Here is a 57,671-nt window from a genome sequence, read left to right as displayed (position 1 = left end):
GCTGGCCTGGGCCTTGGTCCACTCGATGACGGGCGTCTGCCAGGACATGCCCGTCTCGCCCGGCTCGGCATCCAGCTTCTCGAACTCAAAGCCGTCACCGCCGAAGTACAGGTACTCCACCGTGGCGACCTTGTACGTCTTGGCCGGATCCAGCGGCTTGCCCTTGGCGTCCTTGAACTTGCCCTTGCCCGCCGCGGTGACGCCCGCGAACACGGCCTCGGGGTTGCCCAGCTGCGTCGCCAGGTCCGCGCCCTTGAGCTGCACCACCATCAGCGAGTTCTCGAACGGGAGCACCGAGTACACGCTGCCCTTGGTCACCTTGCCCGCCGGCAGGCCCTCGCGGAAGCCCTTGCGGTTGAGCACCACCGCGTCCGCCTCCAGCTGCTGCTGGATGGCGCCCGCCACCCAGGCCGTCAGCTCCTTGGAGCCCTGGGCCAGGCCCTTCTTCGTGAAGCCGATCTGCTCGCCGAGCACCTGATCCAGTCGGCCCTTGAAGTCGGTGAGCTGCTGGGTGAGCTCCGCGTTGGCCGACACCGGCACCTCGCCGGTCGTCACGTCCACGAGCACGGGCTTCTCCACCTGGAGCTGCTCGCCCTGGGGCTTGGAGGTGTCCAGCACGTAGGGCGCGCGCAGGTACTTGCCGAAGCCCTTGCCCAGCGACACGTAGGTGGTGCCGCCCTCCTGGGACGGCTCGGTGGGCTGGCCGCAGCGGCCACCGGCCACCAGCGACACCTTCCACTCGGGGTGCTGCGACACGAGCGGCTGCAGCGCGCTCGGGCACTCGTCCGCGAGCACGACGATGGTGGCCGCGCCCGCCTTCTGCGCGCCCATCACCGCCTCGGCGAGCGCCTGCTCGTTGGGGATGATCTCCAGTCCGTCCGCGCGGCCCGCCATGGTGGTGAACACCGTCTTGGGCGGCGTGAGGCCCACCACGCCCACCTTGAGGCCCTGGCGCTCGAACACCTTGAAGCCCGGCAGCTCCCAGCCCTTGGCCAGCGCCGCGTCCTTCACCTTGAGGTTGGCCGCGAGGAACGGAAAGCCCCCGAGCTGCTGGTTCTTCTGGAACTGCTCGCGCCCGAAGTCCAGCTCGTGGTTGCCCAGCGCCGAGGCGGCGAAGCCCATGCGGCCCATCACCGTGGCGGTGGACTCGCCGTAGAGGAACGAGGAGATGGCCGGCCCGTTCCACGCGTCACCGATGGTGAGCGCGAGCGTGGTCGCGTCCGGGCACGCCGCCTTGCCGTCCTTGACCTGACCGGGACAGTGCTTCTCCTTGGACTCCCACCAGCCGAGCAGCTCCGCGGCGCCGGTGCTCTGCTTGTCGCCCTCGGTGACGGTGGGCAGCAGCTGGCCGTTGGCGCTGCCGGTGATGAGCAGCGTCACCGTCTTGGGCGCGGCCGGGGGCGGCGTGGGCTGGGCGGGGGTGTTGGAGGCGGGCGGCGGCGGGGGATTCTTCTCGCAGCCGGTGAGCGAGCCCAGCAGGGACAGGGCGAGGACACCGGAAGCGCGGCGCCACGGGTTCATCCCGCGCGACACCGGCTTGGACTCAGACTCTGGAGGCATGAGAAGGCTCCGAATGTGTGGGGCGATACGTCGGCGCGAATAGCACACCTGCCCGGGGGGTGATCCAGCAAAGGGCCGTGCCGGTGCGTCCCGCTCGCGGCGTGTTAGCCTCGGGGCCGTGCGCCGCCTGGCTCCTCAGGATTCCGAGTCCGCTCCTTCTCCCCCTGCTTCCTCACCCCTCTGGCGTGTGTGGGGCGACGTACGACGCGGTGCCGAGCACCTGCCGTGGCGGTCCGTTGCGCCCCCCACGACCCGAGGGGGCCAGCTCGCCCAGGGGTTCATCCTGCCTTTCCAATTGCTCCGGGTTCTCCTGGAGGACACGACGCTCCGACGCGGCTACCTGCGGGTGGCCTGCCTCCAGGTGGTGGCCATCCTGCTGCTCGTCGGCGTGTTCTCGGACGCGGGTCGGGAGCTGGGGCGGATGACGGGCGCCACCCAGCGGGTGGAGGCGCACCTGGAGGAGGCCCAGGAGGACGCCGAGGCCGACGCGCTGGCGCACAGCGCGGCCTCGCTCGCGGCGCTGTTGCAGAAGAAGGACGCGGACCCCGAGGAGGTGGCGGAACTGCGCGAGGAGATCGCCGCGCTCAAGGCCGAGGTCCAGAAGGCGCGCGCGGGGGTGGAGAAGACGTCGGAGCGCCCGCGGGACGGCTGGGCCTGGACGCTCGTGAACTGGGCGGGGCTGCTCACCTCGCTCTACGTCTGCCAGTGGGTGGTCATCGCCCTGTCGCGCGACCACCATTCGCACCTGTCGCGCGAGGTGAGCCTGCGCACGGGCCTGGAGCCGGAGGACGAGGCCGTCGCCCCGCGCATCCGGCTCAACCCGCCCTGGATGGTCAAGAAGCTCAAGCAGCGCTGGCGCGCGGTGTGGCTCTTCTCCCTGGGCATGCCGGTGCTCTACGTCGTGAAGCTCGCGATCCCCTCGAGTGCCCGGTGGGTGCTCTTCCCGGTGCTGGTGTCGCTGTGGGGCGCCTGGTGGTTCGTCGTCTTCACCGCGGGCAAGAGCGCGCGGGCGTGGGACGAGCCCGAGGCCCGCGCGCCCTGGTTCCTGCGCGGGTGGAACCGGATGTTCTCGGCCGTCCCCGGCCTCCGGGGCTATGGCGCGTTCTGGTCCCGGGCGACCACGTCGGTGTTCTCGCCGGCCGCCCAGGTGGAGCGCAGCCCGTGGGGCCTGAGCGGGCTCGCGCTGGCGCGGGGGCTCTCGGGCCTGCCCCTGGTGAAGTGCTTCCTGCGCCCCGTCATCCCCGTGGCCGCCGCGCACCTGCTGCGCGCGGAGCGGGACGGCGTCCCGGCCCCGGCGCCCGCCCCGCTCACGGCTTCAGGCGCAGCGTGACGTCGTCGACGAACCAGCCGGCGTAGTTGTTGAACTGGCCATCCGCGGTCAGGAAGGTGAAGCGCACCTGGACGGGCCCCCAGGCGGGATCCAGGTCGAGCGTGTGGGTGTGCCAGGTGCCCATCGCCTCGCACGCGCCCGCGGCGGAGGGGTGCGCGGACAGCTGCGCCTGCTGCACCAGCACACTCTCCGCCCCCTCGCGCCGGTGGATGCGCACGAAGCGCTGGTCGTAGCTCGTGCCCTCCTCCTCCGTCTGGTAGTTGCACCAGAAGGTCAGCTGGGGCGCGGTCACGCCGCCGACATGGACGACGGGACTGGTGGCCGAGCCGGAGTGGTCGGCGCCGTCGTTGTAGTCCACGCCGTTGTTGTAGTTCAGGCTCCGGGCGCCCGCGTGCACGGCGCCTCCCGGGACGGACGTGGGGGTGTTGTCCGCGTTCCAGCCCACCGTGGCGCTGGTGCCCGTGACGCTCCAGCCCTCGAGGCCGGAGTCGAACGTGGAGGTCCACGCGGCGGGGGTCTGCGTGGCGTCCCGGTTGCTCAGCGCCACCGGGGGCGGCACGCGTCCGGCGTACGCGGGGTCCCCGCTCGTCGTCTCGGAGAAGAGCAGCTGGTAGGGCTGGTCGCCATCGGCCAGCAGGTCGCGCACCCCCTTGACCACGATGGGCCGGGGCTGGTTCCAGTCCGTGGGCGTGAAGGTGAGGTGCGTGGCGTCGGGCACCCCCTCGGAGGGGTCACTGGTGTCGAAGTGGAGGGTGACGGGCGCGGTGGGGGGGGTGAGCAGGCGCGCGGAGAGGACGGCATGGCCGCCGTCCTCGTGGGTGGTGGCCCGGAGGGGCGTGACGAAGATGCCCGGGGAGTCGTCGTCCTGGTTGACGAGCGCCACCGGGGCCAGGGGGAGCGCGGCGTAGGTGGCATCCGGGGTCGAGGGCGCCTGGAAGAGGACCTGGTAGCCCTGATCCCCATCCGCGAGCGCATCGTCCACGCCGGTGACGGTCACCGTCCGGGGCAGGCGCCAGGTGTCGGGGGTGATGGTGAAGCTCGACGGAGAGACCACGCCCTCGCCGGGGTCCGACGAGTCGAGGGTGTACGTGACGGGCGCGAAGGGCCGCGAGGTGAGCGCCACGGTGAAGGTGGCGCTGGCGCCCGTCTCCAGGGTGTGGCCGCTCGGGGCACTCACGAGGACGCCCGCGGTGTCGTCATCCGTGGTGCCGAGGGCCAGACTCTCCGGGACGAGGCCCGCGTAGACGGAATCGGTGCTCGTGCTGGGCGCGAACACGATGGCGTAGGGTGGACTGCCATCCGCGAACTCGTCGTCCTGGCCCGTGACCTCGACGCGCTGGGGGAACCTCCACGAGGACGAGGTGAAGACGAGGCTGCTCCTGGAGAGCACGCCCTCGGTCTCGTCCGTGCTGGACAGGGCGATCGTCACGTCGGCGCGCGGCTGGGAACGCAGGGTGACGGTGAAGGACGCCTTGCCGCCCTTCTCGGTGGGCGTGCCGCTCACCGCGCTGACGAGGATGCCCGCCACGTCGTTGTCCAGGTTGACGAAGTTCAAGGGGGGCGGTGTCAAGGCGGCGTAGCCCGAGTCCGCGGTCGACACCAGGAAGGTGATGGAGACGGGTTGATCTCCATCCGCGACGAGATCGTCCACCCCCTGGATGAACACGTTCTGGACCACGTTCCAATTGGTGGTGCTGAATTCCAGGGGCGACGCGCTCACGGTCGCCTCGGCCTTGTTGCTCGACCGGACGAAGAGGAAGACATCGGTGTAGGGCCTGGCCGCGAGCGAGATGGACACGGTGGCTTTTCCTCCAGCTTCCGTGGGCCCTCCCGTGGACGTGATGTGGAGGCCAGGCGTGTCGTTGTCCAGGTTGGTGACGGGCACGGAGACAGGCTGGAGCGCCGCGTAGACGGGATCCGCGCTGGTGACGGACGAGAAGATGATGCGGTAGGCCACATCGCCGTCCCGCAGGGTGTCGTCCACACCGGTGATGACCACGGTCTGGGGCGTCATCCAGTTGGCGGGCGTGAAGGTGAAGTCCGTGACGGGGAGCGTGCCCTCGGTCGTGTCATTGGACTGGAGCCGAAGGGTGACGGGGGCGGTGGGCTCGGAGGTGAGCGCCAGGGTGAAGGTGGCCTGCCCACCCGCCTCGCTCGTGGGGCCACTGACGGGTCCGGTCTGGACGCCCGCGGTGTCGTTGTCCCGGTTGAACACCCTCAATGCGCCGGGCCGGTGTCCGGCATAGGCGGGATCCGCGCTGGCGGAAAGACCGAAGGTGATGAGGTAGGGCTGGTCCGCATCCGCGAGGGCGTCATCCACGCCGGTGACGACGACCGTCTGGGGCGTGGCCCAGTCCGTGGGCGTGAACGTGAGCTCGGAGACGGCGAGCGTGCCCTCGGTCGTGTCATCGGACTGGAGGGGCAGCGTGACGGGCGCCCGGGGCTCGGAGGTGAGCACCACCGTGAAGGTGGCCTGTCCACCCGCCTCGGTCGTGAACCCGCTGACCGCGCTGACGGTGATGCTCGCGACGTCGTTGTCCCGGTTGCTCACGGTCAGCGGGGCGGGCTCGCGTCCGGCATAGGCGGGATCGGCGCTGGACGAGGGTCCCAGGGTGAGGGTGTAGAGCTGGACGCCATCCGCGAGGGCGTCATCCACGCCGGTGACCACCACCGTCTGGGGGAGGAACCAGTTGGAGGGCGTGAAGGTGAGCTCGGAGACGGCGAGCGTGCCCTCGGTCGTGTCGTCGGACTGGAGGGGCAGCGTGACGGGCGCCAGGGGCTCGGAGGTGAGCACCACGGTGAAGGTGGCCTGTTCGCCCGCCTCGTTCGTGAAGCCGCTGACGGCGCCGACACTGAAGCCCGCGGTGTCGTCATCGCGGTTGATCATCGCCACCGGGGCCGGCGGGAGCGCGGCGTACGTGGCGTCGTCGCTCGTCAGGGTGAGGGTGAGGGTGTAGGGCTGGTCCCCGTCCGCGCGCGCGTCGTCCACGCCGGTGACGACGAGGGTCCGGGGGCTCCGCCAATCCTCCGGGGTGAACGTCAGGGACTCGGGCAACACCCGGCCCTCGCCTGGGTGGCTCGAGCGCGCATGCACCGTCACGGCCGCCGTGGGACGGCTGTCGAGCACGAGGGTGAGCGGGGTCTGGCCGCCCGCCTCGGTCGTCTCGCCGGAGCGCGGGGTCAGGGAGAGCCCGACGGTGTCGTTGTCCGTGTTGACGAACGCCACGGGGGAGAGCGTCCACCCGGCGTAGTCGGGATCCTCGCTGCGCGCGGGCTGGACGACGATGGCATAGCCCTGGGGGCCGTCCGCCATGTCGTCGTCCACGCCGGTCACGGTCACCACCTGCGGCACCCGCCAGGCGTCCGGAGTGAAGCGCAGTTCCCGAGGCTCGACGCGGCCCTCTCCGGGCGCCGAGGACTCCAGGCCCAGCAGCACGTCCGCGCGCGGCTGGCTGGTGAGCACGACGGTGAAGGTCGCCCGGGTGCCGTCCTCGCTCGTCGCGCCGCTGGCCTCCGTGAGGACGATGCCCGCGGTGTCATCGTCCGCGTTGATCAGGGAGAGCGGCGGGAGGCCCAGGCCCGAGAAGCGGACGTCATCGCTCTGGGAGGGCTCGAACCGGATGGAGAACGCCTGGGGGCCGTCCGCCAGGGCGTCATCCACGCCCGTGACGAGCACCTGCCGGGGCGTGCTCCAATCGTCCGGGGTGAAGGTCAACCCGGCGGGCGACACCCGTCCTTCCTCCGGGCGATCCGAGCTCAGGTCCACCGACACCGGGGACCGGGGCGCGTCACTCAGGGTGACGGTGAAGCGCGCCTGGGTACCCGCTTCGGAGGGCGCGCCCTCGACGGCGCTCACCACGAAGCGGGGCGTGAGGCCGACCTCGGGGTCGGTGGGTGGAGGGGGCGGCGGCGCGACATCCGTGCCGCCCGTGCAGGCCAGCAGCGGACAGGTCACGAGCAGACCCAGAAGACAGACAACCGGAAGACGAAGCAAGGCGGTCATGGGGGGCGGGTGATTCCGGCTCTATTTCAAGTTCAAGACCAGGTCGTCCTGATCCCTGTCATCAACGCCACTGCTCACGCAGGACGCCGTGGACGTCGCCAGTTGCGCGCGCAGGACCACCTGGGAGGAGGTCGCGGACGGCGTGAAATCCAACTCCACGCTCTGCGTCCCATAGCCACTGTATCTGTCCGGGGACCGGGAATGGAGCAGGGACCAGCTCGTGCCACTGACCGCGCCTCGGTAATAGATGGCCAGGCCAACGGGCTTGCTCGTGAAATACCAATACGTCACCCGCAGTCGCGCGGGCTTGCCTCGGGTCAGGGGCCCGCCATCCTTGGAGCGGACCACCATGGAGTCGATGGAGTAATCAGGCGACCACGCATAATAAGCGTAGTCCGTGCAGCCATCGATCGTGTTGGGGTAATTCGGTTCGCCGTGGTGGGCGCTGTCCAACAGCGCCTCGGTCGAGCAGCGGGAGGTGTCCTGGAGGCAGACGGGAACCTTCAGGCTGGAACTCCACGACACGCGATTGGGATGGGCGAGCGTGGCGACGACGTCCTGGCTGTTCGCCCTGTTTCCCCAGATGTCATACGCCCGGGCGCTGAAGGTCATGGAGGGACGGGCCAGCCAGGCCGTATCGAAGCTGAAGTCGAAGGGCGGCGTGGTGCTCTCGCCGATCATCTCCCCGCCCGCCAGGTACTGCACGCGGGCGAGCGGCGAGTTGTCGCTCGTGTCCACCTTGAAGGTGTAGACCCCGCTCAGAATCTCCTGGGGGACGGGGGCGGTCAGTGTGACCGTGGGCGCCTCGTGATCGTTGTCCACCACCACGTCGATCGTGGCGGTGCTCAGGTTGCCCGAGGAGTCATAGGCCTGGGCGGTGAGGGTGTAGGGCCCATCGGGAAGCGAGAACGTGTCCCAGGACGCCGTGAAGGGCGCTTGCCGGATCGTGGCCACGGGCGTGGACTCGTTGGCGCGGAAGATCTTCACGAGCGACACGCGGGTGTTGTCGCTCACCTGGAGGACGAGGGGCGTCGTGCCCTGGACGGTCGCGTGGGCCAGCGGCGCGGCCCAGGCCAGCTGCGGGGGCTCGGCATCGGGGACGGCGGGGAGGACATCCAGCAGGAGGTCGTCGTTGTCGACGTACAGGCCCGCCGCGCAGGGGGCGAGGGGATCGTACACCTTGCGGAGACTGGCCCGCAGCACCTGGGTGTCCCCGGGCGGCAGCGTGAAGGTGATGCCGAGCTTCTGCTGATCCTTTCCCGAGGGCGTCAGCGTGGTCAGATGCTTCCAGACGGGCGCGCGATAGTCCGGGGCGAGGTACAGATCGAGCCGATCGGACGGATAGCCCCCCGTGCCGCTGTCCGCCCAGATCGTGACATCGGCGCGGACGAGCTGGCCCTCATGCAAGGGCGAGGTGGAGCCATCGCGGGGATAGACGACGATGCGATCCACGGAAGGACCGTAGTGAAGAGAGCCATAGATGCCGTCCGCGCAGCGCGTGGCGCTCAGGGTGTTGGGGTAGTTGGGCTCTTTTCCCTGGGAGCCCTGGCCCAGGGTCAGGTTCCGGGTGTCGCAGAAGGCCACGCCCAACCGGCACCGGGGCGCTCCCAGCGCGTCATAGGTCACCGTCTGGGGGTTGGACGTGACGACCTGGACGGAGGCGCTCTGGCTGTTCAGCCCGACATCCCACGCCTCGCATCGCAGCGTCTTGCTTCCATCCGCGAGGCTCGTGGAATCCCACCCGATGCTGTAGGGCGGCGTGGTGACACTGCCGATGCGCGTGCCACCGCTGCCGCCAGCGGCGTCCACGTAGAAGTCCACCCGTCGCACGCCCAAGTCGTCGCTCGCGGAGGCCTCGATCTTCACGACGCCGCTCACGGTGGCGCCCGGGGCTGGCGCCGTGCAGGTCACCGAGGGGGGGACGGAGTCTCGCGCCACCTGGATGTAGACCGGGTTGGAGGTGGCCACGTTGCCGGCGGCATCGTAGGCCCGGGTGGTGAGGGTGTAGAGCCCCGGTGGCGAGAACTTCGTGTCCCAGCCATAGAAATACGTGGAGCCGGTCAGGGTCTTCAGCAGGGTGTTGTTCGCGTAGAACTCCACCCGCGTCACGCCCACGTTGTCGCTGGCCGTGGCCCAGATGAACACCGGTTGGTAGTGGGTGCTTCCCGATACGGGGTCGGTGATCGCCGTGACGGGCGGAACGGTGTCCTCTCCCGCGGGCAGGATGAGCTCCCCGTCACCGGGCACGGGCAGCGGCGCGGGTGGCTCGATCGGCGCCACCAACGGCGCCTCCGTGTGAGACCGTGACGCGACCGCCGTATCCTGGAGCGGCGCGTCACACGCCAGCAGCAGGCACATGGCCCCCAGGGCCATGCGAGCAAAAGAAGGAATGGACATGAAGGCCCCCGGGTGCGGGCGCATCCTGCCGGAAGGCCCCGACGTCTAGAAGCCACCCCGGACGATTCCGGGTGGCCGGGGGGAGCGCTCGAAGTCGAATAACGTGTCCAACTGGAAGAGTCCGTGAGGCAGCGGCCTCCAGGGAGGCACCTACGTGAGGACAGCAGCGAAGAGGGCAGGGCGGATCGCGGTGGGGCTGATGGCGCTCGCGCCAACGGTGGCCGGAGCGGTGGTGCCCCCGGACAGCACGTTCTTCTCCACCGTGCACGTCGAGTCGGCGGCGTCGTTGAACACCTACTCGGATGGCGATCTGTGGCCGTCGTGCTGGTCGGACGATGGGAACCTGTACGCGGGCAATGGCGATGGCCGGGGCTTCTCCCTGATCGAGCCCCGACCGGACCCCGTGTTCGACATCGCGGTCAACCGCATCCAGGGCCTGCCGGGCAACCTCACGGGCTCCACGCTGACGACACGGGTGAGCCAGACGTGGAAGACGGGCCGGTACAACCGCAAGCCCACAGGCATGGTGTGCGTGGACGGCGCCCTGTACATGGCGGTGCAGGATCTGGAGTGGAACTTCGACAACGCGCCCAACGCGACGATCGCGAAGTCCACCGACCGCGGCGTCACGTGGACCTGGAACACGCAGGCTCCCATGTTCCCCAGCTCCGTGTTCACGACGATCATGTTCCTGGACTACGGCAAGAACAACGCCTGGAACACGTTCGACACCTACGTGTATGCGTATGGGCTCGACTACAACTGGCGCGACTCGTTCGACAACTCGACGTCGGATCCGACGAAGCTGTTCCTCGCGCGCATGCCCAGGACGGGCATCATGAACCGGGCCACCTGGGAGTTCTACCGGGGGGATTTGAATGGCGGTGCGTCCTGGACGACGGACATCACCCAGCGCAAGCCCGTGCTCCAGGATGACCGGCGCATCTACGTGAACACGCGCGACTCACAGCACATCCGCGACATGACGGTGCTGTCGCAGGGCAGCGTCGTCTACAACAAGCCCCTCAACCGCTACCTCTACACGTCCTGGACCGAGTACACCTTCGAGTTCTATGAGTCGCCCACGCCCTGGGGCCCGTGGAAGAAGTTCCTCACCAAGGACTTTGGCGGCTACCCCTGGTCGGCCACGAAGAATGGCGGCTATTCCGCGACCATTCCGTCCAAGTTCATCAGCACCGATGGCAAGACGATGTACGTGCAGTCCAACACCTTCGTGGGCGGGGTGACGAACTACAACTTCTCCCTGCGAAAGCTGGTGGTGGAGCCCCGTGTGGCCACGACGCCGTCCAACGCCCAGAGCGACACGGTGAACCTGGCCACCGCCCCGGGCACGCGGGCCGTCGAGAAGGTGGCCCACTTCGGCAACCTGGGCGTGCTCAACAACGGCTCCCGCAATGACAGCGAGGACAGCTGGGATCAGGAGAACAAGACGAGCGACTGGTGGGGATACACCTGGCCGCGCGCCTACCACCTGAACAAGGTCCGCTACACGACCGGTGGCATGTTCTCGGACGGCGGCTGGTTCAGCGGCAACCTCCGCGTGCAGGTGCGCCAGAACGGCGTCTGGGCGGACGTGCCGAATCAGCAGATCACCCCCGTCTATCCCTTCACCTCGGCCGCGGGCTCGAACACGACGTACACGTTCCTGTTCGACAATACCTGGGGCGATGGCGTGCGCATCCTCGGCACGCCCGGAGGCGCCGCCGCCTTCACGTCCATCGGCGAGCTGGAGGTGTTCTACGCCGCCACGGGAGGCCTCTCCAACCTCCTGCGGGACCCTGGCTTCGAGCAGCAGGCGAGCAACACGGTGTCCGCCCCCTGGTACGTGCAGGGCCCGGACACCAAGGGCATCGACCGGGGCCTGGGCTTCTCGCGCACGGGCGCCCACAACGGGTGGATCCGCACCGCCTCGCGGGACTGGAACGCCCTCAAGCAGGACGTGGCGGTGACTCCCAATACGAACTACGTGCTGACCGGCTGGGTGCGCGGCTCCAGCAACGTCGACGCGGGTTTCTTCGGCGTGTGCACGGTGCCGGGCACGATCCTCCGCGAGGTGAAGTACGGCTCGCTGCCCGGCTACACGCAGCAGACCGTGGCCTTCAACTCGGGCAACAACAGCACCGTGAGCGTGTTCGCCGGGTTCTGGGGCATGGGCGCCGACGCGTTCGTCCAGATCGACGACCTGACGCTCACCCGTCAGTAAGGCGCTCGGGCGTGTCCGATTGTGGGGGAGAGGATACTCCTCGCCGCCCGTGTGACGGCGGGCGCCTGGCCGCCCCTTCCGCCACCTAGGCTCGTGTGCCGATGGAACTCACGGACGAGGCGAAGCCGGGCAGGGGCGAGTGGATGACGGGCGGGTGTCAGTGCGGACGCGTGCGCTATCGCGTCCTCATCCACGACGACGCGGCGTACCTCTGCCACTGCCGCATGTGCCAGCGCGCCACCGGCGGCGTCTCCATCGCGTTCAAGGGCGTGAAGCAGGCCGAGCTCGAGTGGCTCGGTGCGAAGCCGGACGAGTACGTGTCCTCGCCCATCGCCCGCCGGGGCTTCTGCGCCGGGTGCGGCACGCCGCTCACCTTCCGCTACGCGGACAGCGACGGCATGGACCTGACCGTGGGCAGTTTCGATGCGCCCGCGCGCTTCCGGCCCACCCAACACTTCGGCGCCGAGAGCTGGCACGAGGCCTGGCTCGACACGCGGGCGCTCCCCAGCCAACGCGTGGACCAGAATCCCGCCACCGTGGAGCGGTGGATGAAGGCCGTGGGCAAGCTGCCCGACTGAGTCCGCTTCAGCCGCCCGTCAGACGCTTGGGCGCGGGCGGTGGGGTGAGCGGGGGCGTGAGGGCCTCCTCCGCGACCCGCCGCTCGAGCGCCGCCACCACCTGGGCGGGCGGCAGGGCATCGGCGCTCGCCTGGAGCGCCTCGGCGAGCTGGATGACCGCGCGGAACTGCTGGCTCACCGCGCGGAAGAAGCCCGTGAGCAGCTCCGGCCGATCCGCCAGCAAGTCCAAGAAGTCGCGCCGGTCGATGACGAGCACCCGCGTGTCCTCCACCGCCACGGCGTCCGTGGGGCGCGGCGCGCCGTCCAGGAGGCTGATGTCGCCGAAGGTGTCCTTGGCCTTCATGCGCAGCACCTGCTCGCCATTGTTGAGGGCGTCCACCGTGCCCTCGATGATGACGTAGAGCGCGTCGCCGGGATCGCCTTCGCTGTAGACGCGCTCGCCGGCGCGGAAGCGCGCCTCGCGGGCGATGGCCGCCACCGCCGCCACGTCGTCCACGTCGTTCTGCGAGAAGACGTGCACCTCCTCCAGGAGGAACAGCTTCTGCACCGTTGCCTGACTCATGTCCGACTCCTGGGCCTCCGGCACGTCCATGCCGATGCGGCCCGCCACCTGTCGCGCGCACGCGCGCAGCACCACGTCCTCGCTCCGGCACAGCCAGGCGAGGTGCGCCTCCAGGGAACCCGTCTCGCCCGGAGGCAGATCCCGGTGGTGCGACTCCACCTGCTCGCGCACCAGGGCCCGGTCCTCCTCGTTCGTCAGCGTCTCCAACAGCTCCAGCGCGTAGGCGCGCCGCCGGGCGTCCTGGCCCGCCACGTGCTGGTGCACCCGCCGCATCACCTGGGGCGGATGCAAGAGCCCGAGCAGGAAGAAGCTCAGCTCCAGGGCCTGATCCAGGCGGTCGCCCACCGTGCGGGTGAGCAGCGCCCGGTCACCCAGCTCCGCGCGCAGGTCACGGTAGGGGCCCACGAGCGCGCGGTACACCTCGCGGCGCCGGCCCAGGGCCTCGCGCACGCGCTCCTCGTCCACCGGATGCTCGGGGTGCTCGTCGCGCAGGCGCGACAGCTCGGCGCCGATGCGGAAGTGCAGCCGGGCGTCGTCGCGCACGTTGGAGAAGAGCAGGGCGTGCAGCGCGGACGGGGTGCCGATGAGGCGCAGCACGCGCGGCACCTGCATCCGCATGGGCAGGGGCGCGGAGAAGTCGTTGAGCGTCGTCTCCAGCAGCGGCGTCACCTCGTCGCCCAGCGCGGCGAGCGACTCGCGCGCCGCGCGCCGCTCCTCGCGCCAGGTGAGGAAGGGCAGCAGCCGGGGCGCGAGCTTCACGTAGCCGCCCTGGCCCACCGAGCGCACCGCCACGCGCCGCACGCTGCTGTCCGGATCCGCCAGGTAGCTGGCGAGCATGGGCAGGTAGGTGGCGTCCTGGAGCCGGCCGAAGAGCCCGGCCACCTCGCGGCGATCCGCCACGGGCGCCTGGATGCCCCGCGCCGCCATGGCCCCGAGCGCCATGCGCGCCGCGGCGTGCCAGCGGGGGTTGGGCAGCAGGGCCCCCACGGCCGCGCACTTGAGGCCCACGTCCGAGCTGGCGAGCAGGGGCGGCAGGAGCACCTCGGCCCGCTCCGGGGCCAGCTTGGCCAGGGCCCACACCGCGCCGTCCCGCGGCCGGCGCGTGCCCTGCGTCACGAGCTGCTCCAGCAGGGGCGCCGTCTCGGTGGCGTCGTGCGCCAGCGCCAGCGTCACGGCGCGCTCCTGCACCCGCTCGTGCGTGTGGCGCAGCAGCACCGACAGGTGGGGCCGCAAGGGCAGGCCCTCCTGCTCCATCAGCTCCATGGCGGACAGCACGCGCTCGGGGGCGCTCGCGCCCAGGGCCTCCACGAGCAGCCGACGGTCCTCGCGGCCCAGCTCCTCGTCCTCCTCGCTCGAGGCGCCCACCTGCTCGCCCAGGGCCTCCACGTAGGCGGGCCGCAGGCGCATGAGCAGCACGCCGAGCAGGCCACACAGGGCCACCACCGCCAGCGCCATGCTGACGCCGTCGGCCGCCCGGCCCACGCCGATGAGCAGCACGCCCGCGAGCACCGTGCCGCCCTTGCGCAACAGGCCCTCCACCGCGCCGCGCAGCGCCTCGCGCTCCTCGTCCGGCACCGCCGCGTAGAGCAGCTGCACGCCCACGGGCAAGAGCGAGTAGTTCACCGCGTTCTCGAGCAGCCGCAGCAGGTGCACGGGCCACAGCTCCGGCGTCACCAGCGAGGCCACGGCCAGGGGCGCCATGATGCCGGGCAGCAGCGCCAGGTACGCCATCAGTCCCAGGCGCTTGAGCAGCCGCTCGGCCACGACGAGCTGGAAGACGACGCACAAGAGGCCAATCCACAGCTGCAGCGAGCCGAAGAGCGCGGCGAGCCCGTCCTCGCTCAGGGTGCGCTCCACGCGCAGGCGGAAGAGGTAGTCGACGAAGGCGGACAGCACCGCGAAGCCGATGCCCAGCGCGGCGAGCACCCGGGCATAGCTGCTGGTGGCCAGGTACTCCCAGGCGGCGGCGGCCGGGGGCGGGGTGTGCCGCGAGCGCGCGGGCCGGGGGCCCTCGGGCGTGGCGTGGAAGTGGAAGGCCAAGCCCGCGAGGCCCAGGAACAGCGCGCCGCCCGCGAGCACCGCGACGGTGCCCAGGCGCACCGCCAGCGTCTGCACGAGCAGACCGCCGAGCATGCCGCCCGCCATGCCCACGCCGTTGAGCGCCGTGAAGGCCCGCCGCGCCTCGCGCGCGTCGAAGGCCGCCGCCATGCGCCCCCAGAAGTGCAGGGAGATGAACGTCGTGAAGACGTCCACGAAGAGATAGAGCGCCAGCGCCGGCAGCCGCTGGCCCAGCGACACGCCCACCGCGAGCAGGCCCACCACCGCCGCGCCCCCGGTCATCAACAGGCGCAGCGACGGGCCGCCTTCATCCGGCGGCCGACGGGGGATGAGCGCCAGGGTCGCCACGAGCAAGGCCCCCACCAGGTACAGGTAGGGCAGCACGTGCGACTCGAAGCGCGACAAGACGAGGGCGTTCACAGCCGTCTTCAGCTGCGTCACACCGGCGATGAGGGCGAACTGGAAGGTCGCCGCGGGCCACAAACGCTGGACCCAGGACTGCGGCTCGGAAGTTGCCACGGGGCGGAGACTCTAACCGTCGAAAACCGGAATTTCCAGGCCGCTGCGCGGGCGGCCCCGGGCCTGGCGGCGGGGGAGGCGAGCGGCCTGGGGAGCGCGTGTTTCCGATTTGTCAATGATGACCAGCGAGCAGCGGGGTCGCATCGGGTTGCCCGACCCCCCCCGCTCGTCCGAGGATGGCACAGGTCGATTGCTCGCTTGGGGGCCCCATGTTTTCCACCATTCTTCTGCTGCTCCTGTCCACGGCGCCGGACGCGCCCGCCGAGGCGCTTCCCGCCGAGGCCCTGGGGGCACCGCCCCAGGTGAACGAGGCGCCCACCGCCTGGGCGTGCACCGTGGAGACGCTCCAATCGGGCCGGGAGTGCGTCTTCGAGGCCCAGGTGAGCCCATCCACCGCCGTGAAGGAGCAGGCCGCGGGCAACGTGCGCACCCTCAAGGACGTGGCCCACGCCCTGTGCCTGGATGCCGCCCGGCCCCCCTCGGGGCTGTCGGTGGACAAGAACCTGGTGGGGCAGTGTGAGCGCCAGTACACCGAGGCGGCCGAGGACACGTGCGAGCTGGAGGGCAAGGTGTCCGTCATCGACGCCAAGGGCCGCTTCGCCCCGGCGGCGCGCGCGTGCTACCGCAAGCTGTCGGAGGTGTTGCAGGACATCGCCATGCAGGCCGCGGTGGCCTCGGCGCGCTGCGGGTCGGGCTGCGCGCTCGTCATGCCCCAGGGCGCCGCGGCCACTCTTCCCTCCGCGGCGCGGGCCCCCGGGTCCGGCCAGGCCGCGGGGTCGCTGTGAGAAGCCCGGGAGCGAGGAAGCGAATCATCATGTCCACCTGGATGAAGAAGCTGTCGGGGGCCGCGCGTCCGGCCCTCGTCCTGTTGTCGGCCACGGCGTGCGTCATGGGCCTGGGGGCCTGCGGCTCGGCGCGGCACTCCCACGGCATGGACGAGCGCCAGGGCATGCCCGCGCTGGTGAAGGAGCCGCCCCCGCCGCCCGCCTCGGACGTGCCCGTGCCCGCGCGGCCCCAGGAGAAGGCCTTCGGCGCGCGCTACGCGACGCCCGAGCAGTGCGAGGTGGCCGCGCGCGCGCTGCTGCCCACCGCGCGCGATCAGGCCTGGGCCTCGCTGCGCTCGTGCGTGGAGCGCACCCACTTCACCCACCTCAAGTCCCTGCTCTCGGACGCCTGGGCCGAGGAGCTGCGGGTGCGCCCGGACGCCGCCCGGCTCATCGCCCAGGTGGTGGCCAAGCGCGGGGGCAGCGTGCCGGGGGAGCTCGCGCTGCTGCACGAGCGCCGCGTGCCCATCTTCGCCCTGTCCGACGCCATCGCCCAGCCGGACATCTACAAGGGCCGCTACCTGCTCCTGCGCGCCCAGGTGGCCGACGTGCGCAGCGACGAGAAGCAGCCCACGGTGTGGCTCGTCGAGCAGTCGCTGGGCTCGGTGGCGCGCGAGCAGAGCGTCGGCGTCACCTCGCGCCGGGACTGGAAGAGCGGGCAGCTCGGGGGGCCGGCCAGCGGGGGCGGCGCGCTGAGCGCGTGGGACAGCGAGACGTACGCCACCACGGTGCCGCGCTACGACAACCTGTCGGACGAGACGGGGCGCGAGGCCCTGGGGCGGCTGCCCGGGGTGGACCCCTTCTTCGCGCCGGGCAAGGACTTCGTCGTGCTCGCGCGCTTCGATGGGCTGCGCGCCACGTCCAGCGGTGACGAGGCCGAGGAGGACGCGCCGCGCCTGCCCGTGCTCTCCATCGTGAGCTACTTCCCGCCGCACCCGCTCGTCGTGTACTGACGCACGCGCGCGGGGGGCCTGTCCGCCGTCCAACGCCGGGGCGACGCCCGCGTTCACGGCGAGACGCCCCCCCGCACCGAGGTCCCCCCGAGCGGTCGGGTCTGTGGTGCAATCCCTCCCAGGTTCACGCGGTGGGGGGGGCCCGACATGCCGGTGCGTTTCGCTTCGCGGTTGATGCTCGTGCTCGCCCTGGTGGGCGTGGTGCCGGTGCTGCTGCTCGGGGGGCTGTCCTTCCACGCCCATCGCGCGGCGCTCCTGCGGCTCGTGGGGGAGCTGCAGACCCAGGCCGCCACCGACTTCGCCCGCTCCTGTCGCCAGCTCGTGCTCTCGGGCGTGGATCACCTGCGGTTGGCCACGGGCTCGCTGCCCTTGGAGGGACTCGGGTCCGCGGAGGCCTCGCAGGTGCTGGGCATTCCGCTGCGCCAGCTGGGCGCCCTCAACCTGTTGGTGCTGGTGGACGGTGAGGGGCGGGCACTCGCCCCCGCCGTCTTCCTGTCGCCGGAGGAGGGGACCCGGCAGCCCGTCACCGAGGACTCCCTGGGCCTCTTCGCGCGCCATGCGCCGGTGGAGCTCGCGCGCGCCACCGGCGCCGCCATCGGGGCGCCCTACCTGCCCAAGGGCTCGCGGGGCGGCCGCGTGGCCATCGCCGTCCGGGTGGGCGAGGGCTCCTCGCGGGTGCTGCTCGCGGAGCTGTCACTCGCGGAGCTGTCCGCCCGCGTGGAGGAGTGGGCGCGCGACGCGGGGCGGGCCTTCCTCGTGGATGCGCGGGGCGTGGTCGTGGTCGGCGCGGCGGACTCGGACGGCCTGAGCCCGGAGGAGCGGGACCTGGTGGCCGAGGGCCTCGCCCGGGGCGCGCCCGTGGTGCGCACCGTGCGCGGGGGGGCCGGCGCGAGCACCGAGTACCTCGCCGCCTTCGCGCCCGTGCCCGAGCTGGGCTGGGGCGTGGTGGTGGGCCGGGAGGCGGGCCGCGCCCTGGCGCCCGCCGAGCGGGTGCGGCGCACGACGCTCCTGGGCGCCCTGGTGGCGCTCGCGGCCACGGCGCTCCTGGGGCTCGTACTCGCGCGGGGCGTGAGCCAGCCCGTGGCCCGGCTGTCCGAGGGCGTGGCCACGCTCGCCGCCGGCCAGGACGGCCCGCCCCTGCCCGAGGAGGGCCGGGACGAGCTGGCGCGGCTCGCGCGGGCCTTCAACCACATGGCCGGCGAGCTGCGGCGGCGCGAGGCGGAGCTGCGGCGCTGGAGCGAGGAGCTGCGCCAGCGCGTGGACGAGCGCACCCGGCAGCTGCGCGAGGCCGAGGAGCAGATCGCCCGCACGCGGCGCCTGGCGGCCCTCGGCTCGTTCAGCGCGGGGCTCGCCCACGAGCTGAACAACCCCCTCACGGGCATTCTCGGCCTCCTGTCGCTCGCGTGCGAGGAGGTGCCGGCCCCCTCGCCCCTGCGCGAGAACCTGGACATGGTGCTCGACCAGGCGCGGCGCATGGCGCGCATCATCCGGCAGCTGCGGGACATGACGGAGCAGGAGCGCGCGGGCACGGGCCGCCCGTTGGATCCCGCCCGCCCCGTGCGCGCCGCGCTCGAGGAGGTGCGCGAGGAGCTCTCGTCGCGGGGGGTGACGCTCACGTGCGCGCTGGGCGAGCCCATGCCCCTGGTGCTGGGCCATGCCGAGCAGTTGCAGAGCGTGGTGAGCAACCTCTTGCGCAACGCCCTCACCGCGATGCCCGGCGGGGGCACGCTCTCGGTGGGGCTGGGCACAGTGGAGGGGGACGCGGTGTGCCTGTCGGTGAAGGACACCGGCAAGGGCATCCCCGAGTCGCTGCGCGAGCGCATCTTCGATCCGTTCTTCACCACCAAGGACGAGCCCGGCCGGGTGGGGCTGGGCCTGTCGGTGGCGCACGGCATCGTCCAGGCGCACCACGGCCGCATCCGCGTGGAGAGCACCGAGGGCCTGGGCACGACCATCACCGTCATCTTTCCCGCGGCGGGCGCCGAGGCCCATCTGGTGTGAGCGATTGAGCGCGCGAGGCAGTCCCACCACAGGAGGCCGGGCATGAAGGCGAGGATGGATTCCCTGGGTCAGGCGCTGGTGCGCGGGCTGGGCATGGCCCTGCTCCTGGCGGCGGCGGGCGCGTGGCTCCTGCCAGAGGACGAGGCGGGGGCACCCCGGCCCCCGCGCCCCGTCACGACGCGGCCCCTGGCGGTGGCGCCGCCGGGCGGGAGCACGCCGCGGGCCCGGGTGCTCGGCGTGGTGGGCGAGGCCCAGCGCGGCCAGGGCGCGCGGTGGGTGGCGCTCGCGGTGGGCGAGGAGCTCGGGCCGGCGGAGGCCGTGCGCACGGGGCCCGGGGCCCGGGTGGACCTGGGGCTGGGGGACGAGGCCTCGCGGCTGTCGCTGCCCGAGCACTCCGAGGTGCGCGTGGAGGAGGTGACGCCCGCGGTGCACACCCTGCGCCTGGAGCGCGGTCGCCTCGACGTGGACTATGGCGAGCGCGAGGCGCGGCGCCTGCGCGTGCATGCCCCGGGGGGCGTGGTGGCCGAGACGCACGCCGCGCGCTTCACCCTGGTGAGCCGGGGCTCGCTCGTCGCGGTGGTGACGCGCGAGGGCTCGGTGGACCTCACGGCCCGGGGCACCACCATCCACGTGGGCGCGGGCCAGCAGGGGCTCGTGTTCGACGGGGCGGCGCCGCTCGGCCCGGAGCCCATTCCCTTGGAGGTGCTCCTGCGCGTGGCGGCGGAGGCGCCCGCCGGGGTCGAGACGCTGTGCCTGTCCCTCCGGGGTGAGGTGCGCCGGGGCTCCGAGGTCTGGGTGGAGGGCGCGCCGGTGGCGGTCTCCCACGAGGGCGTCTTCCACGCGGACGTGCCGCGCGCCCGTGGCCGGAGCCGGGTCTCGGTGCGCGCGCGGGAGCCCGGGGGCACGAGCCGCGACGTGTCGCTGCCCTGCCGCGCCGGCGGCCGGATGGGGCAGGTGGAGTCGGTGAAGTTCCGCTGGAGCGAGGGGCCCTGAGCCATGGAGGTGTGCGTGAAGCCAGCCGTGCCGGTGCTCGTGGGCCTCGTGTGGGCCCTGGGGCTCGCCGCGTCTCCGGTCCGCGCCGAGGCCGGGGCGGACGCGTCCTCCCCGATGCTCCGGGTGGGGAGCGTGCCCGCGTATGGCGTGCTCGGGGAGGAGCGGGCGATGGAGCTGCGTGTCGAGGCGCCCCCCGGCACCTCGGACGTGGAGGTGTTCGTGAGCGAGGGGCAGGTGAGTCCCGTCGCGCCGGTGGCGCCGGGCCTCTTCCGCGCGACGTACGTCCCGCCCCGGCAGCGGCTGCCCCGGGAGGTCATCCTCCTGGCGCGTGCGCGGGGGCCCCAGGGGCGCTGGGTGGGCTGGTCCGTCTTGCCCTTGTGGGGCCAGGGCCTCGCGGAGGTGAGCACCCGGGCCGGCGCGCCCGTCACGCTCCAGGTGGGCGAGCGCTCCTTCGGACCCGTCGAGGCGGATGCCCAGGGGCTCGCGCACGTGCCGCTGCTGGTTCCCCCCGGCCACCGGGAGGCCTTCTTCGGCACCCGGCGCATCGACCTGGGCGTGCCCCCGTGGCCCTGCGTCCATGCCGTCGCCGAGCGCCACCAGGTGCGCGCGGATCGCGAGGAGGCGGTGGACGTGCGGCTCTTCCTGTCCCGCCTGCCGGGCACGCCCGCGCCCCGGGGTGACTTCACCTTCACCGCCTCCCGGGGAGTGGTGGGCCCCCCGCGCGAAGTGGAGCCCGGGGTGTGGCTCGTGCGGTGGACGCTGCCCCCGGGGCCCGCGGGTGAGGTGGTGCTTCGTGGCGGTCAGGGGCGGGATCCCCGCTGGGCGTGGGAGGTCGGATTGGAAGCGGTGGCGGGGCCCGCGCGGCGCTTCGAGTTGACGGTGGACCGGGAGGAGTTCGTGGCTACCGAGAGCGCCCGGCTCACGGTGGAGGCGCGGGCCCGGGACGCGGCGGACAACCCCGTGGCCGTGGCCCTGCGCCTGGAGGCGGACGGGGCGCGCGTGGACGCGCTCACCGAGCAGCGGCCCGGGGTGTACACGGGGGGCGTGCGCCCGCCCGCGCGCTTCGATGGCCGGACCCAGGTGACGCTGCGGCTGTTCGCCGAGGGGGGGCCGGAGCCCGTGGCGACGCGGCGGTTGCGACTGCGCGCGGGGCCGCTCGCCCGGGTGCGGATGGCGCCCGTGCGGCCGGTGCTCGTGGCGGATGGCCGCACCGAGGTGGCGTGGCACATCTCCGTGGAGGACCGGTACGGCAATCCCGTGGAGGAGGCCGCGCCGCGGGTGTCGCTCGCGGGCGGCGTCGCGCGCACGCTCCAGGCGCGGGCGCCGGGCCAGTACGAATTGCGCTACGTGCCCCCCGAGTCCCTCGTGGACGGACACTCGGAGGTGGAGATCCAGGTGGGCGCCGTGCGCGAGCGCGGCCGCGTGCCGCTCCTGCGCCGCTCGCGGGTGACGCTGGCGCCCCACGTGGGCGGCCTGACGAACTTCGCGGACGTGCGGGCGCCCTCGGGCGGCGTGCGCCTGGAACTCTGGCCGGTGCGCGCCTGGCCGGCCCTGGGGGTGATGGTGGACCTGGGCGTGCTGGGCTTCTCCCGCACGGACGTGCCGGAGGTGCCGGACTTCGCGGGCCGCGTGCTGCTCGTGGACACCGCGCTCCTGGTGGGCCTGCGCTCGCCCCGCGAGCACCGCCTCCAGGGCTGGGGCGCCGCGGGCCCGTCGCTGGCGCGGATGCAGGGGCGCTCGGCGTGGGGCGAGGGGCGGGTGCTCGCGCAGGGCGCCTGGGTGCCCGGGGCCCAGGCCGTGGTGGGGGCGGGCGTGGCCCTGGGGCCCGGCCTGCCCTTCCTCGAGGCGCGCCTCTCCTGGTTCAACGATCCCGCCCTGCCCGTGCTGCGGGGCTCGCTCGGTGGGGCGGGGCTCCACCTGGGGTACCGCCTTGATCTCTATTGATCCGCGTCGCGCCGCTCTCGCCCTCTGCTGCCTGCTCGGAGCCACCTGTTCGACGGGACCCGAGGCCGGACAGGAGGCGCGCCTGCATCGCCTGGTGCCCGGGTGGGGTCTGAACACGGCGCCCGTGTCCGGGGTGCTCGAGGGGGACAACTTCGTCCCGGTCGCCACGCAGCACCTCGGCGGCCCCGAGCGGGTGACACTGGAATCGCGCTTCGAGGCACGCCTCGGCACCTGGCGGCTGGAGGACGTGACGTGGGTGGACGAGCACACCCTGCGGCTGCGGGTGCCCGAGGGCCTCACGCCGGGCTGGTACCCGCTGGAGGTGGAGACCCCCCTGGGCGAGCGCGTGGCGCTGCCCCGGGCCTGGTTCGTATCGGATCGGCCGCTCGCCGAGCTCCAGACCCAGGTGCGATGGGCGCGAGACCGGCTGTGGGTGGGGGAAGAGACGCGGCTCGTCCTGACGGTGGAGAACACGGGGGGGACCCGGGCACGGGCCGTCCAGGCCCGGCCGCGCTTCGAGGGCACCGCGCGGGTGGAGTCGCGGGCCGAGTCCTCCGCGCCCGTGGACCTCGAGCCGGGAGGCAGCGCGAGCTTCGCCTGGACGGTGGTGGCGCACGGGCCGGGCTCGGCGCGGGTCGACCTGGGGCTCGAGGCCGAGGACGAGGCGCGCGGCGAGGCCTTGCCCGTGCCTCGGGTGGAGACGGCGCTGGAGGTGCGCGAGCGCTCGGCGTTGAGCGCCACGCTCCAGGTGGATCCCGCGGTGGTGAACGTGGGCCAGACGCTGCGCGTGCGGCTGCGGGTGGACAACGTGGGGCCGAGCACGATGCGTGAGGTGCGGCCCTCGGCCCCGATGTTCGAGGGGCTGGCGGGTGCGGTGGAAGGCGGGACCGTGCCCCGACCGGAACTCGCGGAGCTGGCGCCCGGGGAGGGGGAGACGTTCATCTGGGTTTATACGGCGCGGCGGACGGGCGAGGTGCGCTTCCGGGCGGGGGCGGGAGGCCTGGATGCGTTCACGGCCCAGGGCGTGACCACGGGCGAGGTGAGCGCGGCCCCCATCACGGTGCAGACGCCGGGACGCCTGGCGGCGGCCTTCACGTCGGTGCCGGCGAACGTGCGGGCGGGCGAGGTGTTCCTGGTGGACCTGGAGGTGCTCAACCTCGGGGACTCGCCGGTGCAGGGGGTGTCGATCGATCGCGGGAGCGCCACGGGCTCGGCGGGCATCGAGCTGCTGGCGCCGCCGCAGCCCACGAGTGTGGACATCCCGGGCCACGGCCGGGCGGTCTTCCGCGCGCAATTGCTGGCGCGCCAGCGCGGCACGAGTGTCTTTCACGCGGGCGCGCGCGGCGTGGACCCGACGGATGGCCTGAGCGTGTCCTCGCCCCTCACCGATTCCCCGGTGGTGAACGTCACGCGGTAGGCACGGGGTTCAGGGTCGTAGGGTCCTTCCCCAGGCGATGAACCCTTGTGGCGTCTTGCTTCCATCCAACTGCGCCTTCAGCAGGGCCACCACGCCTCCGGGCGTGGTCTCGCGTGCGAAATCGAGCGTGTCGCACTGGGGTAGGAAGGTCATCGCCCAGCTGCTGCTTCGCGAGAACTGCTCGAACAGAAGGGCCTCGAGTGGATACCCACCCCAATCCACGGGGTTCTCGTCGTCTGCCCGCTGATTGACCTCCCGCGCGAGCCAATCCAATCCCTCTCCCGCGAGGCTGAAGTAGGAAAACCCCTCGGGAAACAGGTCGGCGGGCAAGTGCTGGGAGAGGAACGCGGGGAAGTCCCTGTCCTTGTACTTCCGGAGCTCGACGGCGCGTCCCCAGCGATGGGTTTCGGGCTCCTGGGGATGGACGACGCCTCCCCATTCGAAGTCCCGGCGCACCCGGTGAAGGCCTTCCAGCGGCTGAAGCCGGGGCAGGAGAAGGTCGACGCAGGCATCCATGCGGGGGGAGGGTAGTGGGTCCACCGGGAGCTGTCATAGAGTCGGGGCATGAAGAATCCATTCACGGGCCCCGTGTCGTCCCGGGCCCGGAACCTCGCCGCCGCCCTCGTGCTCGTCTTCCTCGGGGCCTGCAACGGGTGCCGAGGCACGGATGCCGAGCGCGCCGCCCGCGAGCGGGCCGAGATCGAGCAGCGCATCCGCGACTCCTCGTCCCTGGTGCTCTACCGCTCCCTCAAGCTGACGATGCGCGCCCAAGGCGAGCCCAATGCGCCCGAGGAGATCGCCGGGCTCTGGACAGCGCTCGAGCAGACGCGCCCGCTCCCCGCGGCGTCCCCGACCGCGGAAGAGGCCCGCCTCGTGGCCCGGAGCTACCTCGACGTGGGCATCGCCTTCTACAAGGCGAAGTCGGTCCTCCAGCACCGGGACGAGGACGAGTTCCCCCTCTTGTGGACCCAGCTCACGACGGAGGCGCCCCCCCTGCCGGGCTACGACGCCGGACAGGAGCATGCCTTCCTCTCCGTCGCCGCGTTCCTGGTCGACCTCGCCGACCGGAGCCGCCGCGCCCCCTCCTCGGAGCTGATCTTCTACGAGCTCTCGCGCGCCACCCCCGCGCCCACCTGGTTGCCGGGGATCCGCTCGGCCGTCCAGGCCATGCGGGGCCTCGCGTTCTGCCAGGCCGGCTACCACTACGCCGCCGAGGAGGAACTCAACGCCTTCGTGTTCGAGAACGAGGCCACCCCCGAGGACGCCTTCCTCGCGCTGCCGAACCTGACGCGCGCGCAGTCGCGCGAGACGACGCTCGCCACGGGCTACTTCCTGCGGGCCTGGAACCGCCGGGGGCTCGATCGCGACCGTGCCGCCGAGGACGACCTCTACCGGGGGCTCAAGTCGATGGAGAAGCTCGGCGTGGACAACGAGCTGACGTGGTGGGGCTGGGCCTATCTCCACTCCCGCCACGAGGAGTACGAGGCGTCCGCGAAGTACCTCGACCGGCTGGCGGGCAGTCCGTACCTCGGTGAGCAGGAGCGCGCGGAGGTGCGCACCAGCGCCGAGGACCTGCGCAAGCACGGGGACCGGCTGCCCATCTTCCGGCAGACCCGCGCGGCGCTCATGCTGGGCCAGGCCCTGGTCGCCCGGGCGGGTGGGGTGGAGCACATCCTCGTCACCCTGCTGGGCCCCGAGAAGGGCAAGAACGTCTACGCGCCCCTGGCCTGGATGGACCGGGTGCGCCAGGGCGTCGGCGAGCTGACGCCCGAGAAGCTGGCGCAGGAGGCCGGGGAGTCCCTGGACAAGGCGCGCGCGCTGGGCGGCAAGGGCCTGGACGCGCTCAAGCAGCGGCTGGAGCGGGCAACGGAGCGCACTGCGGAGTCCACGCCTCCGTGAATGACGTTCCGCTTGAAAGCGGGACTTTGCGTGGGAGCAGGCAATGAGACGAGTTGGGGGGATGTTTGTCGTAGTGCTCCTCCTCGCCTGGGGCTGTACGACCCGTACGGCGATCAGCGTGGCACCTGTGGATTCAGGATTAGGGGAGGCTCGGGCGGCCTTCGCGGAGGGGCTGAAACAAAAAGAGCAGGGACGGCTCGCGGCGGCGGAGTCGCTGTTCGAGCGCGCGCTGCGCCTGCGTGAGGCCCATCTAGGCCCGGAACACCTGGCTTTGGTGGAGTGTTTGGATGCGCTTGGCTCTGTTCTCCTTGCCCAGGGTGCGTTGACGCGTGCGGAGCCTCTTCTCCAGCGAGCACTGGCGATTCGGGAAGCAGCGTTGGGCGAGAACCACATCGAGGTGGCCTCGACCCTCAACAATCTGGCCTTACTTCACGGGAGCCGCGGCGACTTCGCGCAAGCGGAGCAACTTCTCGCCCGAACACTCGCGATCGTGACCGCCTTGTTTGGAGCGGATCATCCCGAAGTCGCGTCAACGCTCCACAATCAGGCGGACTTACTCCGGGCGCAGGGAGAATACACGCGGGCAAGGGCCCTGAATGAACGTGCGCTGGCGATTCGGGAAGCCGCGTTGGGCACGGACCACCCCAGCGTGGCTTCTTCACTCAACAACTTGGCGCTGACCCATGCGCTATTGGGTAACTACAAACAAGCGCGGCCTTTGTATGAACGTGCACTCACGATCGAGGAAGCGCGGTTGGGCCTGAACCATCCCGGGCTGCTCCGTTTCCTCAACAATCTGGCGGGGCTCTGCGCGAACCAAGGAGATTACGACCAGGCGAAGTCACTCTACGAGCGAGCGCTCGTGATTGGGGAGGCCTCCGAGGAGCATCGTCCTGATGTGGCTGTCATCCTCAACAACCTGGCGGGGCTCTATAAAAAGCAGGGGCTCCACTCCGCTGTGGGGCCCTTGTTGAAGCGCTCGCTCGAGATCCTGGAGGAGACGTGGGGTGGATACCACGCCCATGTGGCCACGGCTCTCAGCAACTTGGCTGAGTTCTATGTGGCACAGGATGATGACGAACGAGCGAAGCCGCTTCATGTACGCGCCCTCGACATCCGCGAGACGACGCTCGGAGACAGCCATCCGGATGTGGCGGAGTCCCTGAACAACCTGGGGGCGCTCTACCTGAGAAGAGGCGACTACGCGAAGGTGGAGCCGCTGTTGACGCGTGCGCTTGAGATCCGAAAAGCGGCCCTGGGCGATGCTCATCCGGATGTGGCGACCTCCCTCAATAACTTGGCGGAACTCTTCCGGCGCCAGGGCGACTACGGCAAGGCCCAGCCCTTTTTCGTGACTGCACTCCAAATCGAGGAAACAGCGCTCGGTCGCAACCATCCCCAGGTGGCCACGACCCTTGTCAATCTGGCTGGACTTCTCAAGGCACGGGGCCAGTACTCCCAAGCGGAGCCTTTGTTGTCCCGCGCGTTCGAGATCCGGATTGTCGCACTGGGGGCGAACCATCCCGACGTCGCGCTCTCCCTGAACAACATGGTGGCGCTCTATCATGAGCAGGGGAACGACGAGCGGGCGGAGCCGCTGGCGGAGCGTTCCCTCGCGATCATGGAAGCGGCCTTTGGCCCAAGCCATACCCAGGTATCGGTTTCGCTCAACAATCTGGCGGAGGTCTCCCGGGCTCAAGGGAAGTACGTGCGCGCGCAATCCTTGTTCGAGCGCGCACTCAAGATGCGCGAGTCGATCCTCGGTCCCGAACATCCCGAGGTTGCCATCAGCCTCAACAACCTGGCGACGGTCCTGGTTTCGAGAGGGAACTACGCACGGGCACAGCCGCTGTACGAGCGCGCGTTGAGCATCGAGGAAGCGACGTTCGGTCCAGGGCATCCCTCGGTGGCTGTTTCCCTCAAGAATCTGGGAGAATTGTTTCGGGTACAAGGGGACTATGCGAAGGCTTTTCCCCTTTATGAGCGTGCCTTGCGCATTGAGGAGTCGATCCTTGGCCCGATGCATCCCGACGTGGGGTCCTCGCTCAACAACCTGGCCTTATACCACGGCGTGAATGGACACCCCGAACGGGCGCGAGCGCTATATGAGCGCGCGATTGCCATCCAGGAGTCGACGCAGCATGCAGAACATCCGGATCTGGCGGCGCTCCTCAACAATCTGGCGAGCCTCGAAGAGAGTCAGGGCGAGTTCGAGCGGGCTCGGACACTCATGGAGCGCGCCATCAAGGTCGGGGAAAAGGCGTTGGGCGCCGACCACCCCACGGTGGCCATCCTCGTCAACAACCTGGCCGAGTTCCATCGAGAGCGGGGGGAGTTCACACAGGCGGAGTCCCTGTACGCACGTGCGCTGTCGATCGTCGAGACCTCGCTCGGGGCGAATCACCCCAACGTGGCGTCCTTGCTTATCAACTTCGCCAAGCTCCACATCGCTCAGCAGCACATGACTCAAGCCCTCGCGCTCCTGAACCGTGCCTTCGCTTCGTCCGAGGCGCACCTGCGTCAGGAGGTGTTTGGCTTTTCCGATGAGCGGCTGGCCGATGCCCTGCGTGTCCTCCAGGCGGAGGAGGAGTTGCTCTACTCGCTTGTCTACATGTACCCGGCGGACGCGCGCGTGCGACGGCTCGCACTCTCGGCCGCGCTGCTGCGCAAGGGCCGCTCCCTCGAAGAAGTCTCCAATACCTCGCACATCGTCTATCGCGGATTGCAAGGAGAGGAACGCTCGGCGTTCGATCGATTGCGCGCCCTGCGCACCCAACTCGCCAGCCTGTCGTTCGCCGGTCCCGGGACATTGACGGTCCTCGAACATCAGCAGAGGCTCCAGGAACTGCGCACCCAGTGCGATGCCCTCGAGGCGCAGCTGGCCAGGAGTTCGGAGCCGCTCCGCTCCCTGCGTGAACTGCCTCCGCCCGCGATGATCCTCGATCACGTCGCCACCGCTCTTCCCAAGGATGGCGCCCTCGTCGAGTTCGTCACCTACCGCAGGCGTTTGTTCTTCCGCGAAGAAGACTCGGCCACCGAGGAGACTGCCAATGCGCCCCGGTACCTTGCGTTTCTGCTCCTCGGCGATGGCCAGATCCATGCGGTCGATCTGGGGCTGGTCTCCTCCATGGATGAAGCCGCTCAGCGGCTGCACGACGCGCTCGCGGGCAACCGCCTGTCCTATCAAGCCGAGGCCCAGGCGCTTCACGATCGTGTCTTTCTTCCACTGAAGCCCGCTCTGGGTGAGGCGCGGCGGTTGTTCATCTCGCCCGATGGGCAACTGACGCTGACCCCATTCGCGGCACTCCACGATGGCGCCCAGTTCCTGCTCGACACCTTCGACATCACCTACGTGACCTCGGGCAAGGATCTGCTGTCCCGTGACCCGCAGAAGCTGGCCTCGGAGCCCATGGTGATCCTGGCCGATCCCGATTTCAGCGCGGCCTCCGTCGGCCCCGTCCCTGGCGACGATGTCACGCCCGGCGCGCGAGGTGCTTTCCTCGCGCGTTTCTTCTCTGAGTCACGCGCGGACTTCCATGGCCGGGCTTGGCCTCCACTCGTGGGCACGAGGCAAGAAGCCCTGGCCATACAGCGGTTGTTTCCTCGGGCCCGTCTCCTGTTGGGTCGGGAGGCAACCAAGGAGGCCCTGCTCTCGCTGGATGCGCCGACGGTCTTGCACATCGCGACCCACGGCTTCTTTTTGGAAGATGAGGCCGGACCGGCCGGCGCGCGTGCGGTCCATGCGTTGGGCTCAGGCTCCACGGCGGGTCTTCGTGAGCGCCCGACTGAGTCCTTGCTGCGCTCGGGGCTGGTGCTCGCGGGCTCCAATGTCCCGGACGTGGCCGGCATGACCTCGAAAGACGACTCGGTGGTGACGGCGTTGGAATTGGCGGGCATGAACCTGTGGGGCACCCAGCTGGTGGTCCTGTCGGCCTGCGAAACCGGGAGGGGTGAGGTGAAGCGGGGCCAGGGCGTCCATGGTCTGCGCCGCTCGCTGATGGTGGCCGGGGCGGAGACGGTGGTGACGAGCTTGTGGAAGGTGAATGACGCGTCGACACGCGAGCTGATGGAGGGCTACTACACGCACCTGCTCGCGGGACGGGGCCGCACGGAGGCGCTGCGGGAGGCGACGCGAGCGTTCCGGCGGACTTGGCCCCATCCTTATTATTGGGCGCCGTTCATCGCCATTGGCCAGGATGGGCCTCTGCGCATGGGACGATGAGACCGACTGGCCCGGAGTGATTCCCAGGTGAATCGTGCCCGGGCCCTCGCCGCGATGCGGCATGGAGACGGAACGCCCGGAGCTCAAAGCGCTCCACTACAATGGCGTCGGGCCTCCTACCTGGCCCCGACCCTGGACGCCATCGTCCACCGCCGAGGCCCACCACCCATGAGCCGCCGTCCGCGAACCGCGGGGAAGTCTTCCTCGCCCGAGAGTCCTTCCGTCGCCGAGGACATGCCGCCGGCCCCGCCTGTCATGGGACGGCTCGCCCAGGGCACGGTGATCGCGGGCCGCTACCGGGTGTTGTCCTTCGCGGCCGAGGGCGCCCAGGGGACGGTCTACGCGGTGGAGGAGTCCGTGTCCCGCGAGCGCCTCGCCCTGCGGCGGCTCGGCGCCCCCGCGGCCTCCGTCCCGCGTCTGGTCAAACGCCTCGCGCGGGAGCTGCGACCCGTGCGCAAGGTGGTGCACCCCCACGTGTGCCAGCTGCGCGAGGTGGGGGAGCACACCCCGGACACCTCGGCCGGGGACGGGGCGGCGCCCTTCGCCTTCCTCGCCTTCGACTGGTTGGAGGGCGAGACCCTCGCGGCGCACCTGCGGCGCGTGGGACGGCTGACGCCCGAGCGGACCCTGCTGCTGGCCGCGCAGCTGGCCTCGGCCCTGGATGCCACGCACGCGGCGCGGGTCATCCATGGGGACTTGAAGAGTGGCCACGTGATGCTGGTGCCCACGCCCTCGGGGATTCCGCGCGCGGTGGTGACGGACCTCGGCCTCAAGGCCCCGGGGGGGGGTGAGGAGGGCACGGAGCCGGAAGGCCAGGGCACGGTGGACGCCGTGGCCTACCTGTCGCCCGAGCAGGTGGAGGGCGAGGCGCCCACGCCCGCCTCGGACCTGTACGCCTTCGGCGTGCTGCTCTTCGAGATGGTGACGGGGGAGCGGCCCTTCGGCGGGGAGACGCCCGGGGTCGCCGCCGTCAAACGGCTCGTCGAGCCGCCGCCCTCGGTCGACGCCCGCATCCCCGGACTTCCTCCGAGCTGGGAGAGGACCCTGCGTCGGTGCCTCGCGCGTCGGCCCGAGGAGCGCTTCGCCTCGGCCGCGCTCATCCTCGAGGCCTTGAAGGGACAGGGCGCGCGGCACGAGCCGCCTCCGCCCGAGCGTCCGTTCTCCGTGGCGCTCGCGGAGTCGGGGGCGCCACTGCCTTCCCGGGGTTCGGACGAGCCCTTGCGGCTGTCCCGGCGCGCCTGGCGGGGCACCCAGCCCGCGTCCCCCGAGGCCGCGCACCTGTACTCGGACGGCCTGCTCGCGCTCCAGCACCACGACGCGCCCCTGGCCCTGGCGCGGCTCGAGCGGGTGGTGGCGCTGGCGCCGGAGTTCGCGCCGGGGCACTCGGCGCTCTCCGTGGCGTACCGGTTGTCCTTCCTCGATGACCGGGCCCGGGAGGCGGCGCGGCGGGCCCGCGCGCTGTCCGAGGGCCTGCCCCGCGAGGAGCACCTGCTCGTCCTGGCGCGCGACCACGAGGCGCATGCCGACTGGGCGGCGGCCCGCGAGGCCTATGGCCAGCTCTTCGGCCTCTGTCCGGACAACGTGGAGTACGGCACGGCGTGGGCGGCCGCGCGGGCGTTCACGGGCCAGGGGCGCGAGGCATTGGACACCCTGGCGGGACTGTCCCGGTTGCCGGAGCCCGGGGGGGGCGACGCGCGCATCGATCTGACGGCCTCCCTGGTGACGATGTTGGGGGGCGATGTCACGGCCTCACGGCGACATGCCGAGTGGGCCGTGGCGCGGGCCGAGCGCGCGGGCCAGCCGCTCCTCGTCGCCTCGGCGCTCGTGGCCTGGGCGTATGCCCAGCGACAGCTCGGCGAGTCCGCGCGGGCCCTGCCGGCCCTGGAGGACGCGGCGCGGCTGTGCCTCGGGCGGGGGGAGCGGGGAGGGGCGGCGCGGGCCCTCGCCGCGTGCGCGCTCGTGCGCATCGACCTGGGCCGCCTGCGGGACGCGCAGGGGTGCCTGGAGGCGATGGCGCGGCTGGCCCGGGAGCTCGCGCATCCGTCGCTCGAGGCCGAGGCCCAGGGCAACGCCGGTTGGGTGGCCTTCCAGCGCGGGGAGCTGACGCGGGCCCTCGCGCGCACCCGTCGGACGACGGACCTCTACCGGCGGCTGGACATGCGCGCGGAGGAGGCGGCCTTCAACGTCCAGCTGGGCATGGTGCTGCGCGAGCGGGGAGACCTGGACGAGGCCCAGCGCCTGTTGGAGCAGTCCCGGCAGTCCCTCAACATCGTCTTCGGGGACGAGTCCTCCGAGGGCTGGGCGAGCTACGAGCTGGGCCTGCTCTTGCTGGACCGGGGGGAGCTGGTGACGGCGCGCGGGTGGCTCGAGCGCACCCTGGAGCTGCGCCGGGCGCGGGGGCAGCAGGCCCTGGTGGCCGAGACGGAGCGGGCCCTGGCGCGCGTGGCGCTGGCGGCGGGGCGCACCGAGGAGGCCCTGGGCCTGGCGGAGCGGGTGTGCGCGGCGTACGCGGAGCAGCGGCAGCCGATGCAGGAGGGTGGGGCGCAAGCGGTGCGGGCCCGGGTGCTGCTCGCGGGACGCGCTCCCGAGCGGGCCCGCGAGGCGCTCGCGCGGGCGCGGGAGTTGACGCACGCCAACGAGTACGCGCTCGTCGCCGCGCAGGTGGAGCTGACGCGGGCCCGGGTGGCGCTGCGCCTGGGCACGGCCGAGGAGCGGCGGACGGCGGCGGCCGCGCTCCATGCCCCGCTCGAGCTGGCGGCGCGGGGCCACCTCATGGGCCTGTTGTTGGAGGCCCGGCTGCTCCGGGCCGCGCTGACGCGCGAGAGCGCGGAGGCCGCGGCGCTCGCGGAGCTCAAGAAGGTGGAGGTCGAGGCCCAGCGGCTCGGCTACCGCCCGCTGGCGACCGAGGCCGGGGCGGCGCTACGCGCGGGGTCCGCCCGGTAGCGGCCGTCCGTCACGACACCGCCAGGGCCACCGGCTCCAGGGCCGGGGGCATGGCCGAGTCGCGCACGTGCGGCGGCAGCGTCAGCCGGAAGGACGTGCCGTGGCCCGGGTGGCTCGACACGGTGATGGCGCCGTCGAAGGCCTCCACGATGGACTTGCAGATGAAGAGGCCCAGGCCCGTGCCCTCGCCCCGGGGCTTGGTGGTGAAGAAGGGCTCGAAGAGGTGCGCCATGTGCTCGGGGGCGATCCCCGTGCCCGTGTCCGTCACCTCGGCGCACGCCTCGCCCTGGGGGCCCGTCCACAGCCGCACGCGGATTTCGTGCTCGCCCCCGTCCTCGGGAATGGCCTGGGCGGCGTTGACCACCAGGTTGAGGAACACCTGCGCGAGCCGCGGCTCGTTGGCGAGCACCATCGGCACCTCCTGGTAGTCGCGCACCACGCGCGCCCGGTAGCGGATGTGCACGAGCGCCATCTTCAGGGCCGCGTCGAGCACCTCGCGCAAGTCCACCAGCATGCTCGCGTCGTCCGAGTCCCGCGCGAACGCCTTCACGTCCCGGGCGATGTCGCGCACGCGCTCGGCGCCCTCGCGGATGTCGCGCAGCGTCGTCTCCACCGCCTCCAGGCGCTTGCCGAGCGTCAGCGGATCCTGCGGACCCACGCCCTGGCGCAAGGCGGGCAGCTCCTCGTCGAGCCAGTCCAGGTTGGACAGGATGTAGGCCAGGGGCGTGTTCACCTCGTGCACCACACCGGCGGCGAGCAGGCCCAGCGACGCGAGCCGGTCGGACTGCACCAGCATGGCCTGCATGTGCTCGCGCTCCTGGCGCATGCGGTACTGCTCCAGCGCCAGCTTGAGGCGGTGCTCGAGCGCGTCCACCTCGAAGGGCTTGAGCAGGTAGTCGAAGGCGCCCAGGCGCAGCGCCTCCACGGCGCTGTCCACGTTGCCGTAGGCGGTGACGATGACGGCGTTGCACTCGGGCTGGGTGACGCGCAGCCACTTGAGGAACTCCAGGCCGCTCTCGCCCGGCATGTTCTTGTCGATGAGCGCGCAGGCGAAGGTGTGACGCGCGGCGAGCTGCCGGGCGCTCGCGGCGTCCGCGGCCACCACCGGCACCGCCCCCGCGCGCTGCACCACGAAGGCGAGCAAGGCGCGCAGGGCCGGTTCATCGTCGACCACCAACACGGACTCAGGAGCAGGACTGGTAGCCGTTCTCATCCGCGCGACCTCCGCAACAGGGCCTCCCGCAGGCATCGATTCTCGGCCGGTGAGAGGAAGACCCAAACCCCCCGTGCCCGGTGACGCCTTCAGCAGGTAGGGCAAGCTGCGGATGTAGCGGAGGGGCGGCAAGGGACGGGGCGCACTCCAGCCTTCGAGGCAATCCGCGCCCCACGCCAAGCGTTGGCTGGGAGAAGGAAACCTGTCCCCGAGGGCACCTTCAGAGCGAGATACCCAAAAGGTGCAGGTGGCCGAGCCCGTCATCGAAGCGACGGGCGTACTGGTAGAAGAGGGACACCGGCACGGCCTGGCCGAAGTTGGTGCGCAGGAAGACCGCGCCGCCCGCGGCCCGGTGGTCGGCGCGCCAATCCGTGCGGGCCCAGGCGCCGAACGCCTCCAGCTCCAGGTGGCTGATGAAGAAGGACGGCCCGAGCCAGAAGAAGGAACTCCAGCCGTAATCGAAAATCACGCGGTAGCGGTAGCGCGCCGAGGCGATGAGGACGTGACGCGCCTCGAGGGCGAAGTCCTCGTAGCCGCGCAGGGGCTCCACGAAGCTCACACCGGGCTGCAGGGCCGGGGGCAGGGAGCGGGAGTCCTCGGGGCCCTGGCGCCAGCGCAGGCTGTAGGCGCCCGCGGGCACGCCGCCCACCTGGAACAGGCCCGCGGGGGCGTTGGGCAGGGCGTGGCCCACGAGCGACAGGAGCAGGTTGTCGCGCGTGAGGCCGGGCAGGCCGGGCACCACGGCGGCCAGCTCCCCGCGCACCTCGGCGAAGGGGCGCGCCTGAGCGAACGCCAGGGGGTAGACGCCGCCGCTCAAGGACAGGCTGAGCGCGCGCTGCGTGCCGCCATAGGAGGAGCTCTCCCCGGCGGAGAAGGACACACTGGCCTCGGGGCCCACCAGCGAGGTGCGCAGGCCGGGGTAGCGCGAGGCACCGAACCAGTCGCGGCGCAGGGCCAGCAGGCGCACGCTCACGGGCGTGGTCCAGAAGGTGCGGGACAGGGACGCGCTGGCCTGGAGGTCGCGCCGGCCCACGTCGCGCAGCCGCGCCGCGGACAGTTGCAGTCGCCAGGGCGCGGTCAGGGCGGTGCCGTAGGTGAACGACAGGCTGGGGTCGCGCAGCGCCGTGTTCGCCTCCACGAGCAGCGCGTACTGGTGGAAGCCCAGCCGATCCTGCCCCGCGAGCGCCAGGCCGCCGTAGATGACGGCGCGCTCGGGGTTGGCCGCGTCGGGCAGGGCGTAGATGTAGGGCGCGCGCAACTCCGGCAGGAAGAAGCGCTCCAGGGGGGAGTAGGGCGCGTCGGAGAGGATGTCCAGGTCGTGGCCGAGGAAGGGCGCGGACGGGGCGCCGGGCTCCAGGGGCGGGAAGACGGGCCGCGCGGTGGCCACGGCCGTACCGGGCTCGCGGGGCTCGACGGGCGCGCTGTCGAGCGAGAAGTCGAAGCCCTCGCGGTTGAGGAAGACGATGTCCGAGGGCCCGCGCGGCGCCACGTCCATGACGAGGTGGGGCGCGTCGGTGAGGCGCGCGGGCGGCGCGCCCGTGGCGAGATCGAGCAGGTGCGCCTGCCAGCGGCCCTCGTGCTCGCGCACGAAGACGAGGCGCTCCGCGTCCAACCACCGGGGCGCGTAGTTGAAGCGCGCGTCCTCGGTGAGCGCGCGCACGGTGCCATCCACCTCGCGCAGCGCGAGGTTCCAGCCGTGCTCCGTCACCCGGGCGAACGCGATGCGCCCGTCCCCGGCCACCGCCGGCGGCCCGAGCGACGTCTGGCCCTCGAAGCGCGTGAGCGCGGTGTGCTCGCCGGTGAGGAGATCCAACCGGTGGAGGTTCGCGGTGTCCCCGCTCACGTGCACGAAGACATACGAGCGACCATCCGGCGACACGCCGCCGCCCATGCCGCGCACGCCTTCCCACGTGCGCACCACCTCGCCCGTGCGCGCATCCACCCGCCACACGCGCGACAGGTAGCTGCCCAGGGCGTCGAGGTCCGCCGCCACGAGGTAGAGCGACTGGCCATCCTCCGTGAAGGACAGGCCGCTCATGTTGATGGGATGGGTGGAGATCCACCGCCGCCCGGGGAGGAACTGCGTGAGCTTGCGGCGAAAGCGCACGCCGCCCTCGCGCTCGCGCACGGTGAGGTGGGGCACTTCGTCGCGGCCCACGTCCACGGTGGCGATGGCGCCGTCCGCGGGCGACGCGGCGAGCCGGGCGAAGTAGCCCACCTGGGGCGAGAGCACGCGCTGGGCCTCCGGCCGCCGCCGGACCTGGAGCGTGCGGGCGAGCTCCGCGCTGAACTCGTCGAAGAGCGTGCCGATGGTGCGGTTGTAGACGGCGCGAAAGCGCAGCGTCACGCCCACGGGCGGCAGGAGCGACTCGCCTTGATCCGCGACGAGCCGCCACAACTTGTCCTCGCCATACTTCTGGGCGAGCCACGCCACGAAGTGGCTGCCCGTGAGGTAGTTGCCCCCGAAAAGATCCATGCGCCGGTGGGCGGGGTTGAGGTAGCCGGGGTGGAAGGCGCCGCCGAGCTCCTGGCTGGCCGCCTCGAAGAAGCCGTGCCACACGGGGCTGTGGGGCCGCCCCTGCGCCTTGCCCAGCCGCCCCTCGTAGAAGGTGGCCAGCCCCTCCAGGAACCAGGACTCGGTGAGGGAGTTGCTCTGGAACAGGCCCCCGGTGAAGGTGTTGAGCGCTCCCCACAGGCCGTCCGTCTGCTGCATCTGCACGTAGTGCACGGCCTCGTGGCAGCCCACCGCGCCGAGCTCCGCCGGGCCAAAACCCAACAGGTTGAACAGCTCCAGGGACATGTGGGACGGCAACACCATCTGCTGGGGCAGACTGGAGTAGTCGGGCAGCACGTACGCGTTGTTGAAGTCCTCGCCCGTCAGATAGACGAGCACGCGCTCGCGCTCGCGCGGGCTGTGGGGCAAGAGCCGCAGCCGCTCCACGCAGTCCTCCAGCCGGGCCGCGATCCGCAGCGCGCTGGGGCGCAACCGGGCCGGGTAGTACAGCTCCAACGTGCGCGTGGACAGCTTGCGCATGTCCTCCCGGACGAACTCCGTCTGGACGTTCTGCTCGAACCGGGGTGTGACGAAGGCACACCCCGACAGGGTCGCCAGCAGCAAGAGGACGGGGAGGAAGCGGCGCGGCATGAACACCCATCCTAGGAGCGGGTCGGTATTCGTGGCGATGAACTTGGTTTTCGCGATAAGGGGGCGTTCGTTTCGTTACGGTCGAGACCTTTCGTCGAGGAACCCTCCATGGCTCATCCCGCCCCCCCGCATGTCCAGCAAGCCCAGGCCCAGGTCGCTGCCGCCTTCCAGCAGCTCGGGGGCACGCCGATCGACCTCCTCAAGTCCCCGTGGTCGGAGGTGGAGGCCGGGGTTCCGGGGCTGCTCGGCGGCGCGTTCCAGCCGAACAACCAGAACCACCAGATGTTCGCCCTGGGCCTGGCCGGCGCGCTCGCCGAGCGCCTCGCCGAGGAGCACGGTGCCTTCTGGTTCCTCAACCGCGAGTCCCCCGAGGGCGCCTCGCTGGGCTTCGCCGACGCGCTCATCGTGCTGTCGCCGTTCGGCGAGGTGATGAACTCGCTGGTGGCCGGCAAGCTGGCGCGCCTGGACGAGGTGAGCGCCAACATCCGCGGCATGCTGGGCAAGGCGCGCTTTGGCAACCAGGCCGGCGGCGCCAAGCTGGGCCCGGCGGACTACCAGCGCCTCATCGATCCGGGCTTCATGCAGTTCCTGGTGATGGACCCGGCCAAGACGAACAAGACCTTCGACTCCACGCCCGATGCGCTGTCGCGCGAGCTGCGGGACGCGCTGGGCCGGGCGCAGATGCCCAAGGAAGTGCGCGCTCAGTTCGAGGGCCAGGTCCTCACGGCGCTCCAGCAGATGGAGCCCAACAAGAAGCTGGTGGACCAGGTGGAAGTGGCCCCGCGCATCGTGGAGCTGATGGCGCACCTGTTCGGCACCCAGGCGAGCACCGGCGCGGCGCAGAACGAGTTCTGGGGCCACCTCATCCTCCCCATGCTCTTCATCGGCGCGCCCACGAGCTTCCCGCCGGTGGACGAGGAGGAGATCCAGGCCTTCACCCAGGGCGTGGCGCCCATGGAGCTGTTCGTGGACGTGGTGCCGCACGCGGTGCAGTCGCCGGACGACGGGCTGCTGGGCGCCTTCGAGCGCTCCGAGGTGAGCCCGCTCAACGCGAGCTTCGAGCGCTCGCGCGCGCCCCTGCACCTGCTCAAGCTCAACGTGGAGCGGCTCAAGCCGCTGCTGGAGAAGTTCGACGCGAACAACATGGTGGACGCGGTGCGCCGCTTCACCAAGTACATGGAGGAGAAGGCGGGCAAGGGCGCGCCCCCCAACCCCCAGAACGAGGAGATGCTCAAGGCGGCCTCGGTGCTCCTCACGGACCTCAAGAAGCTGGTGGTCGAGGGCAAGGGCGACGTCTGCCTGCGCCAGATGACCGAGGGTGACGCCATGTCCGAGCGGGACCTGGCCGCGGTGCGCAACGCCCTGCAGGGCCCGCGCATCATCCTGAGCTAGCCTCCCGCGCCTCGTGCCGAGCCAAGGGCCCCGCGGACACCCCGTGGGGCCCTTTCGCGTTCGAAGCACCAACCCGGGCGATGGGCTTTACGGAACCGTGCGCCCGCCAATCTCCGGGAAGCGTTCGTACGCCCGTTTGAGCGCGTCCAGGTGCCCGGGATGGTCCAGATCCAGCGGCGCCTGCGTGAGTTGAACGATCCACCCATCCGTCGCGGTGCGCCGCGCACGGGAGATCAAGTCCGCGTCGCGGGCGGGGTCCGGAAACCCGATGGCACGTGCGGACGCGGCCGACCAGTAGTTCAACCACCCGAGGCGATGTGGAATCTCAGGCGCGCGGATCGCGTCTGGGAGCTTGAGCGCGGGCAGTCCCCGGGGCGGGGCCGGGGGTCCTGACAACGTGGGACTCGTCTGCTCCGCGATCTCGACTCCCGCGTCGAATGGCGTGACGTGACCCCAGAACGCGCACGCCCCTTCCGCGATCGCTTCCAGGACATCCATGGCCGCGGAGATACCAGGTGCGTCGAGGGGTAGATCCGCATGGATTTCGAGATGGGGCAGACCTTCCGCTGAAAGACCGTTCGGGTTTTCCCAGCCGGCAATCGTCACGACATGCTCGTCGTCATTGTTGCACAGGAACGGAAGCACTCCGTCGGCTCCTTGGGCCACGAGCCATTCGTCTCGGAAGGGCAGCGCGCGCAGGTCTTCTTCTTCAGAAGTCGTCCACCCCAGGTTCAAACCGGGAAGTGCGCGTTCCATCCCATGGACGATGGTCAGCGTCCTGTCTCCATTCCCCGAGAGAGGAGGTGCGTAGACGATGAGGCCAAGATCGTTCTGGCTGGAGGCCATTTCAACACCAATCCATGACGACGACTTTGAGCGATGGGTCCGCGAACTTCAGCGCACGCTGATGAGCCTGGCTGTGCACGCCCACGATGAAGTCATACCCGCATTCACTGGCGAGCTTGGCCTCTCGCTGGATCTCGCCCAACTTCATCTTGATGAAGAACTTCTGCGAGTGAGGGGAGTGCTTGCCGAAGTCATCGGTCTTGACCTCCCAGAGCGTGCGCGAGGCCTGTTGGAGCGCGTCGAAGCGCTTCCCATTCACGTACACATCCCCTCCGGGAAAAGTGTTGCCTGGCAGCTTGTCGGCGCACGCGTTGTGAGGGGCGTGCCCGCCCAGGTGGCGGGGCTTGGGGATGGGCTTGCACTTCGGGTCGTCCTCCTCCTGGGCGAGCGCGTTCGCGGACTGCTTTCGCGGTGACGGCTCCTGCGCCGGTGCTCTCACCGCACGCGGCTGGGCGTCCAGTTCCAGCAGGAGCTGTGACGCGACTTCCGCCACTTCCCGCAGGCGGGCCTCGTACTCTCCTCGAGCATCCAACCATTCCGGACGGCGGTCGACCTCCGGCCCGGCGGTGCCTGCGGGATAGAGCAGGGCAATGCCCACGAGCAATGGGGCCAATCGAGGGAGGACCCCAATCAAGGCCCTGGCGCGACCCGCTCGCGTGACACCCTCCGCCCCTCTGGCCACCTCCGCGGCGTGCCCACTTGCCTGGGCGGCGCTTGAGAAGCGCTCGAAGGCCCGTTCCGCGACGGTCAGCTTGCCATCCAGCGCGTCCCATTGATGGGGCGCCAGATCCTTCCGCGCCCGAGACAACAGTGCCCGGGCTTGCTCCAGGTCCGCTCTTCCAATCGACCCTCGCGGCACCGTGTCCATCGTCGCGGACACGAGACGGATGTTGGGATCGGGGGGCGATGTCGGGACAACGGTGTGCGACCCATGCATGGACGGCGGGACGGGCGCGCCCGCGCACGCTGAGAGAAAGAACAGCCACAGGAGGCAAGCGAACAGGCGCACTCTGCAGGCGACCCGGTCAAGGCTCTTCCGCGAGCGCCTGGGCCAACGCGGCTCGGGCCTCGGGGGTGAGCCGGTGGTGGATGAGCCCCACCGCGCGCCGGGACAGGGGCCGGTAGACGGCGCCCACCTCGGGAGGCAGGGCCGCCAGGTGCGCCGCGACCACGCCCGCGTCGCCCCGCGCGATGGGCCCCGTGTAGCCCGCCGCCAGGCCCCGCGCCTCCACGCCCCGGAGCGCCGAGCGCGTGAGCGGCAAGAGCGCGGCGAGCGCGTCCTCCTCGGAGATGCCCGCCACGCGCAGGGCCTCCACCGCCGCGGAGAGGGTGGCCACCACTCCGCCCGCGCTCAGCACGGCGCCGGCGTGGTAGGCGCCGCGCTGGGCCTCCTTCACCCGGAGCACCCGCAGGCCCAGGTCCTCCGCCATGCGCTCGAGCGTCTCGCGCAGGGCCTTGGAGCGGGTGCTGACGGCCACGGCATTGCCCGCGAGCGAATCGCGCGCGTCCGACACCGCCACCAGGGGATGGAAGGAGCCGAGTACCCGGCCCTGGGGGGTGCCCAGTGCGTCGAGCGACAGCGCCCCCGCGCAGTGCACCAGGGCCGCGCCCCGGGGAAGCTGGGCCTTCATCTCCTCGGCGACCGCCGCGACGGCCTGGTCCGGCACGCACAGCAGGCACACCCGGGCCCGCTCGATGTCCTGCTCCGTCGCGAGCGTCAGGCCGAGCGCGCGGGCCCGGCGCTGGCTCTCCGCGGAGCGCGCCGCCACCCGGACGGACCAGCGCTTCGCCCCGAGCCCCAGGGCGAGCGCGCCGCCCAGTCGGCCCGCGCCCACCACCACCACCGCTGGGCGACCGGGACGCGTGGGGCTCATGGCTTCACCGCTCCTCACGCAGGAATTGCAACTCCCCGTTCTGCACGCTCACCGCCACGCGGTCTCCCGGCATGAACTCGCCCGCGAGGATGCGCTCGGCGAGCGGCGCCTCCACCAGCCGCTGCACCACCTGGCGCATGGGCCGCGCGCCCAGCTTCGGATCGAAGCCGCCGGACTTCATGAGCAGCTCCACCACGTCCGCGCCCGCCGCGTACTCGATGCTCTTCTCGGTGGCGAGCCGCTTGCGGCTCTCGTCCAGCAGCAGCGTGGCGATGCGCGCCACGTCCGTCTCGCTCAGGGGGCGGAACGGCAGCCGCTCGTCGATGCGGTTCCACAACTCGGGCGGCATCGCCTGCCGCGCGGCCTGGCTCGCCGAGTCCATGTCGTTGGCCTGCGCGGACTCGACCGCCGGCGTGCCGAAGCCGAGGCTGCGGCTCGTGCGGTGGAAGGCCTCCGCGCCCAGGTTCGTCGTCAGCACGATGACCGTGTTGGAGAAGTCGATGTGCCGACCCTTGCCGTCGGTGAGCCGGCCCTCCTCCAGCACCTGGAGCAGGAGCAGCTGCACCTCGCGGTGCGCCTTCTCGATCTCGTCGAGCACCACCACGCACGAGGGGCGGCGGCGCACGGGCTCGGTGAGCTGGCCGCCATCGCCATAGCCCACGTAGCCCGCCGGCGAGCCGATGAGCCGTGACACGCCGTGGCTCTCGGACATCTCGCTCATGTCCAGGCGCACGAGCAGATCCTTGCTGCCGAAGAGCACCTCGGCGAGCGCCCGCGCCATCTCCGTCTTGCCCACGCCCGTGGGGCCCAGGAAGAGGAAGGAGCCCATGGGGCGGCGCGAGGCGAAGCCCGCGTAGTTGCGGCGGATGACGCGCGCGATGCGCGAGATGGCCTCCTCGTGGCCGATGACGCGCTCGCCCAGGTCCGCCTCCAGGCGGAGCAGCCGCGCCGAGTCCGTCATCAACAGACGCTCCTCGGGGATGCCGGCGATCTTCGCCACGATGCGCGCCACGTCGCTGGCCTCCACCAGCTCCTTGCCCTCGCGGCGGCAGCGCGAGCCGGCCAGGTCCACCACGGAGATGGCCTTGTCCGGCATGAAGCGGTCCGTCACGTAGCGCGAGGCGAGCGACGCGGCGGCTTCCAGCGCGTCCGGGGCGTAGAGCAGGCCGTGGTGGTCCTCGTAACGGCCGATGATGCCCTGGAGGATCTCCACCGTCTCGGGCACCGAGGGCTCGTGGACGACCACGGGCGTGAAGCGCCGCTCGAGCGCGGGGTCCTGCGAGATGAACTTGCGGTACTCGTCGTGCGTGGTGGCGCCGATGCAGGGAAACTCCCCGCGCGCCATGGCCGTCTTGAGCTCGTTGGCCGCGTCCTGGGGGCCCTCGCCCGTGGAGCCCGCGCCCACCAGGGTGTGGATCTCGTCGATGAAGACGACCACGCGGCCATCCCCGCGCCGCACCTCGTCCTTGAGGGCGTTGAGCTTCTCGGAGAAGGCGCCGCGCAGCTGCGTGCCCGCCACCAGCGTGGCCATGTCCAGCTCGATGAGGATCTTCTCGGCGAGGCCGCCGCGCAGCTCGGTGAGCCGCTGCGCCACGCCCTCCACCACCGCCGTCTTGCCCACGCCCGCCTCGCCCAGCAGGCACGGGTTGTTGGTGCGCCGCTTGCCGAGGACGTCGATGACCTCCTCGATCTCCTTGGCGCGGCCCACCACGGGATCCAGCTTGCCCTCCTGGGCGAGCCGGCTGAGGTTGCGGCCGTGGGAGGTGAGCAGCGGGAAGCGCTTCTCGTCGAGCACCAGCGGGGCCGCCGTGCGCGCGGGCGCGGGGCGCGCGGGCGCGGCGGCGGGCGGGGCGACAGGGGGCGCGGCCGCGGGGGTCACGACAGCGGGCGGCGCGGCCACGGGCGGCGCGGCGGGCGCGGCCACCGGCGGAGGCGTGCGCGCGGGCGCGGGGGGAAGGGGCGGGGGCGTGACGGTGCGCACGTCCTCGTGCACCTCGTCGATGAGGTCGCGCGGCGAGAGCGCCGGACGGGACGGGGCGCGGGGCGGCGGAGGCGGCGCGCGCGAGATGCTCGACGCGAAGGCGTTCATCGGCAGCGCCGAGGGCGGCGAGCCCGGCGGCCGGCTCGGCCGGGGCATGACCAGGGGCTGCGGGTTGCGGCCGGGCTGGAAGCGCCGGGGGGTGTTCCCACTGACACAGTAGGACATGGCGATGTTCGCCAGGCTGATGAGGTGCAGCCCCGCCTTGGTGAGCATCTCCCGCGCGGCGCACGGCACGCGCGTGAAGGCCACGAGCAAGTGGAGGCAGTCGGCCTCGCGCGAGCCCATGCTCTGGGCGTTCTCGCGCGCGCGCATACACAGCGTGCGGACCAGCCCATCCTGCTCCTGGACGTGGGCCGTCATGTGCTCGAGCAGGCTGTCCTCGTCGACGCCCTTCTCCTTGAGCAGCAGCTGCGCCCGGTTCTCCACCGTGAACAGGGCGAGCAGCACGTGAGCCGAGGTGAGTTTCTGTGCAACGCTCTGAGCGATGTCGGAGGCTTCTTGGAGTACCTGTGCGAGATCCGTGCTGTCGACCATTCGGTCTCCGGAAGGCGAGCAGGCGAGCACATACACCCTTCGGATCCGCGCGGCAAAATTTCCGCGACAGGTTGCTACACCTTGACACCACCCTGAGGGATGATGCTGGGAGGACACTCGTGTCACCCGGCCGTTGACGGGCCCGGACCGACGCCCCGTTGCAATGGGGGGGGCGATCGGGCGTACATCCGCATGCCGCTCCCCGTGGCCCCGTGCTCTCTTCATTATGATCTCCTTCGTTCAACCCACCCGCGTGCTGCTGGATCCCCTGGAGGGGACGCGCATCGCGGTCGAGGCTCGCCGCTGGCTCTGGCCCCTGTTGCTGCTCGTCGCGTGTGTGTCCGCTTCAGGGGTGGCCTTCGCGCTGCGCTGGAACGCGGCGCCGGCGGTGGTGCGGCAGCTCCAATCCGCGGGAGGCCTGGAGCGGATGACCGAGAGCGAGCTCTCCGAGGAGATCCAGAACGCCTCGCGCAAGGCGCTGGTGGCGGGGGTCGCCAAGGGCGTGCTCCTCATGCCGCTCTTGACGTTGGTGCTCGCGGTGGGGCTGTGGGCGTGCGCGTGGCTGCTGGACCGGCCCGCCCCGTTCGCGCGCCTGTGGTCGGCGGCGGCGCTGGCGATGCTGCCCATCGCGCTCTACCACCTCATCTTCACGCTGTGCGCGCTCGCCCAGCCCTCGCTGTCCGAGGCGCAGGTGCAGGACCTGGTGCCCTCGAGCCTGGCGGTGCTCCGGGACCTGGGGCCCAAGGTGGCGCGGGCGGCGCGGGCCGTGGACTTCTTCAACCTCTGGAGCGCGGGCCTGCTGGGCCTGGGCTTCTCGGCGGCCACGGGCATGAGCCGGGGCCGGGCGCTCGTGTTGTTCGCGCTGCTCTACATCGCCCTGGCGGGGGTGGTGTTCGTGGGGCTGCCGGGCATGGCGGCGGCCCAGGCGGGAGGTGCGGCATGAACGCGTTCCTGTTTACCGCGCTCCTGGCGGCCACGCCCATCGATCTGGAGCAGGCGCGCGCGCGCAGCCGGGAGAACACCCAGGCCCTGGTCGCCCTGCTCGAGGCGGCGAGCGCCGAGCAGGACGTGCGGGTCGCCCGTGCGTCGCTGCTGCCCCAGGTGCGCTTCAGCGCGGGCGCGCTGGCCGAGTACAACGGCCCCCAGCGCTTCTTCACGGTCGTGCCCGTGGGCGATGGCACGTTCCAGCGGCAGGTGATCGACGTGCCGGCGGCGGCCAACGCCAACTTCAGCCTGGGCCTGTCGCTCACCCAGCTCATCTATGACCGGGCCATCTGGGCGCGGCTGGATCAGAGCGGGGCGCTGTACGAGGTGCAGAAGGGGCAGGCCATCGAGCAGCGCGATGCCTCGGAGCTCGAGGGCGTGCAGCGCTTCTTCACGCTCTACCGCACCCAGGCCACCATCCAGGTGCTGGAGGCCAACGTGCGCCGCAGCGAGGAGCAGCTCGAGCGCTCGCGGGCCCTGTTCCAGGCGGGACGGGTGGGCAAGGCGGAGGAGCTCGCCGCGCAGGTGAACCTGGGCAACGATCGCATCGCCGTGGCGACGCGGGGCTCGCAGCTCGCGGCCAATCAGGTGGCGCTGGCCACGTGGCTGGCCCTGCCGGGCGCCGAGCTGGTGTCGGCGGTGGACCCCGGGGTGCTGCGCGAGACGCCCGCGCCCGCGCCCCCGCTCGCCGCCGCGCTCGACGAGGCGCGCACCCACCGGCCCCTGCTGGTGGCGCTGCGCCAGCAGCTGCGCGCGTCCGAGGCCCAGGAGCGCATCGCCCACGCGGGCTACCTGCCCCGGTTGAGCTTCCAGGCCCAGTACGGCCGCAACGGTCCCAACGCGGACGTCGTCTACCTGGAGCCCGCGCTGCAGAACTCGGTGACGGGCATCCTCTCGCTGTCGTGGGACCTGTTCAACGGCTTCTCCACCCAGGCGGCCACGCGCCGCGCCCAACTGCAGAGCAAGGCGGCCGAGCTGAACCTGCGGCAGGCGGAGCGGGACCTGGAGGGGGCGGTGCGCCAGTCGCACGCGACCGTGGAGGCGCAGATCCTCGCCACCGAGCTCGCGGCGACCAACCGCAAGGCCGCGGCCGACGCCCTGGCCCTGGCCACCGAACGCTTCAACGCCGGGGTCAGCTCGACCCTGGAGGTGCGCGACGCCCAGCTCAAGCTCACCCAGTCGGAGCTCACGCTGCTGGAGAATCGCATCGACGTGGAACTCGCCCGCTTCGCGCTGATGCGGGCCATGGGAACGCTGTACCCGGGAGAGGCTCAATGAAGTGGTGGAAGGCGGTCATCGCAGGCGGTCTGTTCGTCGGGGCGGCGGCCATCACCGTGGGGGGCTTGAAGGATCGGCCCCCGCCCTCGGTGGAGGTGCAGTTGACCAAGGCGCGCAAGGGCACCATCACGCGCACCATCACCGGCGCGGGCAAGGTGCAGTCGGCCACGACGGTGAAGATCTCCTCCAACCTCTCCGGCGACCTGGTGGAGCTGCTGGTCAAGGAGGGCATGACGGTCAAGAAGGGGCAGGTGCTCGGCCGCATCGACCGGCGCCGCTACGCGGCCGGGGTGAAGCAGGCGCTCGCCGCCCAGAACGCGGCGCGCTCGGACGCGCAGGTGACCCAGGTGGAGGCGGACCGGGCCAACGCGGACCTCGAGCGGGTGCTGGCCCTGGGGCGCAAGGAATTGGCCTCCAGCGCCGAGGTGGATCAGGCCAAGGCCCTGCGGGACTCGGCCCTGGGTCGGCTCGCCGCGGCGCAGCAGCGCCTGGCGCAGGCCTCCGCCGTGTACGAGGAGCAGCAGAGCAACCTGGAGAACACGACGCTCCTGTCGCCCATCGAGGGCACCGTCATCGAGGTGTCGCGCGAGGTGGGCGAGCGCGTGCGAGGCTCGGACCTGTCCGAGGACGTGGTGATGACCATCGCGGCGCTCAACGTCATGGAGGTGAAGTTCGAGGTGGGCGAGCACGAGGTGGTGCACCTCAAGCCCGGCCAGCCGGCGGAGATCTCCGTGGACGCGCTCGAGGGTGAGCGCTTCGAGGGCGAGGTGGTGCAGATCGCCCAGCAGGCGCTCATCAAGAACCCGGGCACCGAGGCCGAGGTGACGAGCTTCCCGGTGCAGGTGGCGCTCAGCTCGCGGCCGCCCCGGGTGTTGCCGGGCATGAGCGCCGAGGCGCGCATCTCCGCCGAGACGCACAAGGACACGGTGCTCGTGCCCATCCAGTCGGTGACGGTGCGGCCGGAGAAGTCGCTGCCGGACTTCACGCCCCCGGTGGAGGGCGGTGGCCTGGCGGCGCAGCGTCGGGGCGAGTCACTGGCCAAGGTGGTCTTCGTGGTGGACGCGGACAACAAGGCGCAGGCGCGCCGGGTGCGCACGGGCATCGCCTCGGACTCGGATCTGGAGATCCTCGAGGGCATCCAGGAGGGCGACCGCGTGGTGGAGGGGCCCTACCGCACGCTGTCCAAGGAGATCAAATCGGGAGACATGGTGCGCGAGCCGCAGCAGGGTGGCCCGGGCGGGTCCAAGTCGTGAGCCCGGCACCGGGGGCGGATCCCGCCCGGCTCATCGACCTGCGGGACGTCACGCGCGTCTTCCACGTGGGCGGCGAGGAGGTGCGCGCCTTGCGCGGCGTGTCCTTCGGCATCGCCCGGGGTGAGTGGGTGGCCATCATCGGCCAGTCGGGCTCCGGCAAGAGCACGCTCATGAACGTGCTCGGCTGCCTGGATACGCCCTCGAGCGGCAGCTACCTGCTCAACGGCAAGAACGTGTCCCACATGGTGGACGACGAGCTGGCCGTGGTGCGCAACGAGGAGATCGGCTTCATCTTCCAGACGTTCCAGCTCCTGCCGCGCGAGACGGCGCTGGCCAACGTGGAGCTGCCGCTGGTGTACCGGGGCATCGGGCCCAAGGAGCGGCGGGAGCGGGCGCGCGCGGCCCTGGCCAAGGTGCAGCTGGAGCACCGCATGCACCACCGGCCCAACGAGCTGTCCGGCGGTCAGCGCCAGCGCGTGGCCATCGCCCGGGCGCTGGTGGCCGAGCCGTCCATGCTCCTGGCCGACGAGCCCACGGGCAACCTGGACTCGGCCACGGGCGAGGAGATCGTCCGCCTGTTCGAGGAGCTGCACCGCGCGGGCAACACGCTGGTGCTCGTCACGCACGAGCCGAAGCTGGCGGCGCGCTGTCCGCGGGCCATCCGCCTGAGTGACGGGCATGTGGTGGCGGACGGGCCGGGGCGCGACGTGGCCCTGGGCGGGGACGCGCACGGCCTGGCCGCGGGGGGCGCATGAACCGGGTGGTCCGCGTGGACGTGCTGGAGGGGGCGCGCATCGCGCTCTTCTCGCTCAAGAGCAACCGCATGCGCACGGTGCTCACCACGGTGGGCATCGGCATCGGCGTGGCCACGCTGCTGGCCATCGTCGGCATCATCCAGGGGCTCAACGCCTCCTTCGACAAGCAGCTGGCGTCCATGGGCACCAACACGCTCTACGTCTCCAAGTTCCCCTGGGTGATGAAGGGCGACTGGTGGCAGTTCCGCAACCGCAAGAACTTCACCCTGGGCCAGGTGGATCAGATCCGCTCGCAGTTCACGTACATGTCCGGGCTCGCCCCCATGGTGGCCCGCGCCGGGGACGTGTCCTTCAATGGCGAGCAGCTCTCCATGGTGGACGTCACCGGCACCACGTCCGAGTACATCAGCGTCGCCTCCTACCAGGTGCTCTCGGGCCGTCCGCTCACGGATGGGGACGACGCCATGTCCCGGCCGGTGGCGGTCATCGGCGCCACGGTGGCGGCCAACCTCTTTCCCGGCGGGCTGGATCCCATCGGGCGCACCATTCGCATCGACGGGCGACCCTTCCAGGTGGTGGGCACGCTCGCGCCCAAGGGCAAGCTGCTGGATCGGGATCAGGACCTGACCGTCCTGGTGCCCTTCAAGACGTTCTACGCGTCCTTTGGCCGGCGCAGCTTCAGCATGGCCATCTCCATCAAGAGCACCGAGGACATGCGCAAGGCGGAGGATCAGCTCGTGGGCATCCTGCGGCGCGTGCGGGGCACGCCTCCGGGCCAGCCGGACGACTTCTCCATCAACCGGCCGGAGATGCTGGCCCAGACGTACGAGCAGCTCACCGGCGCGCTCTACGGCGTGGCGGTGGGCGTGGGCTTCATCACGCTCCTGGTGGGCGGTATCGGCATCATGAACATCATGCTGGTGTCGGTGCGCGAGCGCACCCGGGAGATCGGCATCCGGCGCGCCCTGGGCGCGCGCAAGCGCACCATCGTGTTGCAGTTCCTCATGGAGGCCTCCGCGGTGTCCGCGCTGGGCGGCCTTTTGGGCACGATCGTGGGACTGGGCACGGCCAAGGTGCTCTCGCTCGTCACGCCCCTGGCCGCGGACGTGCGCTGGAGCACGGTGGCCGGCGGGGTGGGGTTCGCCGCCTTGGTGGGTCTGTTGTTCGGCATCTGGCCGGCGGCGCGCGCCGCCCAGTTGGATCCCGTGGAAGCCCTTCGCTACGAATGAGCACGCCCCCATGAGCCGACGACGCTTTCAATCCTCCGTGCTCGCGGCGCTGGACAACCTCCGGCTCGCGATGGGGACCTTCCTGGGCAACCCCCTGCGCACCCTGCTCACGCTGCTGGGCATCATCATCGGGGTCACCACGGTCATCGCCATGATGGCGCTCATCGAGGGCCTGCGCATCAAGGTGAACCGGGACCTGTCGTTCCTCGGCGCCAACACCTTCTCGGTGAGCAAGTGGCCCTCGGGGTTCGGCCGCTTCAACTGGCGCATGTACGCCAAGCGCCAGAACTTCACGCTCGAGGACGCGCGCGCCATCCTGGAGGTCTGCCCCTCGGTGGCGCAGGTGTCCGGCTCGGACAGCGAGGGCGGCCAGCGCATCTCCACCGCCACCCTGGAGACGCGCCCCGGGGTGAGCGTCACGGGCGCCACGGCCGAGTACGTGGAGACGAGCGGCGTCACGGTGGCCGCGGGCCGCTTCTTCGGCTCCATGGATCAGGAGGACGGCCGGGCGGTGGCGGTGCTGGGCATGGACGTGGTGGACACGCTCTTTCCGGGCTCGGATCCCGTGGGCCAGCAGGTGCGCATCAAGGGCCGGCCCTTCACGGTGGTGGGCGTGCTGCAGCGGCGCGGCAGCTTCCTGGGCATGATGAGCATGGACAACGAGGTCATCGTCCCGCTGCGCGCCTACGGCGGGCTGTATGGCACGAAGAGCTCGCTGGAGCTGGCGGTGCAGGCCACCTCGCCCGAGCTGCTGCGCAAGGCCCAGGACGAGGTGTCCTTCCTCATGCGGCGCCGGCGGGACGTGGCGCCGCTCGCGCCCAATGACTTCGAGGTGAGCACCAACGAGTCCATGACCGCGACGTTCAACAACCTCTCCCAGGTCATCACCATCGCGAGCTTCGGCGTGTGCCTGCTGTCGCTCGTGGTGGGCGGCATCGGCATCCTCAACATCATGCTGGTGTCGGTGACGGAGCGCACCCGGGAGATCGGCGTGCGCAAGGCGCTGGGCGCGCGCAAGAGCCGCATCCTCGGCCAGTTCGCCACCGAGGCCGTGCTGATGGCCCTGCTGGGCGGCGCGCTCGGCGTGGGCCTGGGCTACGGGCTGGCCTTCCTCGCGCGCTGGATGCTGGGCTTCAACACCGTGGTGCCCCCGTGGGCGGTGGCGCTCTCCCTGGGCATGAGCTCCGGCGTGGGCCTCCTCTTCGGCATCTACCCGGCGGCTCGCGCCGCGCGGTTGGATCCCGTGGAGGCCATGCGCTCGGACTAGGCCCGGCGACCTCAGGACGCCGTGGTGAGCCCCACCGGGCAGCTCACGCCGGTGCCCCCCAGGCCGCAGTACCCGTTGGGGTTCTTGGCCAGGTACTGCTGGTGGTACTCCTCGGCGTAGAAGTACTCGGGCGCCTGGCGCACTTCCGTGGTGATGGGGCCGAAGCCGGCCGCGCTCAGCCGCTGCTGGAAGGCCTCGCGCGAGGCCTCCGCCTGCCGCCGCTGCGCCTCCGTGGTCCAATAGATGGCCGAGCGGTACTGGGTGCCCGCGTCGTTGCCCTGGCGCATGCCCTGGGTGGGATCGTGGTTCTCCCAGAAGACCTTCAAGAGCGTCTCGAAGGAGACCTTCTGGGGATCGTACACCACGCGCACCACCTCGGTGTGGCCGGTGCGTCCGGAGCACACCTCCTCATAGGTGGGGTTGGGCGTGAGGCCTCCCGCGTAGCCCACCGAGGTGGAGTACACGCCGGGCACCTGCCAGAACTTGCGCTCGGCGCCCCAGAAACAGCCCAGGCCGAACTCCACCTGCTCCAGGCCCTCGGGGAAGGGGGCCTCCAGGTGCGCGCCGTTGACGTGGTGCTTCGCGGGAACCGGCATCCGGGAAGAACGGCCCTTGAGGGCCTCCTCGGGCGTCGGCAGCTTCTCTTTGTGCGGATTCAGGATTCGCCACATGCGCGTGAATCTAACGTCGGGGCGGAGCGCGCGCTGGGATTGTGGCCGCCCCCTCGGCCGAGGGGGCGGCGGGAGAACCCCTCGGGTCGGGTGGCCGATTTCTTCCCGGAGCGTGTTGTTCCGAGGGCAACGCACGACGGGCGCCTGCGCTACACTGGGCCGGAGATGACCGCCCCCGCCCCCGAATCCCCCGAGTCGGCCTCCGACGAGCGTCCCCGACTCCTCATCAATGGGGAGCCGGTGCGTCCCGAGGACCTGAATCGGGCCCTGTCCGCCGCGGTGCAGCGGCGGCTCGACGTGAAGGCGGCGGAGTCCCCGAGCGTGGCCTCGCGCCGGCGGGCGCGGCGGCTGCGGACCGCGCCCCTCGGCCGATGGGCCCTGCTCGGGGGCGTGGTGCTGGTGCTCCTCGCCGTGTGGAGGCTGTGGGCGCGCTGACGGCGCCCGGGGGGCTCACGTCGATTCGCAGCCGCAGCCGCACGCGTCGCTGAAGAAGTTGCGCTTGTCCGCGTTCTCCTCGCCCGGGGGCGGGCAGGCGAAGCGCACGCGCATGCACTCCTCCGGCGAGCGCGCCACGTAGTGCCGGCGCTTGTCGTCGCAGCGCGGCTCCTGGGGGTTCTGGTCGCCCTCTTGCTGGCAGATGCCGGAGCAGTCGGCCCCCCCTTGCTTGGGGTCGCACGAGTCCGAGGGATCGTCCACGCACACCAGGGGCTCGGGACAGGGCAGGCCGGCGAAGCCTCCACACATCCGCGCCTTCTGCTGCGCCTCGGCGTCCTTGGGCTGCTCCGCCTGGAGCGCGGCCTCCGTGGCCGTCTTGTTTCCCGCGCAGCCCACGCCGCCCATCAGGCCTCCCAGCACCACCAGACTCCACACCGCGTTGCGCACCATCCACACCTCCTCAAGTGTCGTGGCTGGGGAGTTTCGGTCGTGCCTCGCGGACGGGGAAGAGGGAAGGCGAGCGGACGAGCGTCCGGAGGCTCGTTCCACAGGTGTGAGCGCGCCGCACTCGGGGGTGAATTTGGACTCGCTCCCTCTTCGGGTTAGAGGGAGGGCGCGCATGAGCACCCGGACGATGAAGGTGAAGCAGGGGAACACGGGCAAGACGAAGCAGGTGCCCGCGAAGGCGGCCAAGGGCGGCAAGGGCGGTGGGAAGGGCAAGGCGGCCACGGCCTCGAGCGGGGGCGGGTGGGGGCGCCGCCTGGCGATGGGGCTCTTCCTGGGACTGGTGGTGTTCGTCTCCTACGAGTACGCGCGACTGCCGGACGCCACGGCGCTGCTCAAGGAGAACCCGAAGACGACGGCGCTCATCGATCAGCGGGCCGAGGAGGCCCGGGAGCAGGGCCACAAGGCCCGGCGCCGTCAGTCCTGGGTGGGCCTGTCCGCCATCTCCAAGCCGGCCATCGACGCGGTGCTCCTGTCCGAGGACGCGAGCTTCTACCTGCACGAGGGCGTGGACACGAAGGAGTTGGAGAACGCCATCCAGGAGGCCATCCGTCAGGGCAAGCTGGGCCGGGGCGCCTCCACGCTCACCCAGCAGCTGGCCAAGAACCTGTGGCTGTCCACGGATCGCAGCCTGCTGCGCAAGGCCAAGGAGCTGCTGCTCACCCGTCGCCTGGAGGAGGCGCTGCCCAAGAACCGGATCCTCGCGCTGTACCTGAATGTCGTGGAGTGGGGGCCGGGCGTGTACGGCATCGACGCGGGCGCGCGCGAGCACTTCGGCATTCCCGCCTCCCAACTGTCCGCGGCCCAGGGGGCCCTCCTGGCGGCCATGCTGCCCGCGCCGCGCAAACGCTCGGTGACCTCGGGCTCTCCGGCGCTCAAGAAGCGGGCCCATTGGATCATCGATCAAATGCAGGCGGTGCGGCGGCTGAGCGCGGCCCAGGCCCAGGCCTCCCACGCGGAGATCGATCAAATCCTCGGAGGTCGAAAGACCGGCGGGGACGAGGACGACGACGGCGCGTGACCTGTACCCGGGTGCGGGACGCGGGGGATGATTATTGTCCGGGGTGTCACTTCACGCGGCACCCACGCGCCATGAACAACCCGGATTTCGACCGCATCATCGCCGACAACCAGTACCACCCCAACGTCGAGTGGCGGGTCGTTCCGGGGAAGGGACGCGGGGTCTTCGCGCGCAAGGCCCTGCGCAAGGGCGCGCTCGTGGAGTGGGCGCCCATCAGCCGCTTTCCCGCCAGCGATCTCAAGCACCAGGACCACCGAGAGAGCCAGGCGCTGCACCACGTCTTCACCTGGAGCGACGAGCCGGGCCGGGAGAAGGCCTACGCCTGGGGACTGCTCGCGCTCTACAACCACTCGGACATGCCCAACGTGGAGTTCCGCGATGGGCCCATCCCCGAGTCGGGCGCCGCCTTCGCGCTGCGCGACATCGCGGCGGGCGAGGAGCTGTGCATCGACTACGGCTACACGTGGTTCAAGACGAAGTAGCCCCCGGGGCGTGAAGTCCTTGAAACGCGGCGGGCTCCTGCCGCAGGCTGGGCGCTTCCCTCCACCAGGACGCGCCCTCCGATGCTGCCTGTACTGCTGGCCGCGCTGCTCTCCCAGGCCCCGACTCCCGCCGCTCCCCGCCAGCAAGGCGTCCCCATCGGCAAGGGGAAGACTCCGGCCACGGTGCGGCTGAGCGCGCCCCGGGGCGGCTGGACGGTGGACCGGATGCTGCTCGTGGAGGGCACCGTCAGCGACACCACCATCGATCCCGTGGTGCTCTCCATCAACGGCGACCGCTACCTGATGCGCACGTACAACGGGCGCTTCCAGCGCAAGTTCCCCGCCGCCAGCGGCAAGAACGTCGTCACCGTCATGGCCACCAACCAGGGCGGCACCACGCGCACCCAGGCCACCAGCTACGCGCAGATTCCCCCCGTGCCGCTCAAGACGATCCTCACCAGCGACACCGAGGGCGTCTACACGGACCTGCACATCTACGAGCCCACCGCGGACAGCGTCACGCCGGGCACGGGCGGCGCGCCCTCCACGCTCGACGTGAAGAAGATGGCCCACGTGTACTGGGCCGACACCGAGAGCCCCAGCGGCGGCACCTTCTTCCTCAACGCCCAGGGCGACACGGCCTACGACGATCCGGCCTACGGGCCCTACCTCTACGTGCACCGCGCGCCGCCCCGGGGCCTGTACCTCATCGCCACCAACTACTGGCCCAGCGGCGACAAGGCCCACACCGTGGCCACGCTCAACGTGGTGCTCTACGAGGGCACGCCCCAGGAGACGCGCCGCATGGTGCGCGTGCCGCTGGCCACGCCGGGCACCACGCGCGTGCTCGCGTGGGTGAACGTGCTCGGCGACGGCAAGGCCGAGGTGTACGTGCCCGGGCAGGACGCCATGCCCAAGGGCGCCTTCTGGCCCGGCAACCTCGACGCCGCCGTGAAGGGCCTGTCGAGCTACTGACGCCCACCATGCCCTCGCTCCTGCTCGTCCTGCTGCTCCAGGCCGCTCCGGCGGACGTGTCCGAGCTCGCGCTCCGGCGCGAGGTGGCGCGGCTGGCGCTCGCCCAGGTGCGGCAGATGGACGAGCGGTGGCAGCCCGAGCAGCGCGACTGCGCGGGGCTCGTGCGCTTCGTCTATCGGGAGGCCTACCGCCGCTGGCGGCCCGAGCGGCTCGCCACGCCGCTGTGGCTCGGGCCGCGCGGCGAGCCGAGCCACTTCGCGGACGCGGAGACGCTGCTCGCCCATGGCTTCGTCCGGCTCGGCCGGGACGAGGCCACGCGCGAGTCCCTGCGCACGGGCGACCTGGTGGCCTTCCGGCAGGAGCGCGACGCGGGTCCCCTGTTCCACCTGATGCTCGTGGTGCGCCCGGAGGACAAGGCCCATGCCCCCGCGCGCGTCATCTACCACCCGGGCGAGAAGGGGGCCGCGGTGCGCACCGGCCTCCTGCCCTCGCTCGTCACCGAGGCGCCCCTGGAGTGGCGTCCGGTCCCCCAGAACACCGCCTTCCTCGGCTTCTTCCGCTTCAAGGAGTGGACGCGATGAACCCTCCCTTTCCCCCTCCGCCCCGACAGGGCACCTCCCGGGCCCTGCTCGTGGGGCTGGGCATCGCCATGCTCGTCGTGGTGCTCGTGGTCGCCTTCGTGATCGGACGCCACTCCGCGGATCCCTCGACGGATTCGGGCCCGGTGGCGCCGACCGACGGAGGCACGTCCGCCGCCCGTCCCGTGCCGGCGCTGCAGGCCCTGCCCCCCGCCACCCTCACGCCCCAGCCCATGTCGGTGCCCGACGAGGCGGTGCGCCCGGCGTTCTGGGTGGACGTGTACTCGCCGGCCAAGGTGCGCGAGGCGCTCGCGGGCAACGCCTGGGTGCGCGAGCAGTTGCAGAAGCCGCTGGGCCAGGGCTTCGTGGGCGGCTGGGCGGCGATGTTCTCCTCGCGGGGCGAGGACCTGGGCGGCGCCTTCAAGGGCGCGCTGATCGACGTGATGAGCGGCCAGCTCCTGTCCGCGCCCTTCCGGGTGGTGTGGTTCTCCGGCAACCCGCGCACGGGCACGCCCGCCATCATCGTCCCCCAGCCGGGCAACACCGCCATGGCCAGCTTCGACTCGCTCAACGGCGTCTTGCGCCGCGGCGTGCTGGAGGCCAAGACGTGTCCGGGCGGGCAGGGGGACGTGCCCGCCGAGGGCTTCCAGGTGCAGCGCTGGCTCGTGGCCGAGCAGCCCTTGTGGGTGGCCAAGGGCCGGGAGCGGCTGGTGTTCGGCCGCTCGGCGACCGTGGTGCTGCAGGGCCTGTGTGAGCCGCGCCTGGATCTGGAGGCGCCTCGGGACGTGGACGTGGAGCTGGGCTTCGCCCCGGAGGTGATCGGCCGCGAGGCGCAACTGCTCACGCACGTGGTGGGGGTGACGCAGGGCGTGCGCCTGCAGTTCGCCGTCCAGGGCCAGCGCCTGGTGGCGCGGGGCATCACCGGCTCGGTGGTGGACGAGCCCCGCCTGGACAGCGCGCCCCTGTCCGACGCGCTGCTCAAGCTGGTGCCCGAGGACACGCCCGTGCTGCTCACGCTCCAGCTCAAGCTGCCGGACACGCTCGAGGCGAGCGCCCTGCAGCAGTACTGGTCGGGCCAGGGCTTCCCGGGCAACGTGCGCACGCGCCAGGTGGCGCTCGTGTGGACGCCCCGGGGCGATGCGTCCCTGCCCACCGAGGTGGCCGTGCTGTGGGGTCGGCCCGAGGACGCGGCGGCGCTCGGGCAGATGTTCTCCGGGCCCAACCGGATGGAGACCGCGACGCTGTGTGGCCACCACGTGCTGGCCTCCACGCCCGCGGTGCTCGCGCGGCTGCGCAAGGCGTGCGAGGGCGGAACCCCCAACCTGCTCAGCGCCGCGGGGCCGGTGGTCGAGGGCCTGCGCGCCCAGGGCTCCGTCGCCTTCGGCCTGCACCTGGGCCGGCTGCTCGGCGGGCTCATGGCGGATGGGTACAAGTCGCTGGGCTCCGCGGCGATTCCGGCGGAGATCGAGGCGGCGAAGCGGGACGTGGAGACGCTGCCGTACATCGGCCTGCGTGGCACCGTGGATGGCAACCGGCTGGTTCCGGGAGGGTTTGGCTCATGAGGAATTCCGCTCGTTTCGCGCTGCTGGCCGCGCTCGTCCTCGCGGGGGTGGCCAGCGCCAAGCCCCTCTACATCACCGTGCCGCGCGCCTATGGCCCCGGGGAGCCCGTGGGCGTGGACGTGGCCTTCGAGAGCAAGGGCCCGGTGCAACTGCGCGTGCTCAAGCCCGCCAGCACGGAGGCCTTCATCCGCGCCCAGGGCGACATCCGCCGCGCATATGACGCACCCCCGGTGTTGCCCAACCCCGGCAACGCGCTGAGCCGCGGCCTCAACGCCACGCGCGCGCCGGGCACCTTCCTGCTCTTCGCCCTGGGCACCCCGTTCCGCGACGCCGTGGCGCCGGGCCTGCCCAAGCGCGAGCCGCCCCCGCCGGGCCAGGCCCTGGCGCGCGTGGCCGAGGGCCAGGAGAAGCTCGTGGGCGTGCCCGCCGGGTTCTCGGTGGTGCGCAGCCAGTGGCTCAACCTGGACCTGGGCGGCGCGGACCGCGACTTCAACGTCCCGGGCTTCGACACCTCCTATTACGAGAGCGGCTACCAGGAGCGTCACCTGGAGCTCGCGCCCCTGCCGCCCGGCACCTACCTCTTGCAGCTCGTGCAGGGCAAGGTGGAGGGCCAGGTGCTGCTCGTGGTGACGGACCTCACCGTGCAGCTCAAGCAGACGGATGGGCAGGTGCTGGTGCGCGTGGCGGGGCGGGATCAGCAGCCGCGCGCGGGCGCCCAGGTGCGGGTGTATCCTGCCCGGCGGCAAGGGCCCCACCGGCACCACCGATGCCCAGGGCGAGGTGACGCTCGCCGTCCAGGAGCCGCGCCTCATCGCCACGGCGAGCGTGGGCGAGGACACGGCGCTCGTGGACACGGACTTCTACTCGTCGCTCGCGGTGGCGCCCGACGTGTTCATCTACAGCGACCGGCCCGTGTACAAGCCCGGGGACGAGGTGAAGTTCCGCGGGCTCGTGCGCCAGCCGGACAGCTACCTGGCGCGCCTGTTCACCCCCCGGCGGCGCGAGGTGGCGGTGAAGCTCGTGTCGGCCGAGGGCCGTGAGGTGCGTACCCAGGCCAAGGTGGACGAGTTCGGCGCCTTCCACGGCGGCATGACGGTCCCCGTGGACCTGGCCACCGGCGTGCTGCGCGTGCAGGCGGAGCTGGACACGCAGCCGCACCAGGGCGAGGCGCGGGTGCAGGACTACGTGAAGCCCACGTTCTACCT

38 protein-coding genes and 1 pseudogene (2 of these 39 cut by a window edge) are annotated in these 57,671 nt (G+C 71.4%); 26 read left to right on the top strand and 13 right to left on the bottom strand.

The window, feature by feature from the left end:
* A protein-coding gene (locus tag I3V78_RS27770; RefSeq protein ID WP_204491774.1) for a bifunctional metallophosphatase/5'-nucleotidase crosses the window boundary here: on the bottom strand, positions 1-1,560 show its 5' portion. 36 nt of this gene lie to the left of the window's left edge; only the first 1,560 of its 1,596 coding nucleotides appear in the window; its start codon is at positions 1,558-1,560; its stop codon lies beyond the left edge, outside the window.
* Between the two features lie 295 nt (positions 1,561-1,855).
* Between I3V78_RS27770 and I3V78_RS27765 the strand changes: the two genes are divergently transcribed.
* Positions 1,856-2,890, top strand: a complete 1,035-nt coding sequence (locus I3V78_RS27765) for a hypothetical protein (RefSeq protein WP_204491771.1) — start codon at positions 1,856-1,858, stop codon at positions 2,888-2,890.
* On the opposite strand, the gene I3V78_RS27760 is transcribed toward I3V78_RS27765, so the two are convergent.
* Together I3V78_RS27760 and I3V78_RS27755 are read right to left on the bottom strand one after the other, a co-directional pair.
* Positions 2,868-6,893 (bottom strand): Calx-beta domain-containing protein, encoded by a 4,026-nt coding sequence (locus tag I3V78_RS27760; RefSeq protein ID WP_204491769.1) that lies wholly within the window; start codon positions 6,891-6,893, stop codon positions 2,868-2,870. The two genes, I3V78_RS27765 and I3V78_RS27760, sit on opposite strands and share 23 nt — an antisense overlap.
* A gap of 21 nt (positions 6,894-6,914) precedes the next feature.
* Positions 6,915-9,290, bottom strand: a complete 2,376-nt coding sequence (locus tag I3V78_RS27755; protein ID WP_204491766.1) for an Ig-like domain-containing protein — start codon at positions 9,288-9,290, stop codon at positions 6,915-6,917.
* A 199-nt stretch (positions 9,291-9,489) separates the two neighbouring features.
* Here I3V78_RS27755 and I3V78_RS27750 point away from each other — a divergent pair, with 199 nt between their 5' ends.
* Together I3V78_RS27750 and I3V78_RS27745 are read left to right on the top strand one after the other, a co-directional pair.
* Positions 9,490-11,514: a hypothetical protein gene (locus I3V78_RS27750; RefSeq protein ID WP_204491764.1), complete on the top strand. Its 2,025-nt coding sequence runs from the start codon at positions 9,490-9,492 to the stop codon at positions 11,512-11,514.
* 101 nt (positions 11,515-11,615) lie between these two features.
* Positions 11,616-12,092: a GFA family protein gene (locus tag I3V78_RS27745; protein ID WP_204491763.1), complete on the top strand. Its 477-nt coding sequence runs from the start codon at positions 11,616-11,618 to the stop codon at positions 12,090-12,092.
* 7 nt (positions 12,093-12,099) lie between these two features.
* On the opposite strand, the gene I3V78_RS27740 is transcribed toward I3V78_RS27745, so the two are convergent.
* Positions 12,100-15,231, bottom strand: coding sequence for a cyclic nucleotide-binding domain-containing protein (locus tag I3V78_RS27740; protein WP_204491760.1), 3,132 nt, complete (start codon positions 15,229-15,231; stop codon positions 12,100-12,102).
* 209 nt (positions 15,232-15,440) lie between these two features.
* On the opposite strand from I3V78_RS27740, the gene I3V78_RS27735 reads away from it, so the two are divergent.
* From I3V78_RS27735 to I3V78_RS27710, 6 genes are all read left to right on the top strand, one after another.
* Positions 15,441-16,016: a hypothetical protein gene (locus tag I3V78_RS27735; protein ID WP_204491757.1), complete on the top strand. Its 576-nt coding sequence runs from the start codon at positions 15,441-15,443 to the stop codon at positions 16,014-16,016.
* 29 nt (positions 16,017-16,045) lie between these two features.
* On the top strand, positions 16,046-17,008 hold the full coding sequence (locus tag I3V78_RS27730) for a hypothetical protein (protein ID WP_239576655.1): 963 nt from the start codon (positions 16,046-16,048) through the stop codon (positions 17,006-17,008).
* 147 nt (positions 17,009-17,155) lie between these two features.
* The gene (locus I3V78_RS27725) at positions 17,156-19,009 is read left to right on the top strand and encodes an ATP-binding protein (protein ID WP_204491755.1); all 1,854 of its coding nucleotides are present in this window, start codon (positions 17,156-17,158) and stop codon (positions 19,007-19,009) included.
* Between the two features lie 42 nt (positions 19,010-19,051).
* Positions 19,052-20,002: a FecR family protein gene (locus I3V78_RS27720; protein WP_204491753.1), complete on the top strand. Its 951-nt coding sequence runs from the start codon at positions 19,052-19,054 to the stop codon at positions 20,000-20,002.
* 15 nt (positions 20,003-20,017) lie between these two features.
* Positions 20,018-21,946 (top strand): hypothetical protein, encoded by a 1,929-nt coding sequence (locus tag I3V78_RS27715; protein WP_204491751.1) that lies wholly within the window; start codon positions 20,018-20,020, stop codon positions 21,944-21,946.
* The gene (locus I3V78_RS27710; RefSeq protein WP_204491749.1) at positions 21,933-23,363 is read left to right on the top strand and encodes a COG1361 family protein; all 1,431 of its coding nucleotides are present in this window, start codon (positions 21,933-21,935) and stop codon (positions 23,361-23,363) included. Before I3V78_RS27715 ends, I3V78_RS27710 begins: the two co-directional genes overlap by 14 nt.
* Positions 23,364-23,372: 9 nt before the next feature.
* Here I3V78_RS27710 and I3V78_RS27705 read toward each other — a convergent pair whose 3' ends face one another.
* Positions 23,373-23,879 carry a hypothetical protein gene (locus tag I3V78_RS27705; RefSeq protein WP_204491747.1) on the bottom strand — a complete coding sequence of 169 codons (507 nt, stop codon included), beginning with the start codon at positions 23,877-23,879 and terminating at the stop codon, positions 23,373-23,375.
* 48 nt (positions 23,880-23,927) lie between these two features.
* Between I3V78_RS27705 and I3V78_RS27700 the strand changes: the two genes are divergently transcribed.
* From I3V78_RS27700 to I3V78_RS27690, 3 genes are all read left to right on the top strand, one after another.
* Positions 23,928-25,262, top strand: coding sequence for a hypothetical protein (locus I3V78_RS27700; RefSeq protein ID WP_204491745.1), 1,335 nt, complete (start codon positions 23,928-23,930; stop codon positions 25,260-25,262).
* A gap of 61 nt (positions 25,263-25,323) precedes the next feature.
* Positions 25,324-29,484, top strand: coding sequence for a tetratricopeptide repeat protein (locus I3V78_RS27695; RefSeq protein ID WP_204491743.1), 4,161 nt, complete (start codon positions 25,324-25,326; stop codon positions 29,482-29,484).
* A gap of 168 nt (positions 29,485-29,652) precedes the next feature.
* The gene (locus I3V78_RS27690) at positions 29,653-32,427 is read left to right on the top strand and encodes a serine/threonine-protein kinase (RefSeq protein WP_204491741.1); all 2,775 of its coding nucleotides are present in this window, start codon (positions 29,653-29,655) and stop codon (positions 32,425-32,427) included.
* Positions 32,428-32,437: 10 nt separating this feature from the next.
* Here the strand turns inward: I3V78_RS27690 and I3V78_RS27685 are convergent, their stop codons facing one another.
* Both I3V78_RS27685 and I3V78_RS27680 read right to left on the bottom strand, forming a co-directional pair.
* On the bottom strand, positions 32,438-33,601 hold the full coding sequence (locus tag I3V78_RS27685) for an ATP-binding protein (protein WP_204491738.1): 1,164 nt from the start codon (positions 33,599-33,601) through the stop codon (positions 32,438-32,440).
* A gap of 259 nt (positions 33,602-33,860) precedes the next feature.
* On the bottom strand, positions 33,861-36,785 hold the full coding sequence (locus I3V78_RS27680) for a TolB-like translocation protein (protein WP_204491736.1): 2,925 nt from the start codon (positions 36,783-36,785) through the stop codon (positions 33,861-33,863).
* A 108-nt stretch (positions 36,786-36,893) separates the two neighbouring features.
* Between I3V78_RS27680 and I3V78_RS27675 the strand changes: the two genes are divergently transcribed.
* Complete coding sequence (locus tag I3V78_RS27675) at positions 36,894-38,177, top strand: hypothetical protein (protein ID WP_204491734.1); 1,284 nt, start codon at positions 36,894-36,896, stop codon at positions 38,175-38,177.
* 87 nt (positions 38,178-38,264) lie between these two features.
* Here I3V78_RS27675 and I3V78_RS27670 read toward each other — a convergent pair whose 3' ends face one another.
* From I3V78_RS27670 to I3V78_RS27655, 4 genes are all read right to left on the bottom strand, one after another.
* Positions 38,265-39,023, bottom strand: coding sequence for a DUF5953 family protein (locus tag I3V78_RS27670; RefSeq protein WP_204491732.1), 759 nt, complete (start codon positions 39,021-39,023; stop codon positions 38,265-38,267).
* A 1-nt stretch (position 39,024) separates the two neighbouring features.
* On the bottom strand, positions 39,025-39,621 hold the full coding sequence (locus tag I3V78_RS27665) for a DUF6310 domain-containing protein (RefSeq protein WP_204491729.1): 597 nt from the start codon (positions 39,619-39,621) through the stop codon (positions 39,025-39,027).
* 427 nt (positions 39,622-40,048) lie between these two features.
* Complete coding sequence (locus tag I3V78_RS27660; protein WP_204491727.1) at positions 40,049-40,897, bottom strand: DUF2520 domain-containing protein; 849 nt, start codon at positions 40,895-40,897, stop codon at positions 40,049-40,051.
* Between the two features lie 4 nt (positions 40,898-40,901).
* Complete coding sequence (locus tag I3V78_RS27655; protein WP_204491725.1) at positions 40,902-43,472, bottom strand: AAA family ATPase; 2,571 nt, start codon at positions 43,470-43,472, stop codon at positions 40,902-40,904.
* Positions 43,473-43,698: 226 nt separating this feature from the next.
* Here I3V78_RS27655 and I3V78_RS27650 point away from each other — a divergent pair, with 226 nt between their 5' ends.
* Genes I3V78_RS27650 through I3V78_RS27625 form a run of 6 tightly spaced genes read left to right on the top strand, consistent with a single transcriptional unit; the run spans position 43,699 to position 50,238 of the window.
* Complete coding sequence (locus I3V78_RS27650) at positions 43,699-44,415, top strand: YIP1 family protein (protein WP_204491723.1); 717 nt, start codon at positions 43,699-43,701, stop codon at positions 44,413-44,415.
* Positions 44,412-45,734: a TolC family protein gene (locus I3V78_RS27645; RefSeq protein WP_204491721.1), complete on the top strand. Its 1,323-nt coding sequence runs from the start codon at positions 44,412-44,414 to the stop codon at positions 45,732-45,734. The genes I3V78_RS27650 and I3V78_RS27645 overlap by 4 nt, the downstream gene beginning before the upstream one ends.
* The gene (locus I3V78_RS27640; protein ID WP_204491719.1) at positions 45,731-46,987 is read left to right on the top strand and encodes an efflux RND transporter periplasmic adaptor subunit; all 1,257 of its coding nucleotides are present in this window, start codon (positions 45,731-45,733) and stop codon (positions 46,985-46,987) included. Before I3V78_RS27645 ends, I3V78_RS27640 begins: the two co-directional genes overlap by 4 nt.
* Positions 46,984-47,742 (top strand): ATP-binding cassette domain-containing protein, encoded by a 759-nt coding sequence (locus I3V78_RS27635; protein WP_204491717.1) that lies wholly within the window; start codon positions 46,984-46,986, stop codon positions 47,740-47,742. Before I3V78_RS27640 ends, I3V78_RS27635 begins: the two co-directional genes overlap by 4 nt.
* Entirely contained in the window at positions 47,739-48,971 is a 1,233-nt protein-coding gene (locus tag I3V78_RS27630) for an ABC transporter permease (RefSeq protein WP_204491714.1), read from the top strand. The genes I3V78_RS27635 and I3V78_RS27630 overlap by 4 nt, the downstream gene beginning before the upstream one ends.
* Before the next feature lie 37 nt (positions 48,972-49,008).
* Complete coding sequence (locus I3V78_RS27625; RefSeq protein WP_204496820.1) at positions 49,009-50,238, top strand: ABC transporter permease; 1,230 nt, start codon at positions 49,009-49,011, stop codon at positions 50,236-50,238.
* Between the two features lie 11 nt (positions 50,239-50,249).
* Here the strand turns inward: I3V78_RS27625 and msrA are convergent, their stop codons facing one another.
* Positions 50,250-50,909 (bottom strand): peptide-methionine (S)-S-oxide reductase MsrA, encoded by a 660-nt coding sequence (gene msrA / locus I3V78_RS27620; RefSeq protein WP_204491712.1) that lies wholly within the window; start codon positions 50,907-50,909, stop codon positions 50,250-50,252.
* Positions 50,910-51,074: 165 nt separating this feature from the next.
* Between msrA and I3V78_RS27615 the strand changes: the two genes are divergently transcribed.
* On the top strand, positions 51,075-51,344 hold the full coding sequence (locus I3V78_RS27615; RefSeq protein ID WP_204491709.1) for a hypothetical protein: 270 nt from the start codon (positions 51,075-51,077) through the stop codon (positions 51,342-51,344).
* A 15-nt stretch (positions 51,345-51,359) separates the two neighbouring features.
* Here the strand turns inward: I3V78_RS27615 and I3V78_RS27610 are convergent, their stop codons facing one another.
* Positions 51,360-51,794 (bottom strand): hypothetical protein, encoded by a 435-nt coding sequence (locus tag I3V78_RS27610; protein ID WP_204491707.1) that lies wholly within the window; start codon positions 51,792-51,794, stop codon positions 51,360-51,362.
* A 169-nt stretch (positions 51,795-51,963) separates the two neighbouring features.
* Between I3V78_RS27610 and mtgA the strand changes: the two genes are divergently transcribed.
* From mtgA to I3V78_RS27580, 6 genes and pseudogenes are all read left to right on the top strand, one after another.
* The gene (mtgA, locus tag I3V78_RS27605; protein WP_275583509.1) at positions 51,964-52,869 is read left to right on the top strand and encodes a monofunctional biosynthetic peptidoglycan transglycosylase; all 906 of its coding nucleotides are present in this window, start codon (positions 51,964-51,966) and stop codon (positions 52,867-52,869) included.
* A 71-nt stretch (positions 52,870-52,940) separates the two neighbouring features.
* A complete protein-coding gene (locus I3V78_RS27600) occupies positions 52,941-53,351 on the top strand; it encodes an SET domain-containing protein (RefSeq protein ID WP_204491705.1) in 411 nt (136 codons plus the stop codon).
* A gap of 81 nt (positions 53,352-53,432) precedes the next feature.
* Positions 53,433-54,326 (top strand): DUF2135 domain-containing protein, encoded by an 894-nt coding sequence (locus I3V78_RS27595; RefSeq protein ID WP_204491703.1) that lies wholly within the window; start codon positions 53,433-53,435, stop codon positions 54,324-54,326.
* Between the two features lie 8 nt (positions 54,327-54,334).
* Positions 54,335-54,907, top strand: a complete 573-nt coding sequence (locus I3V78_RS27590) for a DUF1175 family protein (protein ID WP_204491700.1) — start codon at positions 54,335-54,337, stop codon at positions 54,905-54,907.
* Positions 54,904-56,466, top strand: coding sequence for a hypothetical protein (locus tag I3V78_RS27585; protein WP_204491698.1), 1,563 nt, complete (start codon positions 54,904-54,906; stop codon positions 56,464-56,466). Before I3V78_RS27590 ends, I3V78_RS27585 begins: the two co-directional genes overlap by 4 nt.
* Positions 56,463-57,671 (top strand): annotated as a pseudogene (locus I3V78_RS27580) (alpha-2-macroglobulin family protein) (it continues 3,511 nt past the right edge of the window). Before I3V78_RS27585 ends, I3V78_RS27580 begins: the two are co-directional and overlap by 4 nt.

This window comes from Archangium primigenium, assembly GCF_016904885.1.
GTDB classification, from domain to species: Bacteria; Myxococcota; Myxococcia; order Myxococcales; family Myxococcaceae; genus Cystobacter; species Cystobacter primigenius.
Note: the sequence above shows the minus strand (reverse complement) of the source record. Positions and strands in the feature narration are given on the sequence as shown.

Bases quoted from the DNA above. Each gene is read 5' to 3' on its own strand.
- I3V78_RS27730 (WP_239576655.1), top strand. From the start codon at position 16,046: ATGTCCACCTGGATGAAGAAGCTGTCGGGGGCCGCGCGTCCGGCCCTC.
- I3V78_RS27645 (WP_204491721.1), top strand. From the start codon at position 44,412: ATGAACGCGTTCCTGTTTACCGCGCTCCTGGCGGCCACGCCCATCGAT.
- I3V78_RS27755 (WP_204491766.1), bottom strand. From the start codon at position 9,290: ATGTCCATTCCTTCTTTTGCTCGCATGGCCCTGGGGGCCATGTGCCTG.
- I3V78_RS27735 (WP_204491757.1), top strand. From the start codon at position 15,441: ATGTTTTCCACCATTCTTCTGCTGCTCCTGTCCACGGCGCCGGACGCG.
- msrA (WP_204491712.1), bottom strand. From the start codon at position 50,909: ATGTGGCGAATCCTGAATCCGCACAAAGAGAAGCTGCCGACGCCCGAG.
- I3V78_RS27585 (WP_204491698.1), top strand. From the start codon at position 54,904: ATGAACCCTCCCTTTCCCCCTCCGCCCCGACAGGGCACCTCCCGGGCC.
- I3V78_RS27610 (WP_204491707.1), bottom strand. From the start codon at position 51,794: ATGGTGCGCAACGCGGTGTGGAGTCTGGTGGTGCTGGGAGGCCTGATG.
- I3V78_RS27700 (WP_204491745.1), top strand. From the start codon at position 23,928: ATGAAGAATCCATTCACGGGCCCCGTGTCGTCCCGGGCCCGGAACCTC.
- I3V78_RS27705 (WP_204491747.1), bottom strand. From the start codon at position 23,879: ATGGATGCCTGCGTCGACCTTCTCCTGCCCCGGCTTCAGCCGCTGGAA.
- I3V78_RS27725 (WP_204491755.1), top strand. From the start codon at position 17,156: ATGCCGGTGCGTTTCGCTTCGCGGTTGATGCTCGTGCTCGCCCTGGTG.
- I3V78_RS27760 (WP_204491769.1), bottom strand. From the start codon at position 6,893: ATGACCGCCTTGCTTCGTCTTCCGGTTGTCTGTCTTCTGGGTCTGCTC.
- I3V78_RS27670 (WP_204491732.1), bottom strand. From the start codon at position 39,023: ATGGCCTCCAGCCAGAACGATCTTGGCCTCATCGTCTACGCACCTCCT.
- I3V78_RS27720 (WP_204491753.1), top strand. From the start codon at position 19,052: ATGAAGGCGAGGATGGATTCCCTGGGTCAGGCGCTGGTGCGCGGGCTG.
- I3V78_RS27745 (WP_204491763.1), top strand. From the start codon at position 11,616: ATGGAACTCACGGACGAGGCGAAGCCGGGCAGGGGCGAGTGGATGACG.
- I3V78_RS27695 (WP_204491743.1), top strand. From the start codon at position 25,324: ATGTTTGTCGTAGTGCTCCTCCTCGCCTGGGGCTGTACGACCCGTACG.
- I3V78_RS27690 (WP_204491741.1), top strand. From the start codon at position 29,653: ATGAGCCGCCGTCCGCGAACCGCGGGGAAGTCTTCCTCGCCCGAGAGT.
- I3V78_RS27650 (WP_204491723.1), top strand. From the start codon at position 43,699: ATGATCTCCTTCGTTCAACCCACCCGCGTGCTGCTGGATCCCCTGGAG.
- I3V78_RS27590 (WP_204491700.1), top strand. From the start codon at position 54,335: ATGCCCTCGCTCCTGCTCGTCCTGCTGCTCCAGGCCGCTCCGGCGGAC.
- I3V78_RS27675 (WP_204491734.1), top strand. From the start codon at position 36,894: ATGGCTCATCCCGCCCCCCCGCATGTCCAGCAAGCCCAGGCCCAGGTC.
- I3V78_RS27750 (WP_204491764.1), top strand. From the start codon at position 9,490: ATGGCGCTCGCGCCAACGGTGGCCGGAGCGGTGGTGCCCCCGGACAGC.
- mtgA (WP_275583509.1), top strand. From the start codon at position 51,964: ATGAGCACCCGGACGATGAAGGTGAAGCAGGGGAACACGGGCAAGACG.
- I3V78_RS27600 (WP_204491705.1), top strand. From the start codon at position 52,941: ATGAACAACCCGGATTTCGACCGCATCATCGCCGACAACCAGTACCAC.
- I3V78_RS27640 (WP_204491719.1), top strand. From the start codon at position 45,731: ATGAAGTGGTGGAAGGCGGTCATCGCAGGCGGTCTGTTCGTCGGGGCG.
- I3V78_RS27680 (WP_204491736.1), bottom strand. From the start codon at position 36,785: ATGCCGCGCCGCTTCCTCCCCGTCCTCTTGCTGCTGGCGACCCTGTCG.
- I3V78_RS27630 (WP_204491714.1), top strand. From the start codon at position 47,739: ATGAACCGGGTGGTCCGCGTGGACGTGCTGGAGGGGGCGCGCATCGCG.
- I3V78_RS27595 (WP_204491703.1), top strand. From the start codon at position 53,433: ATGCTGCCTGTACTGCTGGCCGCGCTGCTCTCCCAGGCCCCGACTCCC.
- I3V78_RS27655 (WP_204491725.1), bottom strand. From the start codon at position 43,472: ATGGTCGACAGCACGGATCTCGCACAGGTACTCCAAGAAGCCTCCGAC.
- I3V78_RS27660 (WP_204491727.1), bottom strand. From the start codon at position 40,897: ATGAGCCCCACGCGTCCCGGTCGCCCAGCGGTGGTGGTGGTGGGCGCG.
- I3V78_RS27615 (WP_204491709.1), top strand. From the start codon at position 51,075: ATGACCGCCCCCGCCCCCGAATCCCCCGAGTCGGCCTCCGACGAGCGT.